We start from the raw sequence: 57671 nt of genomic DNA, 5'->3' as shown, positions 1-57671 counted from the left end.
GTGGCATCAGCACTCGCCAGCGTCTTGTCACGGGCGGAATTGGCGCCCGGAATGACGGCAACGTTCTGCTCAGGCGCCTTCGGCGCCTCCGGCATCTTGCCGGGCTTGGAAAGGTCAGCCGCCTGCGATGCCGCCTTGGCGGCATTGCCGCCATTGAATGTCGGGATGAGGATCGCCCGGCCCGGCTGGGCGGCAGATGCCGTCTTCAGGTCATTGACGCGCAGGATTTCCTTTTCCGGAACGCCGAAACGCCTGGAGAGCGTAGCGATGCTTTCACCCGGACGCAGCGTTACCGAAGGAGCGTTGGTCGCGGACCAGCCGGAAACCTTCGGCGTCGTGCCGGTCGTCAGCGTATCAGGCGTCACCTTGGGTGCCGCCGGCGGTACCAAACGGGGCTTTTCGGCCTGCGGCGCAGCCGGGAATGGTTGGGCGAGCGCGACTTCCCTTTCCCGCTGCCGGGACGGAGCAACGACCGTCGGCGCGGCCAGATCTGAACGCTGCACCGAGACCGGCGCGGAAGCGAGACGTGCGCTCGAGTTCGACGTGCGGGTCGGATCGTAACCCTGGCGCGCGGGATAAGGCTGGTTCAGCGCATCATTGCCGCCGCCGTAACCCGACTGGCTGGCAACGGCCGAACCGCCGAGATCGGCGCGCGGCACCGGATCGCCCTGAGAACCGTTCATATTCCTGCGCGGAATGGAACTTGTGGTGATCTGGTCCTGCCCGGAGGAGGAAAACAAACCGCCAAACCGTGTCACATCGGAACTGCAGCCCGTTGCGGCACTTGCCAGCAGGCCAACAACCAGAAGATTACCGGCCGACTTCCCGAACTTTGGCGAAAGACTGAAACGCATGACTCGACCCACTGAGAACGCAACCATTTGTGAGTCTATTAAAACGCGTTAGTATTACCACGCGGTTAAGATGCTGGAATCAGTGCGATATTTTTGAGAAGTTGATAACCATAGGCTTATGGGTGAAAAATCATAGTGCGCAGAGCATAATGCCGAAAACTGCGAGCAGCTTTTCCGATTGTGATGCATATTCAGATTTCACGCCGATCCGTCCGGAAAACATCCACGCCTAGGGCAGCGAGGCCCTACAACAGCGAGGCAAGGCGCGGAACGATCGGCAGATAGGGAGCTTCGAACAGTTCCTCGCGTTCGAAACGGCTGCCGGTTTTCGTCAGCCGCACCATGCGACACTCGTTCTCGGAAATCATGAGCGGCGCGATCATCGAGCCACCGGAAACGAGCTGGTCGGTATAAAAGCGCGGCATCGCGTTGAAGGCGGCCGTCACCAGGATGCGGTCGAACGTGCCCTCACCCTGCATGCCGGCACTGCCGTCGGCATGGCGAATGATGACGCTGCGCAGACCAAGCGATTCCATGCGCCGCTGCGCTGCCGTCGTCAGCGTCTTGTAGCGGTCGATGGACAGGACACGCTCGGCCATGCGGCCCATGACGGCGGCGGTAAAGCCGCTTCCGGTGCCGATCTCCAGGACGCGCTGGCCGGGCTTGAGCTTCAGGTGATGCAGGATGCGGACGGCAAAATCGATGCCTTCGAGAAAGGAGCCGCACTCGATCGGGATCGTCCGGCTTGAATAGGCGTCGTCGGCATATTGCGGCGGCACAAACAGTGAGCGCTGCGTCTGCTCGACCGCCGTCAGCAGATCGAGGTCGGAGATACCTTCGGCACGCAATCTGAGGACGAGTGCAGCAAAGCCCTCCTTCTCCGCCAGTCTTGCCGTCAAACTTGTGCTCCGTATCCCAAGGCCCGCGCCACGCGGTCCGTCACGGAATAATCGGTCAGATCCAGTTTCAAAGGCGTTACCGAAATCTTATTATGCTTCAGGGCGTGAATATCGGTGCCTTCAACGAAGGCGCCGGCGCGTTCGCCAAACTTCAGCCAGTAGTAAGGAAAGCCCCGGCCGTCGGAGCGGGCGTCGACCTGCAGATTGAAGGCGAGCTTGCCCTGCATGGTCACCTCGGCGCCATTGACTTGGTCGGGACGGCAGTTCGGGAAGTTGAGATTGAGGAACGTACCCTCCGGCAGGTCCAGGACCATCAGCTTTTCCAGAAGAGCCGGCGCATGCGTCTCGCAGACCTCCCAGGGCACGATGCGTGCGCCGTCCTCATAGAGATAGGCCTGGCTCAGCGCGAAGGAGCGCACGCCCTGCATGGTGCCTTCGATGGCGCCGGCGATCGTGCCGGAATAGGTCACATCGTCGGCAACGTTCGAGCCTGAATTGACGCCAGACAGGACCAGATCCGGCTTGATGTCCATCACCTGCCTGATGCCCATGATGACGCAATCGGTCGGCGTGCCACGCAGGGCGAAATGCTTGTCGGAAATCTTGCGCAGCCGCAACGGTTCGGAGAGGCTCAGCGAATGGGCCAGGCCGCTCTGGTCGGTCTCTGGCGCGACGATCCAGACATCGTCGGACAGCGTCCGCGCGATCCGCTCCAGCGCTGCAAGGCCTTCGGCGTGAATGCCGTCGTCATTCGTAAGCAGGATGCGCATCGCCTCAGGCCGCCCGTTCGATCTTGGTCAATCCGCCCATATAGGGCAGCAAAACGTCCGGAATCGTGACGGAACCGTCCTCGTTCAGATAATTTTCAAGGACAGCGATCAGGCAGCGGCCGACGGCCGTGCCGGAACCGTTCAGCGTGTGGACGAACCTGTTGCTCTTGTCTTCCTTGCCGCGGTAGCGCGCATTCATTCGGCGGCCCTGAAAATCGCCGCAGACCGAGCAGGAGGAGATTTCACGGAAGGTATTCTGCCCCGGCAGCCAGACTTCGAGATCGTAGGTCTTGCGCGAGCCGAAGCCCATGTCGCCGGTGCAAAGCGTCATGGTGCGGAAATGCAGGCCGAGGCGTTTCAGCACTTCTTCGGCGCAGGCGGTCATGCGTTCATGCTCGGCAATGGCGCTCTCGGCATCGGTGATCGAAACGAGCTCGCATTTCCAGAACTGATGCTGGCGCAGCATGCCGCGCGTATCGCGGCCGGCGGAGCCCGCCTCCGAACGGAAGGACGGTGTAAGCGCGGTAAAGCGGAGCGGCAGCTTTTCCTGATCGAGGATTTCCTCGCGCACCAGATTGGTCAGCGTCACTTCGGCCGTCGGGATCAACCAGCGGCCGTCCGTCGTCTTGAAGAGATCGTCGGCGAATTTCGGCAGCTGGGCGGTGCCATAAACGGCCTCGTCGCGCACCATCAGCGGCGAGCTGACTTCGGTATAGCCGTGCTCGCTGGTGTGGAGATCAATCATGAACTGGCCGAGCGCACGCTCGAGCTTGGCGAGCGGCCCGGTCAGAACCGTGAAGCGTGAGCCGGAGAGCTTGGCGGCGCGCTCGAAGTCCATATAACCGAGTGCTTCGCCGATTTCGAAGTGCTCCTTCGGTGCGTGGTTCCAGCGCGGCTTTTCGCCGACGGTGCGGGTGACGGCATTGTCATGCTCGTCCTTGCCGACCGGGACGTCGTCGAAAGGTATGTTCGGGATGCGCGAGAGCGCGTCATTGAGCTCGGCCGTCAGTTGCCGGTCCTCTTCCTCGATCGCCGGCAGCAGAGTTTTGAATTCGGCGACCTCGGCCTTCAGCTTCTCGGCAAGCTCGCTATTCTTCTGGGCCATCGCCGCACCAATCTCCTTGGAGGCGAGGTTGCGGCGGGAGAGCAAGTCCTGCGCCTTCTGCACGGCGGAGCGCCGCTTTTCATCGAGGGCAACGAGACTTTGGGCCAGAGGCTCCGCGCCGCGCTTGGCAAGGGCGGCATCGAGCGCTTCGGGATTCTCACGGATCCATTTGATATCGAGCATCGTCGTTCCAGGTCGTTGCAACAGAGGTGGCCCGGCCAAAGCCTGATCGGACCTCGACCGGAAATTACAGCGCCGCCGTGTCTTTTCAGACGCGCAAGGGACGCTGTAACACTTTGAATTGCTGCATAATTCTTTAAACCGATTCCGATTTAAGGATTATGCAGTCGACGGCGTTCATGAAGGGATTTCCACATCTCAGCTCAGACACTGTCCGTCTTGGCAACGTCTGCGGATCCGGTTTCCTTTTCGACCGCCTGCCGGGCACGCTGGCGCTCCACGAGTCGCGCCGCATGGATGGAAATCTCGTAGAGAAGGATCGTCGGTATCGCAAGGCCGATCTGGGACATTGGATCCGGCGGCGTCAGCACGGCGGCGACGACAAAGGCGAGGACGATGGCAAACTTGCGCTTTTCGGCGAGCCATTGCGACGTCAGAAGACCGACACGGGCAAGCAGCGTGGTGACGACGGGAAGCTGGAAGACGAGGCCGAAGGAGAAGACCAGCGTCATGATCAGGCTCAGATATTCCGAGACTTTCGGCATCAGCGAGATTGCTATCTCGTCATGACCTGGCGCCTGCTGCATCGACAGGAAGAACCACATGACCATCGGCGTGAAGAAGAAATAGACGAGCGCGCCGCCCATCAGGAACAGGACCGGCGAGGCAATCAGGAACGGCAGGAAAGCCTGGCGCTCATTCTTGTAGAGACCCGGCGCCACGAACTTGTAGACCTGGGCGGCAATGATCGGGAACGCGACCACAAGGCCGCCGAACATCGCCACCTTGACCTGGGTGAAGAAGAATTCCTGCGGCGCGGTGTAGATGAGCTGGGCTTTCTCGACGTCGAGATGCGCCCACACGACGGCTGTCTTGTAGGGTATGACCAGATAGTTGAAGAGATGCTTGGCAAAAAAGAAGCATGCGATGAAGGCGACGAAAAACGCGCCGATCGACCACATCAGCCGCGTGCGCAGCTCCATCAGGTGCTCGATCAACGGCTGCGGCTTGTCTTCGATGTCACCGCTCATGCCTCGTCCTTCTTCGTCTGCGCCGGCTTCTTCGGCGTTGCAGGCTTCCTGGCTGCCGTCGTGCGTTTCGGTTTTTCCACAGGCACGGCAACGGCGGCCGCAGCATCGACCTTGTCGGCAGTCTTGACGCGCGGCTTGCGCACGACCTTCGGCTTAGCGGCAACAGCATCGGCCTGGACAATCGCTGCTGCGACCGGTTCCGACGGCGCAGGTGTCGCTACCAATGGCGGCGTTTCCGGCAAGCTCATCGACGGCGTCGGGGCTGCAACAGCATCGGGCGGCACCTCGGTCTTGTTCTCCGTGACCGTGGTCGACTTCTGCAGGTCGGCCTTGATCTCGTTGCCCATCTGGCGAAGCGGATTCATCGCCTCGCGCAGGCTGTTGACCGGGTTGAGTTTCTGGGCGTCGCTGATCGTCTGGCGGACATCGTCAAGTTCCGCTTCGCGCAACGCTTCATCGAACTGCGCACGGAATTCGCCCGCGACCTTGCGGGCGCGCTGCGTCATCTTGCCGAAAGCGCGCAGCATCGGCGGCAAATCCTTGGGACCGACAACCACGATCAGTACGACCGCGATGACCAAAAGCTCGGTCCAGCCAATATCGAACATGCAAGGCTCCTGGACGGGAAGCGCGGGGGCTGCGCTTTTTCCCGGACTTGGTTACTTCGTTTCGTCGGCCTTGTGATCGACGGTTTTTGCCGTATCCGGCGCGTCTTCGTCCGTCATGCCCTTCTTGAAGCTCTTGATGCCCTTGGCAACGTCGCCCATTAGTTCCGGAATCTTGCCGCGACCGAACAACAACAGCACGATGACCAGAACGATCAGCCAGTGCCACATGCTAAAAGAACCCATTACGCTAACTCCCTGTTTCTATGTTCCCACGATGTAAGGATTTCCAACATCGTTTCCAACATCAAGCCCTTTGGATTGAGCTTAATGTCACGGTATCGCCCTTTGTGACAAGCCATCGACCCATCGAAAAGTGGTGGCCACCATTGTTTTCGCCATGCATGGCAAAAGCAAGACGCAAGCCCCTCAATCTTCAGGGGTGCCACGCGGTGCCAGCAACCCCAGTTCCTCGAGGTCCATCTGGGTGATCGGGTCTTCGTCCTCGGTCAGTTCGTCGTTCATCAACGGCGAGGGAATATTGAAGTTCGCCGGAATGCGGCCCGACAGCAAGCCCGCTCCCTTCAACTCTTCGAGACCGGGCAGGTCACGCAGCTCTTCGAGTCCGAAATGGTCGAGGAAATCGCGTGTCGTGCCCAATGTCACCGGCCGGCCCGGTGTGCGCCGGCGGCCGCGGAAGCGCACCCAGCCCGCCTCCATCAGCACGTCGAGCGTGCCGCGCGAGGTCTGGACGCCGCGGATATCTTCGATTTCCGCACGGGTCACCGGCTGATGATAGGCGATGATCGCCAGCACTTCCAGTGCGGCGCGCGAAAGCTTCTTCACCTCATTGTCATCACGGCGGATGACGAAGGACAAGTCGGCGGCGGTGCGGAAGGCCCAGGCGCCTTCGACCTGCACAAGATTGACGCCCCGCGGCGCATATTGCTCCTTCAGGCGCAGCATGATCGCATGCACGTCGGTCTTCTCGGGCAGGCGCTCCGCGAGGAAGCCTTCGGAGACCGGCTGCGAGGAGGCGAAGACCAGCGCCTCGGCGATGCGCTCGGCCTCGATCTCGGCCTGCAGGTCGCGGCCCCTGCCTTCGAAATTGCCTTCGAAATCTTCTTCGCCCCTCAGGTCGATCAAACCGGCCGCTCCTGTTCCACCACCTGCAGCGTGGCATGTTTCGGACCGCGGCGCATGTATATCGGCTGAAAGGCGCCGTCCTGGCGGATTTCGAGCTTGCCCTCGCGCACCAGCTCCAGCGAGGCGGCAAAGGCGCTGGCGATTGCCGTGACGCGTTCTTCAGGCGCTGCGAGATAACGCAGCAGATAATGCTCCATCGCCGTCCAGTCGGCGACCTCGCCGATCATCTGGGTCAGCAGCTCGCGTGCATCGGTCAGCGACCAGACGGTGCGCCGCTCGATCGTCACCTGAGTGACGGCATGGCGCTGGCGCAGCGCCGCATAGGCGGTCAGGAGATCGTAGAGGCTCGCTGCGTAAGCGGATTGCTGCCGGTCGGGAATATGCTCGGGCGCGCCGCGCACGAAGATATCGCGGCCGAGGCGGTTGCGGTTGACGAGGCCGTCTGCCGCCTGGCGCATGGCTTCGAGACGTTTCAGGCGGAAGGCGAGTGTTGCCGCCAGCTCCTCGCCGGAAGGGCCGTCATCCTTGACCTGCTGGGGAATGAGCAGCTTCGACTTGAGATAGGCAAGCCAGGCTGCCATGACGAGATAGTCGGCGGCAAGCTCAATGCGGATACGCCGGGCGCTTTCGATGAACAGCAGGTATTGCTCGGCGAGCGCAAGCACCGAAATGCGCGACAAGTCGACCTTCTGGTTTCGGGCGAGATAGAGCAACAGGTCGAGCGGGCCTTCGAAGCCGGCGACGTCGATCACCAGCGCCGGCTCGTGGCTGGCGCGCTCCGCACCGTTATCCTGCCACAACTTGTCCATCGGCGTCGCCGCCTGCGGACGTTCCGTGCCCTTGACCGTGCTCACCTAGCTACTCCCTTACGATCAGACCGTCGCAAACATCGCCTCGAATTCCGCCCTCAATTCCGCTTCATCTGATGTATCCGGCGCCGCGAAGCCTGCTTCCACCGCTTTTGCGCGGGCAAGCGATATGCCGGCGAGCGGCGGAACATTTGCCACGACATCTAGCATCTCGTCCATATTGCCGTTGCAATGCAGCACGATATCGCATCCGCCTGCAATGATATTCGCCGCGCGTTCACCGATCGTGCCGGAAAGAGCGTTCATCGAGCTGTCGTCGGAGAGCAGCAGACCGTTAAAGCCGATGTGTTCGCGGATGATGCCGTCGATCACCTTGCGCGAGGTCGTCGCCGGATTGTCCGGGTCGATGGCGGCGAAAACGACATGACAGGTCATGGCCATCAACTCGTCCTTCATCGCGACAAAGGGCGGGAAATCATGGAGTTCCAGCTCATCGCGCGAGACGGTGACGACAGGCAGCTCCAGATGTGAATCCGCAAAGCCGCGACCGTGGCCGGGCATATGCTTCATCACGGGCAATAGGCCGCCGGCCTTCAGCCCTGCGGCAACCGCCCTTCCCATCGCGATGACGGTTTCAGGATCGCCGCCATAGGCGCGGTCACCGATAACGTTGCTGCTGCCCTCGACAGGCACATCGAGCACCGGCAGGCAATCGACATCGATGCCGAGGCTCGAAAGGTCGAAGGCGTGCAGCCGCGACATCAACCAGGCGGCGCGCAGGCCGAGCATACGATCGCGGCGATAGAGATCGCCGAGCGTCTGGCCGGAAGGATAACGCGCTAGAACGGGTGGGCGGATGCGCTGGACGCGGCCGCCCTCCTGGTCGATTAGCACCGGTGCATGCCAGCCGACACTGTCGCGCAGTTCGGCGACGAGATCGGTGATCTGCCGTGCTTCGGAGATGTTGCGCCCGAAGAGGATGAAGCCCCAGGGCCGTTCGCCCCGATAAAAGGCTTTCTCTTCGGATGTGAGGGAAAGGCCGCTGCAGCCAAGGATCATCGCTTTTGATTCGGTCATATCCGAATCATAGACGGCGCCCGGCCAAATGCGAGCAAGGTCGGGCCTGATGCACAAAAAAGAGCGGCGGGCCGATCCGGCCCGCCGCTCCTATATTCTGTTCAAAAAACCGATCTACTTGGAGATCAGGCAGCTTCCGCCCGCCGCGCGATACTGTTCGCAGAGCGCTGCGGCCTCGTCCTTGGAACCGGCCGGAATGCGGACACGGTAGAAAGTACCCTTGCCGGCGATATCGGCCCTGCGGATCTCATGACTGCGGCCGCCAAGCACGCTGGCGAACTTCTTCGACAGGTTGGCATAGGATTTGGTCGCCTCGTCTTCCGAAGGCAGCGAGGCGATCTGGATGCCGTAGCCGCCGGCGGATGCGGCCTGCTGTGGCTTTGCGGCGACTGGAGCTGCGGCCGCGACCTCAGTCGTCTTCGGCTGCTGTGCGGGCGGCCGGACATTGCCCTTCTCGGTGACGGTGCCGACGACGTTGACGGGCTGGTCGGCCGGACGCGCGGTCGGAATCGGCGCGGTATCGGCAATCGCCGAGGTCTTGACCGGGCGCACCGGCGGAGCGGCCGGAGCGGGATTTGCGGCCTGCGCATCAGCACTGCCGGCGAGCGGCGGCTGTGCCGGCGCAGTTTCGACAGGGGCTGCAGAACGCGCATCGGCGGAAGCAACCTCGGCGCTTGCCGGGAAGCTTGCGGCCGTTCCGCCGACTGGAGGCACGGGCGAGGTCGATTGCGCGGACGGGGTCGACTGGGCCGTCAACGGCGGCTGAGCCGGCGGTGTCGGCTGGGCAGACGGCGTCGCCTGGGCAGACTGTGTCGCCTGAGCAGACTGCGTCGGCTGGGCAGACGGCATCGGCTGATCGACGGGCGCCGGCTCCTCGCGGGCAACCAACGTACCGTCAGGCTTGACGATCATCGTGCGGACCTTGCGTGGCGAAACGGACGGCGTCTTGTCGGCGTCGCTTGCCGAAGCGTTGTCGGCATTGTCCTGGTTCGGCAACAGACGCGGATCCTCCGTCTCACCGACCGCAGTCGGCGTGACCTGATCGTCAGCGTTGGCGTTCTCGTCGTCTTCAGGCAGCGCTTCCGGTGTCAGCGTGCGCTGGACAACATCGACGGGCGCCTCGTCGGAAGAAACGAGCGCCTTCTGCTTCGGCTCTTCGGCAGAACCCGCAACACGGTCGTAAACGGCCTTATCCTGGTTCGGCACGGTCTTGCCGCCAGGATTTTCCGGAACGACCTTGACCGGCTCCTTGTCGGCGGTGATCACGCGCGGCTCGCCGGACGCGACAATGCCGAGCCCCTCGCCGTTCCAGACGGAGGAATAGACACCATAAGCGACACCGGCGAAGACCACGAGCACGACGGCCCCGGCAAGCAGCCGGCGCATCGACCGGGCGCGGCTGAAATCAGCGGCCTGGCTTGCCGACTCGATACGAACCTCGGAGGTCTCGCGGCGCTCGACCGGCTCGCGCACGCTGCGGCGGAAATCCTCCTCCAGCGCCCGTTCGAAATCATCGAGGCCATCGGCGATGGTGGGCTTGACCGGCGTTGCCGCGGCCGCAGCCGTATCCCGGACTGGCGTCGGCGTTTGCCGCGGCTTGGCCGGTTCAAAGAAGCTGGCGATCTCCGCGTCGAGATCGAAATCGAAATCAGCAGTTTTCGCGACCGGCGCGGGCTGCTCGACCGGCGGCAGCGTCGGCACGTGCATGTCGTCGACGGTCTCGGGACGATCCTCCGGATCGGAGATCATCGCCGGATCGAATGGCAGGTCTTCGGTCGAGTCGGAGGCAGCCGCCCAGTTGAAAGCCGGAGCCGGAGCTGGAGCCTGCGGCTCGGGAACGAAGGCTGGAGCGGACCGTACAGGGGCGGCAGCGGCCGGCTGGAAAGCAGGAGCTGGCGGCTCTGGCGCAAAAACAGGCGCGGGCCGAGGCGTAGCGACGGCAGCGGTTGGCTGGGGAGCAGGTGCAGGCGGCTCTGGCTGCGGCGATGGCTCGGACGTCTCGGAGAAATCGAGGTCGGCGAGCTCCAGCTCGATGCCGGCAAGATCCAGCTCGAAATCATGGCCGGCGAAGGGGTCGTCGGCTTCCGGCACCGGCTGCGGCGCCCGCGAATATGCCGTTGCGGCAGGCTGGGGCACAACGACCTCGGCAAGCTGCGGCGCGATCGGCCTTGCGGCTTCGGAAGCATAGACCGGAGCCGGTTCGATCGGAGCAGGCTGGACGGGTGCTGCGGCGAGCGGTGCGGGCGCGATCACCTTGGGCTCGACAGGTGCGGCGGCCATGGGAGCAGCAGAAACGGGCGCTGCCTCGATCGATGCGGGCTGCGGCGAGACCGGCGTCGGATTGGCACGTTGCGGCACCGGATAACGCGAGACGTCGGCAAGCAGATCGTCAAGATCGAACGTGCCGGCGGTGTGCGGAACATCAGGCACGACCTCGGTCAGCGCGGCATCGGCCTGGATCTCGCCTTCGACGGCGGCGGCGATGAGATCGAAACCGGCATCGGACCCGAAATCCTGCAGCTCTTCCTCGATCTCGACGAATTCTTCGGCCTCGGCGGTCTCTTCCGATGCGATCACCTCATCATGGCGATCGAGCTCGGCGGGGAAGCCAAGCGACGGTGAAGCGGATTCGAATTCCTCGGAAGGCTCGATAGCAGCGACGGTCGCCGGCGGCTCGATGACAGGTTGCGGTTCGACCACAGGAAGATCGGCGGACGGTGCCTCAGCAACCGGTGCTGCGACCGTTTCGGCCACAGGCTCCGGCAAAACAACCGGTTCATCGCGCTTCGGTGCATGGAAATTGGCAAGCGGCAGCCTGATGCTGGCAGCCGACCATTGCGGCGCCTTGGCGGGCTGCGCCAGCGAAGAAACGGGTGCTGCGCCAATCGACAGCTCAAGCTCCTCGATCAGGTCGCGCGCACCGCCGAAGGCCGATTGCACCGATGCCTCGGGCTCGGGCTCGGGGGAAAGCTGCTCCGCCCAGTCGGCGGCAGATGCGTCCCCATTCCCTGCGGCGGGCAAAGCTACTTCTTCTTCAGCCTCGACTTCTTCAGCCTCGACCGGGGCGACGGAAACCGGCTCAGGAACCTCCGCACGTTCGGCGGCGGGAGAAGCGTCGAGAACGGGCTCGACGTAATCTTCAGGAGTGACATCATCAGAGAACGGCTCGGCGGGCCGGTCGAGCTCTGCGAGCGGACGTGGCGAATCGTAGCGGTCGAACTCGCGCCCAAGCTCGTCTTCGAGATCGAGGGCGGGCTCGCGGCGTGCGGTCTCAGTCACCGTATTCGCCGCAACACGCGGCTCGAAGCCGACGATCCGGGCAAGTTCAGCCAACGGATCATCGTCGGCAAACAGATCGTTTTTTCCGCGCGTATCATACGCAAGTTGTTTATCAGCCATGCCTATTCCCACTCGCAAACGCCAACGCTCAAATGCCAGCGCATTGTGGGGAAATGGTGACGTTATCGCATTTCGTCCGGTGCGGCAGTGCCTGTAATGGCGAGTCCCGACTTCAAAACCGACGCGACGGCGTACACCAGCCCAAGTCTGGCAATACTTGATTCTCGGTTTTTATCATTAACAAATCGTAATTCTGGCTGATCTTTACCTTTGTTCCAGTGCGCGTGGAAGGAACTGGCGAGGTCGTAGAGGTAAAAAGCGACGCGATGTGGCTCCTGCGACTGGGCCGCCGCATCGACGATACGCGGGAATTCAGCAAGCTTGGCGACGAGCTGCAATTCGGCCGGATCGCCAATGCCTGCAACGGTTTGCGCGAGATTCTCTGGCGAAACATCGAGGTCGGCAAAAGCCTCCCTCGCCTGCCGGAAGACCGACATGCAGCGAGCATGCGCGTATTGCACGTAGAAGACTGGATTATCTTTCGATTGTTCCGTCACTTTGGCGAAATCGAAGTCGAGCGGTTCGGAATTCTTGCGATAAAGCATCATGAACCGGACCGAATCACGACCGACTTCTTCGACGACGTCCCGAAGCGTGACGAAATCGCCCGAGCGTTTCGACATCTTCACCGGCTCGCCGTTGCGATAGAGCTTGACGAGCTGGCAGAGCAGCACCGTCAGCTTCGCCTTACCGTCCGAAACGCCGCGTGCAACCGCTTCCAGGCGCTTGACGTAACCGCCATGGTCGGCGCCAAGCACGTAGATCATCTCGTCGAAACCACGGTCGAACTTGTTCTTGAAGTAGGCGACGTCGGCGGCGAAATAGGTGTAGGAGCCATCCGACTTGATCAGCGGCCGGTCGATATCGTCGCCCACCTCGGTCGAGCGGAACAGTGTCTGTTCGCGATCTTCCCAATCCTCGGGAAGCTGACCCTTCGGCGGCGGTAGTGTTCCCTTGTAGACGTAACCCTTGAAGGTCAGGTCGTTGATCGCCGTGCGGATCGCGGCCGCACCATTGGCATGCAGGGTTCGCTCGGAGAAGAAGACGTCGTGATGGACGTTCAGCGACGCCAGATCGTCGCGGATCATCACCATCATCGCATCGATGGTGCGATCCTTGACGATCGGCATCCATTGGTCTTCCGGCATGTTGTGCAGACGCACGCCGTAATCGGCGGCAAGCGACTGACCGACAGGCACGAGATAGTCGCCGGGATAGAGACCCGAGGGGATTTCGCCGATCTTTTCGCCGAGCGCTTCACGATAGCGCAGGAAGACGGAACGGGCGAGCACGTCGATCTGCGAGCCGGCATCGTTGATGTAATATTCCTTCTCGACGCCGTAACCGGCAAAAGCGAGCAGGTTGGCGAGCGCGTCGCCGACGACGGCGCCACGGCAATGGCCGACATGCATGGGGCCGGTCGGATTGGCCGAGACATATTCGACGTTGACCTTCTTGCCCTTGCCGAGCGTCGAGCGGCCGTAGTCGGTGCCGGCGCCGATCATCGAGGCGAGCAGCCGCTGCCAGTAGCCGACGGCGAGACGGATGTTAATGAAGCCAGGCCCCGCGACCGAGACATCGGCGACGTCGGCATCCTCTTTCAGCTTGGCGATGATGACGTCAGCCAGCGCGCGCGGGTTGGTTCCAAGCGGTTTTGCCAGCACCATTGCGGCATTGGTCGCCACATCGCCATGGCTCGCGTCACGCGGCGGCTCGACGGTGATGCGGCCGAAATCGAGCTCGGATCGCTTATCCCTGACCAGATCGATCTGTTCAAGGGCGGTTTTGATCCTGGCTTCGAAGTCGGTAAAAAGGTTCATCGCACTCTTCCATGCATAGGCTGTGCCAAAGGCTCAAATCAGGCCTCGGCGTGGGCGACCGCTGCCTATCGCAAATCCGGAGTGTGGTCAAACAACCGCCTGTGGGCGCTGATGGCATAGGTGTCGGTCATGCCGGCGAGATAATCGCCGACATGGCGAGCCTTCGGCGCATCGGACAGACCGGCGATATGATCGACCCAGTAATGGCTTTGCATCTCCTTCGGATTGGCCATGTAGGCGGCGAAGAGATCGGTGACGATCTGGGCGGCGCCGGCACGGATGCGCATGATATCCGGATTGCGGTAGATGCGTTTGAAGAGCATCGCCTTGATCTGCCTGTCGGTCTCGGCCATCCCCTCGGAAAAGCTGGCGATAACCTGGCCGGCAGCGCGGATGTCGGCTGCGCTCTCAGGGTGCAAGAGCGACAGGCGCTGCTGCGCGACGCCGATCACGTCCTCCACCATGCGGGTAATCTGACGGCGCATGATCTCATGAGTGAAGCGGCTGGCCTCCAGATGCGGATATCGCTCCCGCACCTCGGCCATCAGCCCTGCAAGAAATGGGATTTCCTCCAGCATGTCGAAAGTCAGATAGCCGGAGCGCAGGCCATCGTCGATATCGTGGGTATTATAGGCAATGTCATCGGCGATCGCCGCCACCTGGGCCTCGAGGCTGGCACAGGTTGCAAGCTCGAGATCGTGCAGCTCGCAATAATCGAGGATCGGTTGCGGAACGGGACCGCGCGTGCCGACTCCCTCAGGCGTCAGAAGCGGACCATTGTGCTTGACGAGACCTTCGAGGCTTTCCCATGTCAGGTTGATGCCGTCGAATTCAGCATAACGCCTCTCCAGCTTGGTCACGATGCGCAGCGATTGGGCATTGTGGTCAAAGCCGCCATAGGGCAGCAGCACCTCGTGCAACGCGTCCTCGCCGGTATGACCGAACGGCGTGTGGCCGAAATCGTGCACGAGCGCAACGCCCTCGGCCAGATCCTCGTCGAGCTTCAGGGCGCGGGCAAGAGCGCGGGCGATCTGCGCCACCTCGATTGTATGCGTCAGCCGGGTGCGGTAGTGATCGCCGTCCTGGGCGATGAAGACCTGGGTTTTGTGCTTCAGCCTGCGGAAGGCGGTGGTGTGAACGATGCGGTCGCGGTCGCGCTGGAAATCGGAGCGTGTCGGGCTGCCGTCCTCCTGATAGAGCCGTCCGCGCGTCGTCCAGGGATCGGCCGCATAGACCGCCCTTTCACTGCTGCCGAAACCCAAAGCACGCGTATCGATCGTCATTCTTCACCGTCATCCTGCATGTTGCCGCATCTGCCCATTGACGCCGCTTATCGCTCTTCATACCTATAGGTCGATGAAACGGCAAAGAGGCGCTTTCTTAACCGCTTCGGCGCATCATCGCCTTTTCGCGAAGATTATGGTAAGTTTCTTTGATATCAGGCATTTGAACATTCAAGTGCCAAAACCCATTCTCTCCGGATCTTGACCCCGGCAGGAGGAAACATGACGGATACAAGTGTAACCCTTTCAGATGCCGCGGCAAAGCGTATCGCTGCGATCGTCGGCGCCGAAGCTGGCAAGAGCGCGTTGCGCGTTTCCGTCGAAGGCGGCGGCTGTTCGGGCTTTTCCTACAAGTTCGATCTTGCTGACAGGATTGACGACGACGACATTATCGTCGAAAAGAACGATGCCAAGGTGCTGATCGACAGCCTATCGCTCGTCTACATGGCGGGCTCGGAGATCGACTTCGTCGACAATCTGCTTGGCCAATCCTTCCAGATCAAGAACCCGAATGCGGTGGCAAGCTGCGGCTGTGGCACCAGTTTCTCGATCTGAAACGTTTAAACGCACGGACTCCCCATCAAACCGGCCGAAGAATTCCTTCCGGCCGGTTTATCGTCTTGTCCGCCGGTGAAAGACCACGATAAAAGAAGCGCACTAAAGCGCGCTGCATCGACGCTGATTCATGCGGTGCGCTTTAGCTCTTTGTTTTTTATGCCTGTCGTTATCCCAGAACCGCTGCACACTTCTGGGCGACATGCATGATGCGGAACGGGACAGAGCCATGAAGATCGCGACCTGGAACATCAACGGCGTCAAGGCGCGCATCGACAATCTCACGCAATGGCTCAAGGATTCCGATCCGGATATCGTCTGCCTGCAGGAGATCAAGACGGTCGATGAAGGTTTCCCGCGGCTGGAGATCGAGGCGCTCGGCTATCATGTCGAAACGCACGGCCAGAAGGGCTTCAACGGCGTCGCGATCCTCTCCAAGAGTTCACCTTTCGAAGTGAACCGCGGCCTGCCCGGCGATCCGCTGGACGAACAGGCGCGTTTCCTCGAAGCGGCGTTCACGCTGTCCGACACGCGCATCCTGCGCGTCTGCTGCATCTACCTGCCGAACGGCAATCCTGTCGAAACGGAGAAATATCCCTACAAGCTCGCCTGGATGGAGCGTCTGCGGACGTTTGCAGCCGAACGGCTGGCCTATGAAGACATGCTGGTTCTTGCCGGCGATTACAATGTCATCCCGGAACCGCACGACTGCTTCGATCCCAAGGTCTGGGAAAACGATGCACTGTTTCTGCCGCAGACGCGGGAGGCGTTCCGCAAGCTCGAAAATCTCGGGCTGACGGATGCCGTGCGCGCGACGACGGATGCGACGCAGTTCTATTCCTTCTGGGATTATCAGGCCGGCGCCTGGCCGAAGAACAACGGCATCCGCATCGACCATCTGCTGTTGTCACCGGAAGCCGCCGACCGGATGACATCGGCTGCGATCGAAAAACATGTGCGGGCCTGGGAAAAGCCGTCCGACCACGTGCCTGTCATCGCTTATTTCGATTTCGCGGGCTGAGCGCCCAATCGGCGCTTAGTCGTCGGAACCGCTCGCGATGGTGTGCGAGAGGGATACCGCCGTGCGGCGGTCGGCCTCGTTCGCTACCGAGAAGGCCTGCTCCTGCAGCGCTTCCATCCAGCTGCAGTCCTTGGGCTTGCAGCGGTCGAGCGCTGCCGTCATCAGCGCCAGACCGCGGGCCGTCTGGCCTTCATCGAACAGAATATTGCCGAAGACCGCCATGGCGCCGGGATGGCCGCTCTTGCGGGCCTGGTTCAGCCACTTCTTCGCCTGCTGCGGGCTGGCATTGCCGCCCTCGCCGGCCAGCATCATCTGCGCCAGCTGGAACTGCGCCTCGGGGACGCCAAAGGTTGAGGCCACCTGAAAATAAAGCTGGCGCGCCTGGCTGAGGTCGATCCTGACCGGACTGCCGGCAATGCCATGCTTGTAATAGCTGGCGAGCGAGAGCAGCGCGTTGACGAAGAAGCCCGTATCTTCCGAGCCGGGTTCGACGCCCTGTTGGGCAATCTCGCTGTAGATCTTGAAGGCTTCGAAATCGTCCTGCGTGACACCGTCACCATCGGCATACATGTTGGCGAGCGCCCAGCGCGAACCGGTGTGGCCCTTTTCGGCGGCGTATTTATAGGCTTCGACCGCTTCTTCCTTCTGGCCGTTCTTATAGGCTTTGAAGCCGAACTTGAAGAGATCGAAGGGTCCGGATTCCTTGCTGACGCCACCTTTGATGTCGAATGCGCGGCACGGACCGGACAGCGCCAGCGCTACGGCTATCGACATGCCCATCAGCATGAATTTGAACAGTTTGAACTCGGACGTCACCATTTCAACCGATTTCTTTCGCTCATCTCAGGCAGGCGGCAACGGCGCTCGCACCGTGCATCCCGCGGATGTATTTCTTCGAGGCGAGCGATCCCGCGGCGAGCTCCATGGCTCCTTTACCCGCGTCGCATCCAGCCCACTGGCCTTTTCTCAAAGGCGATATTCTCAGTCCATCCTTCAGAACCACCCGGCTCCCGGCATGGCTCGACTGCAATCTCCGTGGCACTCTTTCGGTAGGTGCGGTATTCGCCTTCCCGCCTTTATCGCATTCGTAAACAGTAAATGTGACGAAACCGGTATCGACATTTTCGGCAAAGCCGGGCTGCTCATCCGAGCGGGTCGAAAACAGCGACAATGAACGGATCGACGACTTCATCGCGAGGCCGGATTGGCGGCCGGAACTGCCTTGTTCGGAAAGCGAAACGACCGCAATCGAACGAATGTCGCCAATCGCGCCGTACGATCTGATGTACCCGGAAAAAAATCGACCCATGCTACTATTTAAACGCACCGTACGCCTGCCATCGCCTCGCCTGCGAATAGCGCTGCGCCCTCTTTGTGGCGGGAAATGGACAAATTCGCCCTGCCGCCACCATACGCCAAACGTCGTAAAAATGTGTTGCTGAATCGTCACAAATTGGAACGTCGATTTGTCTTGCCAACACCCAAAGAAAAGCCCGGCGAACTGCCGGGCTCTAAGACTTCTACTTGGGCAGCAAGATCAGAACTTGACCTTTACGCTGGTGGAAAGGGCCGCCAGCAGATCGTCGCCGAAGGAATAGGAGACGTCGTTGCCGTAGGTCCGGCCATTATACACGTAGGTGCCGGATTCTCCGCCGGTCATGATGCCGAGCGCGCCGGCCAGACGCCACTCGACATTCTCCACCGGCGTATAGGAGACACCTGCGCCGAGCGTCCATGTGTCGGTCTGGGCGCCGTAGCCCTGGCTCGTGCCGCGATCCCAGGTCAGGCTGAGGGCGCCGGCCCATTGCTCGTTGAACTTGTGGCCGACGCCACCGCTGATCGTCCAGCCGTCGCGATAGAAGAGATCGAGCGAGGTGAGCTGGCTGCTGGCGGAGCAAGCGACGACGCCTTTGGTGGCCTTCGGGCAGAAGGCGATCGACTGCAGCACGCTCCAATTCGTCCACTTGACCGAACCGAAGGCGAGCCAGTCGGGCGCAATGCCGCTCTGCAGCTTGAGTTCGACGGAATCCGGCGCCTCAGCCGAACCATAGACCGGCGTCACGACGCCAAGGTAGGGATTGGCAGGATTGGCGGCCTTCGGCACCTCGGTCAGGTCGACCGTGCCGGTGAGATCGTCATACTTGACCTTGCTGTTGTAGACCAGGCTGGCGCGGAAGGCATATTCCTCGATTTCGTAGGCGATGCCCGCCCGCCATCCCATGGCCTGGTCGGCAAGATCCAGACGGCCGGTGCCGTCATAGACCAGCGCGGCCGCCCCTGTGATCGGCGCGACGAGGCGTGTCTTGAAACCATCGACCGTCTGATAGAAGCCGCCGCCGATCAGGCGAAGCTGGCCGGGGCCCATATCGAAACGATAGGAGCAGGTGGCGCCGTAGTTGCGGGTGCTGATCTTTGTTTCGATGTTGTCGTTGACACCCAGCCAGTCGGCGCCGGGATTGGTGTGTGCGCCGAAGGGTGTCGAAAAATCGCCCATACAGTCGATGGAGTCGCCGAAACCGACCTTCACCCCGAGATAGGGGATCCAGTAATCCTCAGTATCATCAGCCGTGGTCGAACCTCCGCCAATGCCGTTCGTGCCGAGGCCATCGGTGGGATCGGTGTCCTTGACGTTTTTCAGCTTGCGCTGCGGCATGACATAGGTCGCGCCGGACTGGACGGCGAACCTCGAATTGTCGAAGAGAAGGTCGATATTGTATCCGCCGCGCTCCAGACCGCCGGCGAAGGACGGCGATGCAAGCGACCAAAGAAGAACGAGCGATGTTATGCCCTTGGAAAACCTACGAGATGCCATTGTGTCTCCCCCACTCCAGCAATTGATGTGACCCCACTCTAGTAAGTGTTCGCGTTATATGGCAACGCGCCCCACGGCAGCGCTCCCAGGCATTGCAGTGGCTAACTTACGTAAAGAAATTGACGGACACGTCAAAAAACCTGGTTAATAAAATTTTATTCCAGACCTATCGAATTTCAGGTGGGCTTTTGGGTTTTCATTCCAAACATTGCAGAATCTGTATCAATCCGACAACAGTGGCAGTTTTCGCCCGCTGGAGCTTCGCATGAGAGCAATCCACAGGATGAAGTGCTGAAAATGCGCCGTTTCACGCGCGAACCGCACGAATCACAACAAAAAAGACGCGCCGGCGGAAGGGCGCGTCTTTGGAATAACTTACCAAAATGGGTCCGTGAAACTTACCCGGCTTCGCTCACCCTGGAAAGAGCGGTCCTCAGGCTTGCGATCTGCCCCTTCAGTTCCTCGAGACGATCGCGCTCGGCCTCGACCACTTCGGGATTGGCGTTGGCGACGAACTTCTGGTTGGAGAGCTTGCCGTCGATGCGGGAGATCTCGCCTTCCATCTTGGCAATCGCCTTTTCGAGACGGGCCTTTTCGGCGGAAAGGTCGATCAGCTTGCCGAGCGGCAGGCAGATGGTCGCTTCAGCGACGACGATCTGAGCGGCGCCCTTGGGCGCATCGTCAGCCAGCGATATCGCCTCGACGCGTGCAAGCCGCTTGATGGCGGCGTCGTGGCGGAACAGCCGTTCACGCGTCAGGTTGTTGGCCTTGACGACGACGAGCGGGGCTGTTGCCGACGGCGGGACGTTCATTTCAGCGCGCACCGAGCGGATGCCGGAGACGAGGTCGATCAGCCAGTTGATTTCGTCGGCCGCCCCGTCGTCGGCATAGGACGGCGCCGGCCATTCGGCATGGCAGACCAATGTGTCGCGCTCTTTGCCTTCGCCTGCCGTATGGGCCCAAAGTTCTTCGGTCATGAAGGGCATGAAGGGATGCAGCAGCTTGTAGATCTCTTCGAGAATGTAGGCGCTGCAGGCCTGGGCTTCGGCCTTGGCGCCCTCGTCCTCGCCGTTGAAGACCGGCTTCAACAGTTCGAGATACCAGTCGCAGACCTCGTTCCAGACAAAGCGATAGAGCGCGCCGGCGGCATCGTTGAAGCGGAAGGCTTCCAGCGCTTCCGTAACGTCACGTTCCGTACGGGCAAGTTCCGTCAGGATCCAGCGGTTGATGGTAAGCTCGGCCGCCTCGGGTACGAAATGCGGGTCGCTCTTTGCACCGTTCATCTCGGCGAAGCGCGTGGCGTTCCAGAGCTTGGTGCCGAAATTGCGGTAGCCGGCGATGCGGGCCGGATCGAGCTTTACGTCGCGGCCCTGCGCCGCCATGATTGCCAGGGTGAAGCGCAGCGCGTCGGCGCCGTATTCGTCGATCAGTTCCAAGGGATCGATGACGTTGCCCTTCGATTTCGACATCTTCTGCCCATTCTTGTCGCGCACCAGCGCGTGGACATAGACGGTCTGGAAGGGCTCGACCGGTTCGCCATCCTCGTCCTTCATGAAGTGCAGGCCCATCATCATCATGCGGGCAACCCAGAAGAAGATGATGTCGAAGCCGGTGACGAGAACGTTGGTCGGGTAATAACGTGCAAGCTCCGGCGTCTCGTCCGGCCAGCCGAGCGTCGAGAAAGGCCAGAGCGCGGAGGAGAACCAGGTGTCGAGCACGTCTTCGTCACGCGTCAGGATCTCGCCCGGCTTGAAGTTTTCGAGCAGGTCCTCGACATAGGCCTTCATCGGCCCCTCATGCGAGAGGTAATGCTGGATCGCCGCCTGCAGCGCCTCCTCCTCGGTCTTTTCGACGAAGACCTGGCCGTCCGGGCCGTACCAGGCGGGAATCTGGTGACCCCACCAGAGCTGACGGGAGACACACCAGGGCTGGATGTTTTCCATCCACTCGTAATAGGTCTTGTCCCAGCTCTTCGGCACCATCCTGGTGCGACCTTCGCGGACCGAGGCGATCGCCGGCTCGGCGAGCGTCTTGGCGTCGACATACCATTGTTCGGTCAACCGCGGCTCGATCGGCACGCCGCCACGGTCGCCGTGCGGGACCATGTGCTTGTGCGGCTCGATCTTGTCGAGGAGGCCAGCCTCTTCGAAAATATCGGCGATGACCTTGCGCGCATAGAAACGGTCCTGACCTTCCAGACGGTCCCAGGCGCCATGCAGCGCCGCCGGATTGTCGAGGCCTTCGAGGAAATCCTCATTGTCCTTGATGGTGATCGTGCCGTCGATATTCAGGATGTTGATCGAGCGCAGGCCAGCCCGCTTGCCGACGTCAAAGTCGTTGAAGTCATGCGCCGGCGTGATCTTGACGGCACCGGTACCGGCCGTCGGATCGGCGTAGCTGTCAGCAACGACCGGAATGCGGCGGCCGACGATCGGCAGGATGACATGCTTGCCGATGATCGACTTGTAACGCTCGTCCTCCGGATTGACGGCAACACCGGTATCGCCCAGCATCGTTTCAGGACGCGTGGTGGCAACGACCAGATAGTCGCGCGTTTCCCATTCGGTCGGCTTGCCTTCCTCGTCGAAAGCGATCGGGTACTGGTAGGTGACACCCGGCTCGAGCGGATAGCGAAGATGCCAGAGATTGCCCTTGATCTCATGCTGTTCGACTTCAAGATCGGAGATAGCCGTCAGCAGCTTCGGATCCCAGTTGACGAGGCGCTTGTCCTTGTAGATCAGCCCTTCCTTGTAGAGCGTGACGAAAACCTCGAGAACGGCCCTCGACAGGCCCTCGTCCATGGTGAAACGTTCGCGCGACCAGTCGCATGACGCACCCAGACGCTTCAGCTGGTTGAAGATCAGGCCACCCGATTCCCCCTTCCATTCCCAGACCTTGTCGATGAAGGCTTCGCGGCCCATGTCGCGGCGGCTGGCCAGCTGCTGTTCCATCAGCTTGCGCTCGACGACCATCTGGGTGGCAATGCCGGCATGGTCCATGCCCGGCTGCCAGAGCACGTCCTTGCCGCGCATGCGCTCGAAGCGAACCAGGATGTCCTGTAGCGTGTTGTTCAGTGCGTGCCCCATGTGCAGCGAACCGGTGACATTCGGCGGCGGGATCACGATAGTGAAGGTCTCCGCTCCGGGCCGGGCGTTCGCACCGGCACGGAAGGCATCCGCCTCGTCCCATTTCGCGGCGATTTTCGGTTCGACGGCGGCGGAATCATAGGTCTTGTCGAGCATTTTATGACCAATTTCGAGGTTCGAGGGTGGCGTTTGTAAATAGGATGGTCACGGCCAAGTCAATAAAAAAGCCGCCCCGGAGACCGGAGCGGCTTTTCAGGAAAAAGCAATCCGATCAGCGACGCGGGCCGCGTGCCACGCGCTCGATTTCTTCGCGCACCAACCGCTCGACCAGTGTCGGCAGATTATCATCAAGCCATTCGCGCAGCATCGGGCGCAGCATGTCCTCTGCGATCTCGTCCAGCGACCGGCGCTCTGCGCCGTCGATTGCCGCGGCGAGCTCCTCGAAAGAGCGGCTGATCTGCAGGCCGGCATCCTCCGAAAGCAGCGTCGGCTGGACCTCGTCCAGAACGCTCGGCAGGAAACGCTCGGTCGACGACTGAGCGGGCTCCATAGCCGGCGGCGCTGTTTCGACGGCAGGCGCCGGCTCGGCGACGGCCACCCCAGGCGTTTCCGTCAACACCGGCTCGGCCGGCTGCTGGATCGCAACATGCTGAACGGGCGCTGCGGTAGCGGGGAAAATAGGCTGTGGTTGCGGTTGCGGTGCCGCGGCGCGCGGCGGTTCCGGCATCACGGCCGGCTGCGGTTCGGGCTGGCGGAAACCGCTCGGAATTTCGCGCAGGGCTTGACCGGCCTGCACGGCGCTGCGCTCGGAGGCGGCGCGCACGCGGGCGGCGACATCGGCAAGCGACAGCGCGCGGGCCGGTACTTCTGCTTCGGGGGCGGTGCCGGCCGAATTGGCGGCGACGAAACGCGGATCGGAGGAGCGCATGACCGGTTCGGGGAATTCCACGCCGGCATAGGTGTCGTCGACCGTCAGATGAATTTCGGAGCCGTTCGCATCCTCATCGGCGCCGTAGACCGGCGGCAGGGATGCGGAAATCGCCTTGCCGGCGCCGGGCTCATTGCTTTCGATGATCTGGCGGATGGAGGCCAGAATTTCTTCCATGGACGGTTCACGCGCTACACTTGGCTGAGCCATTTCTATCCCCGTTATCCCAAAACAACGACCGGATGGTGTGGAGCATTCATCCGAATCACCACGACCTTAGAATACCCTAGGCGTGAAAAAAATCATCGCGAATCAAATGAATGCGGCCATGCACAGTTTTGTTACCCAATGTTTGCCACCCGCAAAGCCTGTCGCGATTTTGCTGCGGCGACATCCATGAAACAGAACTTGAAGCGCACGGCCTCTATCCAGTCCGCCGTGGTCGCGTCAGCGTAAATGATGTTTGTGAAGGCTTTCCAGCGGCATTGAAAAAAAACGGGCGCCGATGGCGCCCGTCGCTGAATTTCGTCGATAAGAACGATGTCAGAAAACGAATTCACGCGCCTTGGCGAAACCCGGCAGCGGCTTGACCGAGGCATTGAAGAAGACATTTTCCGAAACAGCGCCGCGCTCGGCGACGAAGACCTTGGCGCGCGCAGCATTGCCGTAACCTTCGACCGTGATCAGACGGCCACCATCGCGCAATTGACCGAGAAGAGTCGCCGGAACCTCTTCGACGGCGCCGTTGACGAAGATCAGGTCATAGGGAGCGCCGGCAGCGTAGCCATTTTCGAGCGGGCCGGTCACAACTTCGACCTTGGCGTATCCGGCAAGCTGCGTCTTCGCCTCGGCGGCGAGCGCCTCGTCGCATTCGAGCGCGATGACGGAGCCGGCAATGATCGACAGCAGCGCCGATGTGTAACCCGTGCCGCAACCGACTTCGAGTACGAAATCATCCTTGGTGATCGCGGCCAGCTGCAGCAGCTTGGCGAGTGGCGACGCCTCCATCAGGAAGCGGGCCGGCTTTCCCGGTGCGGCGGCTGAGATCTCGACATCGTTGTCGATATAAGCCAGCAGCTTCGCCTTCTCCGGCACGAAAGTCTCACGCGGCACCGTGAGAAACGCCGTCAGCACGGAATGCGAGGTAACGTCCGTCGTGCGAACCTGGGTATCGACCATCTTTGCGCGCGCTGCTTCGAAATCCATCATGTCCTCTCGCTCTTAAAAAGCGGTTCCTGTCCCTCGTCTCTTAATCTCCACCACGGATGCTTTCAAGGCTTGGCAGCCGCAGGCGGAAAGAATCCGGCCGGCGCCTCTTCCGTGCCACAGGAGACAGGATGGACGCTGCAACTCCAGCGTGGAACCTTCCGCCCCTTCATGTTATGATTTGCAACGGAGGAAATAGGAGGAGCAGGCCATGTCTGCGATTTTCGAATATTTCACGCTGTTCGATTTTTTCATCGTCGCAGCGCTGATTGGCATATTCTGCTGCGGGCTGCTGGACGGCGAAACGACCTGGAGGCGATAGGGCGCAGAAGCGCATTCGGAGATATCCCCCGCATCGCGGCTGCGGCAATTCCTGTCGGCGGGCGCAGGTCTGACATGCGTTCTTTCCCTTTGAAATCCAGCCTTCGACAGCCGCATGCGCATTAATGTTACATCAACCATTTTATCGCTGCGCCCTCGCCTTCCGCTATGGGTGTGCGCATGCAAACCTTTCTGATCCAATCGCGCGGCATAGAAGCGCTTCACTACAACGCCGATGCCCGCCTGCTGCTGATCAAATACAGCAGCGGCGACATTCGCAGCTTCACCCGCATTTCGCCGCAGGGCATGCGACGGCTGCTCGGCGCCGGCCCCGAAATCGATGACGGGCCTGAACTGAGCGATCTGGAATATCAGGCGGAAATCCGCAACGGCGGCCCGAGGGCGCTCTACCGACTCACGGGAATCAATCCGTCACAGTTGGATTTTTCGCCCGGCCAGCGGATCTGGTAGCATCGCAAACGCCGATGCCGACCGCTGCGCCAGCGGCGTTTCACATTGATTCTATCATGTGGAAGAATGTTGGAGGCCTCGCCCGGAATTGAACCGGGGTACAAGGATTTGCAGTCCTCTGCGTCACCACTCCGCCACGAGGCCTCACGCGCTCGTTATCTGAGCCGTGGCGAGCGTTTAGAATGATCGTAAGGAAATCGCAAGAGGGCATTTCGGAAAAACGCCATTCCGCAGCTGCTGAAACGAGCATTTTTCCATCCCCAAACGGAGTGGGCGCAGGCTGGAATTTTCACCGCCGTGACGATGCCCCATTTCCTGCCAATGATTGTATTTGAAGCAAATTCTTGACTTGACTTCGATCATCGTCCGGGCCTCAATTATCCTCGGGAGGGTATAGGAGCTTGCGATGGATTGGGCTGCCCTCAAATCGAAGCACGTGCATGCGGCATTCGATGCCGAAACCCGGGATCTGCATGTAAAATTCCCAGGTTCTCCGCCGGTGAAACATGCAAATATTCCGCTGCACGTCTACCAGAACCTGCTGGAAACGGATGATCCGCACTTCTATTACAAATACTATATAGCGCCGTCTCGCGTATCACCGGGCCGTCGACAACCGGTCTCCGTGGCATCCTACGCAGTGAAGCTCGTCCTCCTCCTTGCCGCTTGCAGCTTGTTGCTGGCGACCAGCCTCGATCCGGACCATGGCGGGGTTTTCGAGGAAAGCGAACTCAGATCCAACTAGACGCGACTTTGCATAGGCAGAACGCCCCGGTTAACTTCAGGGCCTGCGACTAGTTGGCTGCTTCCGGCGTCGAAATTGTCGCTCCTGTTCTGAGAACGGTAGCGCCGGTTGTCCCGCTCGCGGTCGTTCCTCCCATCACGCTCATTCCGGCCGTTGAAATTGCGATAGTTGCGAGGCCCGTTGTAGCTGCCGCCTTGGCCGTGATCGACCACGCAGCCTTCGGGCCGACGACAGATGCCACGGGCGTCGAAACCGCCGCTGTCGACACCCTGGGCCTCGGCGGGAGCGCCGGAGAGAATGCTCGCCGCTGACAGGACAACCACAAAAAATAGCTTCATTTCCTCACCTGGGCCACTGTGGGGCACTTACACTTCATAAACCACGAATGCGAAAAGCGCTCCACTGTTCCACGGCCCCCTTCACCGGGGCAACCATCAGCCGGCCGGGTTTCGCCGCCTGTGCCACCAGACAGCCAGCCGCCGCCGAAGCCGGCGCGCGAACGGCAGATCATGCGAGAGCACCAGGAAGCCGAGCGGCAGCATCCAGAAGCCGAGGATGGGCAAGAAACCCAGCAAGCCGCAGAAAATGAGGGCCACGCCGAGTGCCATCCGCGCGATGCGCGAGCGTGGCATGCCGATGCTGAAGGAGCCGAGCACAAGCCTGCCGCTTGCGTGATCGATGCCGAAGCGCCCTGCCCGCGCCTTGCGCTTTTCGCCACCACTTGTCTCACTGCGATCATTCACATTTGTCATTCCCAAGAGATGGGCGCAGGCACCCCAAATACAAGTTCATTTCATTTTTTTGAAAAAACCGCTTGGCAAATCGGGAAAGCGTTTGTATTAGCCCACTCACACCGCGCCAAGCAGTGATCCCTGGTAGCTCAGCGGTAGAGCATTCGACTGTTAATCGACAGGTCGCCGGTTCGAATCCGGCCCGGGGAGCCATTTCAAGTGGTCCGTTCTGGACACATAGGTTACGGTTTATTCCTGAGACATAGGTAACACTTTTGGACCGAAAGGGTTCGGCAAAGGTTCAAGCCTGCATGTCTCATCATCGAAGTATCCCAGATCGTAATCCATAAAGCTTGTAAGCCAGATATGGTCTTCGACCTGCTTGATGCCGACGGCCTGACCGGCGAAGACCAGACTGAGATTGATCTTCTTCCGCTTGTAGCAGATGCGTCCGCATGTTGTGACGGTGACTGTCTGGTCGTGGAGCGGGTAGTCGAGATCGGGTAGGCCGCGGTAGGCGCGCGGTGAAGCGTCGTAGCATTCTGCCGGGCAGGCCATGTTGAGCGCCTGGTGGGGCCGCTCGGTGTTGAACTCCTCGACGAAGTCGTCGAAGCGGGCTTGCTGCTGCAGGAAATTGTCTCCGGCCGGCTTGGTTGTCTCAAGTTTCAGTGTCAGATGCATGCGCTCATGGCGGCCGTTCTGCTGCGGGTTGCCCGGCTTGATGCGCTCGATGTCGATACCGAGCCTGAGCCACCAGACGGCGAGCCGCGACAGATTGAACAGTCCGTTGGGGCTGGCGAAAGGCACTCCGTTGTCGGTTCTGATCGCCTTGGGCAGGCCGAACTCCTTGAAGACGCGTTCGAAAACGGTGAAGGCGTAGACCTCCTTGGTCGTGTGCAACGCTTCGCAGGCCAAAAGATAGCGGCTGGCGAAGTCGGTGATCGTCAATGGGTAGCAATAGCGCTTATCGGCAAGCATGAACTCGCCTTTGTAATCGGCGCACCACAGGTCGTTGGGCAGCCCTGGATTGGAGAGGGCTGTTCCTTCAGCCCTGTTGCGTCGCCGCCTACCGTGCTTGACCAGGCCGTTGCGGTCGAGGACGGCATGCACGGTTGAGATCGCCGGCGTGTGAACATCCGGATATAGCCGCGCCAGCCGCTCCCTGATCTTTGGTGCGCCCCAGTTGGGCTTGTCCTGTTTGGTCCGCACAATCAGCTTCTCGATTTGGAAAGGAAGCTGATTGGCGTGCCGGTAAGGCCGTCGCGATCGATCTGTCAGTCCTTCCAGACCGCTGTCGTTATAGCGGCTGATGATCTTGTGACCGGTCTTGCGGGAGATGCCGAATTCGCGGCACAGCGCCGCTATCTTCTCGCCATCCAGAACCCGCGCAACGAATTTGAGACGCTCGTCCATGCGGTTGCACTCCTGCCAAGGCACCTTCGCTCTCCTCGCAAAGGCAAAAAGTGTAACCCATGTCTCCGGTATGAACTGTCACCCCTCTCTCGGGAAGGACACATAATCGCCTGTTTCGTTGATAAATCCGAAAGCAGGCGTTTTCTTCCCCACTTTCCCTCCCGCTTTTGATTGCTCCCATAAGGGCTTTCCGCGTTGGGCATCGCGGACAACGCGCTTTTTTACGACGGTAGGCATTCGCTGGCCAACCAACCGGCGGCGGTGTAAAGCAAACGTCATGGCGCTAGATCCTGAAAAAGCATTTTTAGATTACAGTGCGGCGGACTGCAGCGTGCAGTTCTGGACCGCCAACGCACCGGCCGTGCAATTCACCTCTTTGGAAGCCGCCGTCAGATTCGCAAAAGACCATGGCGGCAGGTGGGAAGAGATTGAGATAACAGTCCATCTGCCGCGCGAGGACATCGTATTCGCCACCGGTAAAGTGCATCAACTCATTGACGCTTTGCCAGGTGATCTCCGGAAAAAACGGTAATGAGGTGGATTGGCCGTCAATAGAACCGGCTGGCGCGCTGTCGGGCCGTCTTGGCCAATTTTCGAAAAGTATCTTGAACTTTCAATAGACGCTTTTTCTGTTCAGCTCAAAGCATCAGCTTGCCTCGCTCGGACCACGCCCGCAGCCCGCGGTGATGCAGCGAAACACATACTCTCGCCACAGCACCTGGATAAGATCACGGTCATGGCTCTCAGTATGGCGATAGGAATCGGAATCGGCGCGGCAGTCGGCCCGATACTGTTCGATGACGCCGCGATCGGCATCACATTCGGTGTCGCGATCGGCGCTGCCGTCGGGGCTGCCATCAAACAGAAATGACGGCTTACTGAACGCCTGCCTGACGCTCCGCCAGCTCCGGTTTGCTTGTACGGGCAAAGAGACGACCGCCTCTAGTAGCTGCACGAACGGCCGTCGCCGGGTCGGAACCCATCGGCGCAGGCCGGGTTCATTGAATCTCCCGGCTGATATCCTGATGCCGTGCCATAGGAATTCGGTGGTGTCGAGCAGGCCGAGATGATGGCGGCAAGGCCGATTGCCCCGGCTGCTACAAATGCCCGAAATTTCTTCATCGATGCCTCTCCAGTTTGGCTGTGATCGAGTGACGAGAGCTTCTGCTCTCTCCCGCCAAGATCACCTTGCCCCTCAAGATATGGCGCTGTCTTCGCCGGACGTCAGCTCCGAACGCGCAAGATTCTTATCGATCTCGATTAGCTCCGCATGAAGATTGTCGATGACCAAGCCGGCCGGGAACAAAGACCGTGGTTCAAAGTTGAGTGGCATCAACCACGTAACGTCAGTTTCTGACAGGAGGTCTTTCATGGGTCGCGGTATTCTGCTTTGGCTGCTTGGTGTTCCACTGCCGATCATCATCCTTCTTGCTCTGTTTATGCGATAGGGACGGATCATGTCGGTTTCAATGACAGGTTCCGGAGAGATTGCTACTCCGGTCGAATCCTCCAAATCCGCCATGACATGGGGGCCCATCTTCGGAGGCGCCGCTGCTGCCATCGGCGTGACCCTCATTCTTTTGCTGCTTGGATCCGGGGTTGGGTTGACGATGGTGTCGCCCTGGTCGGGGCAAAGCAGCTCGCTCGGCACGGTCGGGGTGACGGCGGCGATCTGGCTCGTTGTCGTGCAATGGCTCTCCTCCGGGCTCGGCGGCTATATCACCGGCCGGCTGCGCACGAAGTGGGCGGCTGTCCACACCGACGAGGTATTCTTCCGCGACACGGCGCATGGCTTCATCAGCTGGGCGCTGGCGACGATTTTCGTCGCCGGATTTCTAGCCTCGTCGCTGACCTCTCTTGCTGGTGCGGGCGCACAGGCCGTGGGTTCGGCCGCCACCGCCGCAGGTACAGCGGCGTCATCGACGGCATCGGCCGCGGATCTGCCCACCGCCTATTTTACCGACGCTTTGCTGCGTCCTGAACAGGCCCGTGCAGGAGCAACATCCGATGATGATGCTGCAACGGCTGAGGTCTCCCGCATCCTCCTCAACGGTGCTGCCGCCGGCCAGATTCCGGATGACGACAAGGCCTATCTTGCCACCATCGTCTCTGCTCGCACCGGTCTTTCCGAGGCCGATGCACGCACCCGCGTCGACACTGTGCTGAAGCGCATCGACGACGCCAAGGTCGCCGCCCAGAAAGCCGCCGATGAGGCACGCAAGGCTGCCTCCACCACAGCATTGCTCGGCGCACTGTCACTTCTGATCGGGGCATTCATCGCTGCTGCCGCCGCAGCGTTTGGCGGTTCGCAGCGCGACGAAGAGGAAGATCTCATCGTTACCTCCCGGATCTAAGATCGACGGAAATCGGGGCGCAGGGTCGAAAGGCCACGCGCCCCTTTATGTTGGGCCTCGGGTCTCCCGTGCTCGACTATCGGCCGCCCCCAGGTGGCCTCTTGCCCAGTTGCGGTTTATTTCGCATCGAGCGGAACATGTGGCCGTTGGGGAGCTTCGGTTAGGTAAAACCCTTTCCGGAGAATATAGATGGCCAAGAAGACCTCTCAAACCTCGCCCTCGGACAACGCAACGATCCATGATCAGAAACTGCACCGGGGTGCAGGCGGCGAGCTCCATCAGTTTGCCGAAGACGGCATGCCGGTGCTGACCACAGCGCAAGGTGGCCCCGTTTCCGATGATCAGAATACGCTTCGCGTTGGCGCCCGTGGCCCGGCCCTCATCGACGACTTCCACTTCCGTGAGAAGATCTTTCATTTCGACCACGAGCGCATTCCCGAGCGGGTCGTGCATGCGCGCGGCTACGGCGCCCATGGCTACTTCGAAACATATGAATCCCTGGGCGCCTATACCAGGGCCGATCTTTTCCAGCGGCCCGGCGAAAAGACGCCGGCCTTCGTCCGGTTCTCGACCGTCGCCGGCAGCAAGGGTTCCTTCGATCTGGCGCGCGACGTCCGTGGTTTCGCAGTGAAGATCTACACCCAGCAGGGAAATTGGGACCTGGTCGGCAACAACATCCCCGTTTTCTTCATTCAGGACGCGATCAAATTTCCCGACGTCATTCATTCCGTAAAGCCGGAGCCCGACAGGCAATTTCCGCAGGCGCAGTCGGCGCATGACAATTTCTGGGACTTCATCACCCTCACGCCCGAAAGCATGCACATGATCATGTGGGTGATGTCGGACCGCGCCATTCCGCGCTCGTTCCGGTTCATGGAGGGTTTCGGCGTTCATACCTTCCGCTTCGTCAACGCAGCGGATGAATCGACCTTCGTCAAATTCCACTGGAAACCGAAACTCGGCCTGCAGTCCGTCGCCTGGAACGAGGCAGTCAAAATCAATGGAGCGGATCCGGATTTCCATCGCCGCGACCTCTGGCAGTCGATCCAGTCGGGAGCCTTCCCGGAATGGGAGCTCTGCGTGCAGCTTTTCGATCAGGACTTCGCCGACACGTTCGACTTCGACATTCTCGATCCGACGAAGATCATTCCCGAGGAGATCCTTCCGGTCAAACCGATTGGCCGTCTTGTGCTCGACCGCATGCCCGAGAACTTTTTTGCGGAGACCGAGCAGGTCGCCTTTATGACGCAGAATGTTCCCCCCGGTATCGACTTCAGCAACGATCCGCTGCTGCAGGGACGAAATTTCTCCTATCTCGACACGCAGTTGAAACGTCTGGGCGGTCCGAATTTCACGCATCTGCCGATCAACGCGCCGAAGTGTCCCTTCCACAATTTCCAGCAGGACGGCCATATGGCGATGCGCAATCCTGTCGGACGCGTCAATTACCAGCCGAATTCCTGGAATCAGGGGCCGCGGGAATCGCCGGTTCAGGGCTATCGCCACTTCCCGGCCGAGGAGCAAGGCCCCAAGGTTCGGCTGCGGCCGGAAAGCTTTGCCGATCATTACAGCCAGGCGCGACAGTTCTACATCAGCCAGACTCCGCCCGAGCAACGCCATATCGCTGCGGCGCTGATCTTCGAACTGAGCAAGGTCGAAACGCCGGTCATTCGTGAGCGTATGGTCTCGCATCTGATGAACATCGATGAGACGCTGGCCAGCAAGGTTGGCCACGCACTCGGCTTCAAATCGATGCCGAAGCCTGCCGATGCCGCCATGCCGACGCGGCAGGATCTCGAGCCGTCGCCGGCGCTCAGCATCGTCGAGCGCGGTCCGAAGCGGTTCGAAGGACGCAAGCTCGGCATTCTTGTCAGCGATGGTACCGATGCCGCTATCTTCAAGGCGCTGCTTGCCGCGATCACCGAGCAGAAGGCAACATTCGAAGTGATCGCGCCAAAGATCGGCGGCGTGACGCTCTCGGACGGCAATTGGATCGAAGCACATCAGATGATCGACGGCGGACCGTCGGTGCTTTACGACGCCGTCGCCCTCCTCCCCTCGGCAGAGGGAACCGGCGAACTGCTGAAGGAGGCCACGGCCCGCGATTTCGTGGCGGATGCCTTCGTGCACTGCAAGTTCATCGGTTATGTGGAAACAGCGCTGCTGCTGATGCAGAAGGCCGGAATTGCCGACGCACTGGATGAGGGCGTGATTGCGCTCGGAGCAGCAAAAGACGTCACGGCTTTTATCCAGGCGCTTGGCAAACTGCGGGTCTGGGGCCGAGAGCCGTCGGTCAAATTGAATTGACCGTCTCGTCGTCATGTCCGCGAGAGAACGGCTAGTCGTCAGAATAAAACCCGCGGAAATGAACTGACCCCCGAAAGTTGGACATCCACCTTCGGGGGTTTTGCATGTCCAATCACAGCCTGGCTTTTAAGCTTTCTGTTGTGGAGTTTTATGAGAAGGGCGAGCGTAGTGCTCGGGAGGTCGGCGCGCACTTCGCGGTAGACCATGGGACGGTTCGCAAATGGGTAGCAAGCTATGAGGCGCATGGGGTTCCAGGTCTTGCGAAGAAGTTCAGCCACTACGATGCAGCATTCAAGCTATCGGTTCTCCAGCGGATGTGGAAGGATGGGCTCTCCTACCGCCAGACGGCGGCGCTGTTCGACATCCGCAATAAGGGTTGCCTTTCGGATTGGGAGCGACGCTACGAGACTGGTGGGATTGATGCACTGACCTCACGCCGCAAAGGAGGCCCCCGATCGATGTCCGAGCCGCCGATCCCCCGGGAGCCGCAAGCTTTGCAGAGCGACGAGGCGAAGAGCCGCGAAGAACTGCTGTCGGAACTGAACTATCTGCGCATGGAGAACGACTACCTAAAAAAACTCGAGGCCTTAACGCGCAAGCAACCAGCGCTCAAAAAGCGCAAGTCGTCCAGGCGTTAAGGCCACTCTATCCGCTTGACGACGTGCTGAAGCTTTCGGGCCTTTCCCGCAGCACGTTCTACTACCGGCAAAGGATGTCGCAGCTGGCCGACAGGCATGCTGCGCTCAAGGACAGGATCAAAGCCATCTTCGAGGCTCACAAGGGCTGCTACGGCTATCGCCGGGTGACGGCGGCGATCCGCCAGCTCGGGCAGACGGTCAATCATAAGACGGTCCAGCGCCTGATGGTCGAGATGGGATTGAAATCGCTGGTACGGCCGAAGAAATACCGCTCCTACAAAGGTGACGTCGGGCGCACAGCCCCCGACCTCGTCAAACGGCAGTTCACTGCGCAGGCAGCCAATCAGAAATGGGTCACCGACGTCACCGAGTTCAAGGTCGCCGGCGAGAAGCTCTATCTCTCGCCGGTCATGGACCTCTACAATGGCGAGATCATCGCCTACGAGACGACCACAAGGCCGGTCTTCAAACTGGTGGAAAGCATGTTGAACAAAGCCTTGAGCCGGCTGGGGAGCAATGACAAGCCGATCCTGCACTCCGATCAGGGATGGCACTACCAGATGCCAGCCTATCAGCGACAGCTTCAAAAATGCGGCATCGCCCAGAGCATGTCACGCAAAGGCAATTGCCTCGACAACGCCGCCATGGAAAGCTTCTTTGCCACCCTTAAATCCGAGCTCTTTCATCCCAATCGCTTCGTCAGCATCAAAAGCCTGAAAGACGGCATCGACGACTACATCCACTACTACAATCATCAGCGCATCAAGTTGAAACTCAAAGGGCTGAGCCCTGTGCAATACAGAACTCAGCCCTTAAATCTAACCAGCCTTTAAACCGTCCAACTTATTGGGGTCAGTTCAAAACGCGGGTTTTATGTCGTTTGCGGCGCCCTATTTATTCTGGCGAGGTGATGGAAGCCTCTCCGTCTTCCATTTTACGCTGTGGAGAGCCGTATGCGCTGGCGCTTTCGACAGATCTCTGACTGGGCCGTCTCATGGGCAGGGCATCCTGTGGTCCCTGTCACGCTGGTCGCATTCGCAGTCATATGGACGGCAGTCGGTCTCAGCTTCTCCTTTCCACGCGGGTGGTTTCTGCTGACCAATATGATCGGTACCCTCATTATATTTTTTATCTTGCTGCTGGTGCAGCACTCCCAAAATCGGGACATGATGGCGCTTCATGCCAAGCTCGACGAACTGATCCGATCAAGCAAGGCAGGAAACCACTGGATTGCGGTCGAGAAGAAAAACGCCGAGGCAATCGAGGGAATGCGCCGGCAACACCACGACCAAATCTCAAAGACGGCGAATTAGGCGGACGCTGCCTCTGCGGCAGATTTCTCATCCGCCTTTTCCTCGACGCATTCGGCTTTCTCGGCAAGGGTCTTGCTCATTTCCCTGAGTTCGCCCTCCTCCAGCTTTTCGATGCCAACAAACTTGTTGGCCGCCTGGCTCGTCAGGATGAGTTCGTCAAGTTTGGCCTGCAGAGCCTTTCCGTCACGGTTCTGGCTGTTCTGCAACACGAACACCATCAAGAAGGTAATGATCGTGGTGGTGGTGTTGATCACAAGTTGCCAGGTTTCGGAATAGCCGAAAAAAGGGCCGGAAACCGCCCAGACAAGCACGAGCGCCAAAGCCGCTACGAAGGTGAACGGCTTTCCCGAGAGATCGGCGACGGCGGTAGCAAAGGAAGAGAAGAAGTTGGATTTGTTCGACATCTGAAAAGCCTCGTTGGGTCGCAGCGTCAATGCTGTCAATCGACAACATCAACTCCACATCCGGGCCGAAGTTCCTGGCGCCGCCGATGTCAATCCAGAGGTCGGACGCCCATCTGCTTGCACCATGGAGAAGACTGCCGCTAAGCTGGATGTCTGATGAGAAAAGTGTCCATGCATTGAGAAGCCCGGTGGCTTGAAAAATATTGTGCACCGCAGCAACCATTTCGTAGACTGACGCGTTTAGTTCAGCATCACCGCCATCCCGGCTGCTGATTGGCGGAGACTTTCATGAGATCTATGTCAGACACCCTCGCACGCCTTGCTGCGCTGCGAGGAACCCTTCGCGCCCAACCCACGCAGGGCAGCCCCGATCTCGTCGCCTTGGACGCATTTGGCTCAAACCCAGGCGCCTTGGGGGGCTACACCTATTTGCCGTCGAAGCGCGGGAAAGATATGGCTCTGGTCGTTGTCCTGCACGGCTGTACCCAGACTGCCGCCGGGTATGATATCGGATCCGGCTGGTCTGGATTGGCCGAGGACTATGGCTTCGCGCTGCTGTTTCCCGAGCAGCGAAGGGCAAACAATGCAAATCTCTGCTTCAATTGGTTCAACCCGGAGGACATTCGCCGGGATCACGGCGAGGTCTTTTCCATTCGCCAGATGATCGCAAAGGTCGTTACGGAACACGGTATCGACAGCAGGCGCGTGTTCGTGACCGGGCTTTCGGCCGGCGGCGCCATGACCGCCGCCATGCTTGCCACCTATCCCGAGGTTTTTGCGGGTGGCGCGATCATTGCCGGCCTGCCATATGCAAGTGCTGCAACCATTCCCGAGGCGTTCGACCGAATGCGCGGCCATGGCGGCCCGACTGCCAAAGAGCAGGAACGGCGGTTGAGAAACGCTTCAGGACACAAGGGCCGATGGCCGACATTAGCAATATGGCAGGGAACCGCAGACAGCACCGTCGTGCCATCCAATGCGAATGCGATCGTGGAGCAATGGAGAAATATCCACGGCGTCGATGCATCGCCGGGGCGCGTCGAAGATATCGGACGACATCAGAGAAAGGTCTGGACTGATGCTCATGGTGTCGAAGTGATCGAGCTCTATACGATTGCCGGAATGGGTCACGGCACGCCTCTCGATATCGGCACCGGCTACGGGGCAAGCGGCCCCTTCATGCTTGACGTCGGAATTTCCTCGACCGTCGAAATTGCCAGGTCCTGGGGTCTGGTGCCCTCATTTGAAAAACGGCGCAACACGAAAGCCCCTGCTGCGCAACCGGAAAACGCTGCAGATCCATTCGGCACGGGCAGCGATAGGGGCGGCATTCAGAAAATCATTGAAGACGCCCTCCGGTCCGCCGGGCTGATGCGGTAGTCGCAAGGCACACGACGGCCATCGGCGAGATTGCCGCTATCGGTTTTGAGACTTGGGCAGTGGTCCGTTTTGATGGCTGAAGACCAGTTCGCTCTGGACATCTTGCTGAAACTGCAGCACCCGCTGACCGACATCGCTCTCCGGTATCCCGGCCGCCAGAAGCTGATCGGCAAGCCTGCGGCATTCGGCCTTCCAGAATTCTATCGCATCTGCGCCATGCCGGCGGCCGAGTTCGCGAGCGCAACGCTCAATATTCGCAATTCCGGTTCCAGCAGGAAAGGCAATAATTCTGCCTTCATTGGCGCCGGCAGGCCGGCGGGTCATTTCAGTAGCCATCGAACACAGGTTCCTTTGATCCTGTTCGTTGTCTACGAGACTATGGTTAACGCTTTCTATTTGCTGCAGTAAGAAGATCAATCAGGTGGAATTTTGGCGGGCCACTACGTCACCAGACGATCGGATGGGTTTTGCCGGTGAGCACGTTCACGAACCCCTCCGGCGCCAGCTCCGACGGCGCGACCAGGACCCAGCGCCAGGGCGAGCAGGTCAGCGTCGCAAATGACAGGCGTTCGGGAAATCCCGGCCACCATCGGGGTGAGAAGGTCGGCTCGTACATCCAGTCGATCCCGGCGCCGGCCGCATAAAGCGCCTGCATCTCCGCATCCAGCGCTTCAGCCGAACGCGCCGTCATCAGACCACCGACCTCGTAGCGGACACGAGCGAGAATCTTGCCGCCGGATACCAGCGCCCAGCCGCCCTGCTGTTCGTTCAGGGCATTCACGGCCATCGCCATCGCCTCGTCCGATGAGCCGACCGTCCAGATATTATGCTTGTCGTGCCCGAGTGTGGAGGCGAGCGCAGTCTCCGGCGTGCGCGGTCCGGTGCCCAGCCAGAACATCCTGGAGACCTTGGCCTCCCCGGAAAACCGGTCGACAATCGAGAATTTGGTGACATTGCGCGCGGGATCCCGCTGTACGGCGCCGTCCTCCACCGGCAATTCCATGGTGATGAAATCGTCGTGCCAGTGAAACGGCCGCAAAAGTGCTGCGTTGACCGTGGTCCGGTTCGGCGGCGCCTCGATACGGAAATCGTCAGCCGTGACCGTCCTGTCTATTTTCACGGTGCGCGTCGCCCATTGCGGCCAATCGATTTCAGGACGCACGCCAATGAATGTCGCACCCTCGGACACAGGACGCCCGTCCGCCCATACTTTTTCGATCGACAGGCTGGCGACGTCGCTGAGAAGAACGAAATCGGCGAAACGGCCTGGCGCGATCGATCCGACCCACGGCGTCAGCCGCATGTGGCGTGCCGGATTGAGGGTGACGCACTGGATGGCGATCTCCGGCGCAAGGCCGTTTTCGATGGCGAGGCGGACATTGTGGTCGGTCGCGCCGATTTTCAGTGTGTCGGAGGCGCTGCGATCGTCGGTCACCAGAGCGATCTGCGACCAGTCCGTCAGCTCCTTGTCGATCAGGCCGCGGATCACCTCCGGCAGGGAATGCGGCCTGAGCTCAATGAAAAGACCGTGGAGAAGCTTCTGCCAGATCTCGTCGAGAAACCAGCCTTCGTGATCCGAAGCGAGACCCGCTGCGGCGAAGGCATTGATCGAGGCCATGTCGCGCAGCCCGGCGCCGTGGCCCTCGACCACGCCGCGCTGCTCGAAGGTCGCGCCGATCATGCCCCATAGCCGATCGTAGGAAGGATTGCCGGGATCGGATATGGACGGCCAGTCCATGACCTCGTCGAGCCCGGCGACCATCAGGCTTTCGGAAAGGAAGGCCTTCTGCTCATCGTAACCGAACCAGCCGCCACCCCATTCATAGGCGGTCGGTGGCACGGCGGAGCCAGGCAGGGGAAAGATCTTCATCGGCGATCCGCGCCGGCGCGCTTCCAGCCAGAATTCCAGATTGCGGGCGCCGTTGACGTTGGAAAACTCGTGGCTCGCCTCGCATGTCCAGGTCACGCCATGCGGCATCACCAGAGCCGCCTCCCATTCGGGCGTCAGGTGGGAGCTTTCGATATGTTTATGCGCCTCGCCGAAGCCCGGCACGGCCGCAAGATCCGGCTCGGATAAGCGCTCGCTCACCTCGCCTGCGTAACTGCCGGCGGGGCCGACATAGGCGATGCGGCGGCCCTTGATGACGATCTCCTGATCGTCGAGCCATGTCCTGGTGTGGACATCGAGCAACCTGCCCACGCGCAACAGCCTGTCGGCGGGCCGGCGTCCGAGCGCCGTCAGCACCAGATCCTGGCGCTTCAGCACCTCGTCGGACGCGTTGATCAGCAGATCATCTGGAAGAGCAGTGCGCGAAGTGGCCATGAATGAAATGCCCGTGAGAAGCTGGAACCGCCGGACCGTAAAGACCACACCCGGATGTGTAAAGCGCTGATGAACCACACGTTTTGTGAGCGGCGACAAGGCGTCGGCAACCGGGAGTTACTGACGGGATCGGTCTGGGAAAATTCCCCGCATAAGAGCGTATTTGCTCAATTATTGAGCTTGCGACCTGACCGATCAAAAAATAGTATCCCTCAAATCCAGGGGGTTGATCCCGATTATCAAATCCGTTTTTCACAGAAGGACATTGCTCATGAAGGCCAGACGTTTTGCCCGAATCCTGTCTCTAGCGCTGCTTGCCGCCGTCGGCAGCACCGTTGCGGCACATGCGCAATCGAAGACTCTGACCATCTCCTGGTGGGGCTATAATGGCGAGAAGATGAATGCGAACATCATCACGCCCTTCAAGAAGATCTGCGGCTGCGAGATCGTGTTCGAGACAGGTAACAATGCCGACCGGCTCAACAAGCTGAAACTGCGCGACGGCAAGGGCGTCGATGTCATCTATCTCACAGACAGCTTCTCGCAGCTCGGCATCGAACAGGGATTGTTCCAGGAAATCGATGCGTCGAAGATCCCCAACCTCGCTGATATCTACGAGCTGGGCAAGGCGCCTCAGGGCAAATACGGGCCTGCCTACACGATCGGACGCGTCGGCATTGTCTATGACTCCGCCAAGGTCAACCCACCGATCACCGCCTGGGGCGACCTGTGGCGCGAAGATCTGAAAAGCTCCGTCTCCTTGCCCGGAATCACCACTACGGCCGGCCCGCTGGTCGTGCTGGAAGCCGGCAAGCATGGCGGTGCGGATGCCTATGAAGACGCCGACAAGGCCTTTGCGGAAATCGAGGCACTCAAGCCCAATGTCGTCAAGAACTACAACACCGGCTCGGAGCTGGTGAACCTGATATCAACAGGCGAAGTTCGCGTTGCGCTGGCCCAGGACTTTACCCTGGCATCGATGCAGGCGGCCGTTCCGACGATGACATGGGCCAAGCTCAAGGACGGCGACATCGCGACGCTGAACACCGTGAACATCCCGAAGGGTTCCGAAAATGTCGAACTCGCCCATCAGTTCATCAACTTCATCCTGTCCAAAGAAGTCCAGCAGGCTGAAGCCGAACAAGGCGTCGACGCGCCGATCTCGACAAAGGTCAGCCTGACGCCGGACCAGGCGAAGATCTGGACCTATGGCCCGGATATGGTGGCAGGCCTTACCCGCATCGACTATGCCAAGATGAATGCTGCCAAGGCCGACTGGATCGACCGGTGGAACGAAGTCTTCGGTCAGTAAGCTGCGCGATATTCTCGGCCTGAGGCCGGTTTATTGCCGGACCTGGGCCAGACCTAGGCCAGACATGGAAGCGCCGCACGTCCGAATCCGAAATGCGGCGCTCGTGATATCAGGACATGCCACGAGTTTTAAGATGAAGCATTTTGCCAGGTGGGGATTGACGATGCCGGCGACGATTGCCGTCGTTGTGCTTCTCATCGTTCCCGTCGCCATCACCATCGCGGCAACGTTCGCGGAGCCGAAGGGCATGTTTGCGCCCTATGTGACATTCTTCAGCAGCGGTTTTCGCCGGGCGGTTCTTTATCGGACGCTGGAGGTCGCCCTGGTCACGACGGCGATTTCGCTCACTGTGGGCTTCATCACCGCCTATGTGATCGCGCAAATGCCCGGTCGCGCAAAGAGCATCATGATCATCGCAGCGGTTTTTCCGCTGCTGACGGGTGTCGTCGTCCGATCCTTCGCATGGCTGATCATTCTCGGGAAGAATGGCATCCTGAATGCCATGCTGATCTCGACCGGCATTATCGGGGAGCCGCTTTCGATGCTCTATACCGAAGGCTCGGTCATCGTCGCCATGGTCTATCTCTTCGTTCCCCTGATGATCCTGACGCTGGTCGGGGTGCTTGAAGGCATCCCGCGCGATCTGATCGACGCCTCCGCCTCGCTCGGCGCGAGACCACTGATGACATTCTTTCAGGTGATCCTGCCGCTCGCGACACCCGGCCTCATCGTCGGCGCGGTCCTGGTCTTCACCGGCAGCTTCACCTCCTATGCGACACCGCAACTGCTCGGCGGAGAAAAGCAGATGATGATGGGGACCTTCCTCTACCAGCGCGCCATGGTGACCTTCGATTGGGTGGGCGCATCGACGATCGCCGCCATCATGGTGGTGCTGACGCTCGGCGTCGTCCTCATCATGAGCCGCATCGCACGCCGGCTCAATCCGATGGCGGTATGATGGACAGGCGCGTTCACCCGATCCTCGCCGCCTTTGCGGCCTGCGTTTTCTTCTTCCTGCTCGCACCGCTGGTCATCATCATCGGTGCGGCCTTCAGCGACACGACCTATCTGACCTTCCCGCCGCAGGGCCTGACATTGCGCTGGTTCGTCAATATCTTCGAGATCGAGGCCTTCCGCACGACCGCGCTGACCAGCCTGCAGGTCGCCTTTTTCGGTACGGCGCTGTCCCTGCTGATCGGTGTCCCGGCGGCCTATGCGATCAACCGCTACCGGGTGGAATTGCCGCGCTGGCTTTCCACCATTTTCGTACTGCCGATCCTGGTGCCGGAGATCGTCTTCGGATTTTCGCTGATGAAATCGGTCACAATTGGCCTCGGGCTTCCGATCTTCATCAGCCTGCTGGTCGGCCATGCGCTGCTGATCCTGCCCTATTCGGTGCGCGTCGTCGGCGCCAGCCTGGCGGCCTTCGATTTTTCCGTCGAGGAGGCGGCGATCAGCCTGGGTTGCCCGCCGTTGAAAACCTTCCTGACCGTGGTCCTGCCGAATATCCGGGCCGGGGTCATTGCCGCCTTCATCCTCGCCTTCATCACCTCGATCAACGACGTGTCGGTTTCGGTCTTCCTGACCGGGCCTGGCATCTCGACGCTGCCGATCCAGATCCTTGCGCATATGGAACAGTTCTTCGATCCGACGATCGCATCGGTATCGGTGCTGCTGATGTTCGTGACAGTCGGCGTCATGGCCGTCGTCGAGGCCACGCTCGGTCTTACCTTCCTGACAAAGTAGAACGCTATTGACCGTATCCCTCACCATCGATTCCATCTCCGCCCATTACGGCAGTACCCAGGTGCTCAAGGATCTGTCGATCTCAGTCATGGCCGGGGAGCTGGTCTCCCTGCTCGGCTCCAGCGGCTGCGGAAAGACGACGACATTGCGCCTCGTCGCCGGTTTTCTGCAGCCGAGCAGCGGCAGCATCAAGCTCGGCGAGCGCGACCTCACCGGCCTTCCCGCGCATGCGCGCGACATCGGCCTGGTCTTTCAGAACTACGCGCTTTTTCCTCATCTGAGCGTCCAGGACAATGTTGCCTTCGGCCTGAGGCAGCGTCGTATTCCCCAGCCGGAACGGGCGAAAAGAACGATGGCCATGCTGGACCGCGTCGGCCTTTCGGCCTTCGCCGACCGGCTGCCGTCGGCCCTGTCAGGCGGCCAGAAACAGCGCGTGGCTCTCGCCCGGGCACTGGTCATCGAGCCGCCGCTTCTGATGTTCGACGAGCCGCTTTCCAATCTGGATGCAAAGCTCAGGATCGACATGCGCGTCGAGATCAGGCAGCTCCAGCGCGCCAACGGCACCACGTCACTTTACGTCACCCACGACCAGGAGGAAGCATTCTCGATCTCCGACAGGGTGGCGATCATGAATGCCGGGCGCATCATGCAGCTCGACGCGCCGGAGGTACTGTATCGCCAGCCGGCCAACGCTTTCGTCGCCCGCTTCGTCGGATTCGAGAACCTGATCCGCATGAAGGTGACCGCGCGCAACGGCGCGCTTGTGATGGCCGAGACGACCGGCGGAGCGCGGCTGCAGCTGTCACAGGAAACATTCGGACCGATCAAGGACGACTTCGTGCTGGCCTGCCGCGCAGACGGTCTTGCCGCCAGCCGTGACGGTGATGGCATCGCGGCCGTGCTCGGCACGCGCACCTATCTTGGCCGGGCCTATCAGTACAAATGCGCGACATCAGCGGGAGAGATCACCGCCAATGGGGCGCTATCCGATCCGCTGGAAACAGGGGCGTCCGCCGTGCTGACGCCTGTAGCAGAGCAATGCTGCATTCTCGATCCGGAAGATTGAAACGCTGAGGAGAGACGATGACTAGTGCCATGGATCAAGATATCGATGCCGTTCTTGCCCATGTGGACCAAAGCCTCGATGGTAGCCTGACGCGGCTTTTCGAGCTGATCCGCATTCCGAGCGTCTCGACCGACCCGGCCTATCGCGATCACTGCCGCACTGCTGCCGAATGGCTGAGCCGGGATCTGGCTGCGATCGGCTTCGAAGCATCGGTGCGTAAAACGACCGGGCATCCGATGGTCGTCGCCCATGAAAAGGCGGCGTCCGGACCGCATCTGCTGTTTTACGGCCATTACGATGTCCAGCCGGTCGATCCGCTGGCGCTGTGGACGAGCGATCCGTTCGAGCCCCGCATGGAAGCCTTGCCGAACGGCGATACCGCGATCGTGGCGCGCGGCGCGTCCGACGACAAGGGACAGCTGATGACCTTCGTCGAAGCCTGCCGCGCCTGGAAGAGTGTCACGGGTAAACTGCCGGTGCAGGTGAGCATGCTGTTCGAAGGTGAGGAAGAGGCCGGCAGCCCGAGCCTCGCGCCCTTTCTGGATGCCACGGCAGACGAGTTGAAGGCCGATGCGGTTTTCGTCTGCGACACGGATATGTGGGATCGCGAAACGCCTGCCGTCACGACGATGCTGCGCGGTATCTTTAGTACGGAAATCGAGGTCACCTGCGCCGATCAAGACCTGCATTCCGGCATGTTCGGCAATGCCGCGCGCAATCCGCTGCAGGTGCTGTCAGACGTGGTTTCGAGCCTGCGGCGTGCCGATGGCGGCGTCGCGATCGAGGGTTTTTATGATGACGTGAACGAGCTCCCCGACGCCATCAAGGCGCTGTGGAAAAGACTGCCCTTCGACGAGGAGGCCTTTCTCGGCGATATCGGCCTGAGAGATCCGGCCGGCGAGGCAGACCGTTCTGTCCTCGAACAGATCTGGGCGCGGCCGAGTTGCGAAATCAACGGCATGAGTGGCGGCTATACAGGAGAAGGCTTCAAGACCGTCATTCCGGCGAAGGCAAGCGCCAAGATTTCGTTTCGCCTGGTTGAAGGGCAAGATCCTCAGACGATCCGTGATGCCTTCCAGCGGCACGTGCGCGCACGTATCCCCAGGGATTGTTCGGTCAGCTTCAGGGATTACGGGCTTTCGCCGGCGACCGTCATGCCGATCGACAGTCCGTTTCTCACCAGGACGCTTCAGGCGCTTTCGACGGAATGGCAATGCGAAGCTGCCCTTGCCGGCACGGGAGGTTCGATCCCCATCATCGGCGAATTCAAACGCCGGCTCGGATGCGATGCCCTCCTGGTCGGCTTCGCCCGCTTCGACAACCGCGTCCACAGCCCGAACGAAAAATACGATCTCTCCAGTTTTCATAAAGGCATACGATCCTGGGTCCGTATCCTGGCCGCCCTCGCCGACTGACGCTGTAGCACTTTGAATTGCTGCATAATTTTATCCTTCGATCGATTCCGATTTGAGGAATTATGCCGTAGGCTATGGTGCGGCCAGCGCACCCTGCTGATCCTGCAGGCCGAGAATAACGGACAAATCCCACATCGACACCGAGGCAGCAGAGACCACCGATGACGATATCAGCTCCCCGCGATTTTCTGAAAAGCCTGTTCGACGCGGCGGTTCGCGCCGCCGATCCGCTGACTGGCATTAAGGCGAACCTTCCGGATAGGCCCAAGGGAAGGACCGTGGTGATCGGCGCCGGCAAGGGCGCGGCGCAGATGGCGCGGGCGCTCGAAAGCGTCTGGGACGGAGCGCTCGAGGGTCTGGTGGTCACCCGCTACGGCTATGGCTGCGAGACACGCGGCATCGAGATCTTCGAGGCCGCCCATCCGGTGCCGGATGCGGCTGGCCTTACCGCCGCAAAGCGGCTGATGGAGACGGTGAACGGGCTGACGGAAGACGATCTGGTGATCGCGCTGATCTGCGGCGGTGGCTCGGCGCTGCTGCCCGCCCCGCCGGACGGGCTGACCCTTGAAGATGAGATTGCGCTCAACGAAATGCTGCTTGCCTCGGGCGCACCGATTTCGGCAATGAATGTCGTGCGCAAGCATCTCTCCACCATCAAGGGCGGAAGACTTGCAGCAGCGACCAAAGCGAGGGTCGTCAGTCTGATCGTCTCCGATATTCCCGGCGACAACCCGGCCCATGTCGCCTCCGGGCCGACGGTCCCTGATGGTTCGACACGGCACGATGCGCTCGAGATCATCAGGCAATACGGATTGCAGCTGCCGCAGGCCGCATTCGACCATTTGAACTCGCCGAAGGCCGATGCACCGCGACCGGACGATCCGGTCTTCCTACGGCACGCGCATCACATCATCGCCTCCGCCGGCGTTTCGCTGGAGGCGGCGGCCGCACTGGCGAAGTCGCAGGGGATCGAGCCGGCGATCCTTTCGGATGCGATCGAAGGGGAATCGCGCGACGTGGCGCTGGTGCATGCGGCGATTGCCCGCGAGGTATCGGGCCGCAACAGGCCGTTTTCCAAGCCGGTCGTCATCCTTTCCGGCGGCGAGACGACGGTGACGCTGAGAGCCAAGGGCGGCAAGGGCGGACGTAATGGCGAATTCGCGCTCGCCATGGCGCTTGCGATCGACGGGCAGGAGGGCATTCATATCCTCGCCGCCGACACGGACGGGATCGACGGCTCGGAGGACAATGCCGGCGCTTTTGCCGATGGCGGCACGGCAAGGCGCCTTCGCGCCGCCGGGCTCGATCCGCGCCGGCTGCTCGACGGCAATGACAGCTATTCGGGCTTTGCGGCTACCAGTGATCTCTTCGAAACCGGCCCGACCGGAACCAATGTCAATGATTTCAGGGCGATCCTGATCCGTTAGCAACCGGCGACGACGGCGGATCAGCTCTCGATCCGCCCCTGCCCGACCAGCCAGCCGACCGATTCCTGCACCGCTTGTAGGGAGGTGTATCTCGGGGTAAACCCAAGCAGCCGCCCGGCTTTGGCGATCGAGCAATTCGGGCTGCGGGCGATATGTTCCCAGGTCGCCTGCGCATCCTCAGCCGTCTGACCTTCGGCCCAGGCGTCGAATGGCGCGAAGCTGAGCTTCGGCTCGTGCCCGAACCAGCGAGACATTGATTCGGCATAGCCGCGAAGGGTCAATGCCTGCCCCGAAACCGCGTGGAAACTTTCGCCGGTCGACGCATTCCAGTTGGCGATCGCATCCATGAACATCGCCGCCACGTCATCGGCATGGACGTGATGAACGGTCTCAAGGCCGAAATTGGGCAGCGCCAGGACCTCTCCGCGGGCAAGGGTCGAAAAGACCTGCAGGTTGAAATTGCCGGTCGGATTGAGCGGCGCCCAGCCGGGACCAACAATATGGCCGGGATGGATGATGGTTGCCGGAAATCCGCGCAGCCTTGCCTGCTGCAGCAGATAGGTTTCGATCGCCGCCTTCTGCGTGCCGTACTCGCCGAAGGGAAATTTCGGCGCCTCTTCCAGTGTCGGCACGGCTGTCGGGTGACCGTGCGTCCAGATCGTGCCGGTATGCAGGAAATGACCGACATGCCCCGACAGAGCCGTCACCAGGTGCTCGGCACTTTCCAGCGAGAAGCAGATCATGTCGATGACGATATCGGCTTTCACACCACGCACGGCCGGGCCGAAATCACCCGTCCGCTCCATGGCTGTCCGATCCATCTGACGCTGATCGACGGCAGCCCAGGCGTGGTTTGCCGTATAAGGCTTTGCTGTGCCGCGGCTGATCGTAACGACGTCGTGGCCGGCTTCCACCAGACGGGGAACGAGATAGGTTCCGACATGGCCCGTTGCCCCGATTACCAAAACCCGCATCATCGTTCCTCCCTTTGCATTTCCGTGTCGAATATGCTGCGCTTGGGTCATCCCGCAAGCAGACTTTTCGTGATCAAGTCGGCTCAACCAGGCCCGCTATTCCTGAAAACAAGGCAGGTGCCGCCCTGTTTGCGGATCTGGTTGCAGAGGTCGTTGGCTTCCAAGCGTGTCTGCCGGCCGATGCGGGCAGCATAACGCGGGCGAAAACCAAAGCTGCGATCGCGCTGGCGCAGGATCAGCGGCTGCTCCGCATTAAGGGGCGCGGGCAGATCCTGCACTGCATCGAGAAACATGCGCCTGACTACCGCGACATTCGCATTCGCCGCAAGCTGGACGCCCCAGGGCGCCCATTCACCCTCCTGACGCCAGGGCGTGTCCTTCAACGTCCGTCTCTCAGCAAGCGCCACGCAAGCATCGAGGAAGGACTTGTCCTTGTCGAGCGGGGCAGCCGCATCTTCCGGAGGATTATCCTTCCATTCCTCGATCGTATGCGCGGTGATTGCCAGGACGTAACCGCGTGTCTCGTAAGGTAATCTCCCTGACGCTAGGTAAGAGGAAAGTCCGTTTTCGCCGGCATTATAGGCGGCGGCGGCAAGGCCGAGATTGCCGAAACGATTGCGCAATTCGTCGAGATATTGCGCCGATTTCCGCAGGGCTTCCAATACCTGGTAGCTGTCTTCAAGACCGCGCAGTTTCGCCGTTCCGGGCATGAACTGCGCAATCCCCTGCGCTCCTTTGAAGCTGACTGCATCGGGGCGAAAGGTGCTTTCCCGCCAGATGAGACGGGCGAAATAATCCGGCGGCAATTGATTGGCGCTGGCGAAATGCTCGATCGCGATGCAAAGGTCTCGATTGAAACTGTCCTTACGGATGCAAAGCGTCTCACCCGATTCCGACGCCGAAGGCCCCGAATAGAGACAGGCCGGCGCCCCAGCGCTTCCTTCCGGCTGGGCCTTTACCGTGTCTAGTTGGGAAAACAGAAGGCAGAGCGAAAGCATGGCTTTCGCCGATCTCCTCCCCATGTCGGACTGATGTTTCCGGCCTATCATCGGATCTCGGCGGGTTCGAACTTCCATCGCGACGCTGAATTCTCAATACCATCGATACGGGTAGGAAGCTTCCCCCATTTCCCTCGCTGCACCAGGTTTCTAATTTCGCCAGCAATTTTGGAACAGATATATTCGACCTGCCACGGTCGCAGCGTCATCCTCTTCACCAGGACTATCTAAGCGAGCGAGGATAAGCAGATGATTGATCTCCACTACTGGCCGACGCCGAACGGCAAGAAGGTTTCGATCTTCCTGGAGGAAACCGGCACGCCCTACCAGCTGGTGCCGGTCAATATCGGCCGGGGCGACCAATTCAAACCTGATTATCTCAAACTCAACCCCAATCACCGCATGCCGGCCATCGTCGATCACGAGCCTGCCGATGGCGACGGTCCGTTGAGCGTGTTCGAATCCGGCGCGATCCTCTTCTATCTCGCCGAGAAGACCGGTAAATTCTGGCCGCAGGATCTGCGCGGCAAATACGAGGTCACGCAATGGGTGATCTGGCAGATGGCGAACCAGGGGCCGAAACTCGGCGAAGCCGGTCATTTCCGTCGCCTTGGCGATCGCGAAGGCGACCAGTCCTATGCGGTGCGGCGCTTCACGGACGAAGCCAACCGCCTCTACGGCGTTCTCAACATGCGGCTTCGCGACCGGCGCTATCTGGCCGGTGAGGAATTCACCATCGCCGATATCGTCAGCTATCCCTGGACCGTCAACTGGCAGGCACAGGGTCAGGACGTCGACGAGTTCAAGCATTTCAAGCGATGGTTCGAGGAGGTCGGCGCAAGGCCTGGTGTCCAACGCGGCCTGGCGGTCGGCGCCGATCTTGGCACCGACAACAGTAAGCTCTCCGAAGAGGAGCAGGCGCGCATCCGCAAGATCCTCTACAACCAGCGCGCCCTTCCCGTTCCGGATTGAGCATCGGCTGCGATAGCTCTTGCACCGTCATTGCGGCAAAGGATATCCATAGTGACAACCGGGCCCGCAGCCAGCCAAAGGCCGGTTCCCGCTTCGCGTCGTTGCAGATCACCTGCCCGCGGATCTTGACGGTTTGGGCAGCAGCTGGCGTTGCGACTTGGGGTGTGGCCAGCAATGACGAGACCTGTAATCGGCATCATCGGAAACGCCCGCATCGTCGAAAGCCGCTTTGCGGCCCAGCTTGTCGGAGAAAATAATCTGCGAGCAGTGGCCGATGTTGCCGAAGCCTTGCCGCTGATGTTTGCCGGCAATCCTAAACTAGCCGATATCGCGGATCTGCTGGCTGTCGTCGACGGCATTCTGCTGACGGGCGCCAGAGCCAATGTCCATCCCAGCCGCTTCAACATGGTGCCTGATCCCAAGCACGAACCTTACGATGAAGATCGTGACGGGCTGGCGCTGCCATTGATTGAAGCCTGTGTTGCGCAAGGCGTTCCTGTTTTCGGTATATGCCGCGGTTTTCAGGAAATGAACGTCGCCGCCGGCGGCTCGTTGCATCCTGAAATCCGGGAATTGCCAGGACGCATGAACCACCGAATGCCGCGCCTGGAGACCGGCGAAATCCATCCCGACCCCGCCATCGTTTTCGGCGATCGTCACGATGTTCGACTTATCCAGGACGGGATGTTTGCGCGCATTCTCGGCCGGGAGACGATCCGGGTGAACTCGCTACATGGACAGGGCATCCTCGAACTTGGCGAGAGGGTCGTTGCCGAAGGAATTGCCGAGGACGGGACGATCGAGGCGATACGGTTCAAAGACGCGCCGGGATTTGCGCTCGGCGTGCAATGGCACGCCGAATACGATCCCCAAACCAACCCTGTGAATCGTGCGCTGTTTCAGGCATTCGGCGACGCGGTGAGAGCCCGCAAAGCCATCACCTAAGGTTCGATCGGTTACGGCCGACACTTCACCGCAATCAGCACCACAAAGAAAAGCCGCCGCGAAGATGTTTTCGCGACGGCTCTGTAGAGGTTCGGGAGCCGGATCAGGCGGTCGGCTGCTTGGTCTTCCGGAGATAGGGCAGAACCGTATCGAAGGAGCCGAAACGCGTAATCGCGTCTTCGTTGGAAACCGCCGCAGTGATGATGACGTCTTCGCCCTGGTTCCAGTTCGCCGGTGTGGCCACCTGGTGCTTGGCCGTCAGCTGGATGGAGTCGATGGCGCGCAGGATCTCATTGAAATTGCGGCCCGTCGTCATCGGATAGGTCAGGATCAGCTTGATCTTCTTATCGGGACCGATGATGAAGACCGAACGCACCGTCGCGTTGTCGGCAGGCGTGCGGCCTTCCGAGCTCTCGCCGGCGCCGGCCGGCAGCATGTCGTAGAGCTTGGCGACCTTAAGGTCCTTGTCACCGATCAGGGGATATTCAACGTCGAAGCCAGTGGCGGTCTTGATGTCGTTCTTCCACTTGGCATGGCTTTCCACAGGATCGACGGAGATGCCGATGATCTTGGCGCCACGCTTGGAAAACTCTCCCGCAAGGCCGGCCATGGCGCCGAGCTCGGTCGTGCAAACAGGCGTGAAATTCTTCGGATGCGAGAACAGGACGGCCCAGCCGCTGCCTATCCACTCGTGGAAGCTGATCGGTCCCTGCGTGGTGTCGGCGGTAAAATCGGGGGCAATATCGTTGATGCGTAAGCTCATGGTCGGCCCTCCAAAGCCTTGTGTTCAATGTTTTTCGTCTCAAATCGAGGCCATGGGATCCGTCCGCCGGAAGCGGTCGAGAGATTGCGGTCAACAGGATCGCACCGGCCGAAGGTAAAGACTTCCCATTCCTGGATTTTAAGTAAGTTATATATCACGATCACCGAAGGCATGCTCTTTCGATTTCCGGCCTGCTCCGGCATTATTTTTCCGGCAAGTGCGCGCGATGAAGAGACCGATGGTTTTTCCATCGGTCCCGTCAAAAGCTGCAGGCGAACCGCCCTGCCTCTTGCTCAGGCGGCCTGGACGGATTTGATCCTGTCGATGCCACCGACAACAGGTGCGAAATCGTCCCACACACCCTGGGCGCCTTTCTGCCATTCCTCGAAGGCTTCCGGCTTCAAGAGCTTTCCGCCGTTGGCAAGCGCCGTCTCGACGGATTTGGACTCGTCGTCGACGATCAGCTGGCTGAAATAGGTGGCCCCTTCGCTGGAAGCCTGCTGGAACACCGCCTTCTGCTCGTCGTTGAGGCCGGCCCAGAAGGTCGAGGCATAATAGATGACGCCGGATGCCCAGATGTGGCCGGTCTCGGTCATATCGGGCACGACCTCATAGAGCTTGAAGCCGGCATAGGCCGATTTGGTCAGATCCATCGCGTCGGCGACACCGGTTGCGAGCGCATTATAGGTCTCGGTGATCGGAATGCCGATCGGCGTCGTGCCGAATGCACTCCAGAGCTTGGTGTGCAGTGGGCTCTGGATGACACGGATGCGCTTACCCTTGAGCTGCTCCGGCCGCGTCACCGGTTCCTTGGTCAGGAGATGACGGGCGCCGTAATTGATGAAATCGCAAACGACGAAATTCTGCGCCTGCAGTTTCTGCTTGAGATCGGCGCCGACATCACCACCAACGGTCCGGCGCACATGGTCGGCATCGCGGAAGAGGAAGGGCAAGTCGAGGATCTGCAGTTCCGGCGCCCAGCCGGAGAGCGACGAGACCGTCGAGAGACTGGCCTGGATGGAGCCGAGGCGCACGCCCTCGGCCACCTCCTTCTCGCCGCCGAGCGCACCGTTTCTGACGATGTTGAACTTGAACTGGCCGGGAAGCTTCGCTTCGACCAGTTCGCCGATCTTCACCCAGATCTTCGTTTCCGGCTTGTCGTCGCCGAGCAACGAGGCGATCGTGATCGTTGTCGTGCGGGCGGCGGCGGTGCGGACGAAAGCGGGGCGCTGCAAGCGCCGTTCCAGCGAGAGCAGCGGTCTTCAGGAAATGGCGTCGATTGAGATTATCCATGGGGTTGTCCTGTTTACGAGAAGATGATGGCCCAGGCGCAAAGGATTGCGAGCGAGACCAGGAGAGCGAGCAGATAGGGAACCACCGCCCGGAAGAGTTCCGAGGCGGGAATGCGCGTGACGCCGCTGACGACGAAGATCAGCATGCCGAGCGGCGGCGTCAGTCCGTGGATCATCAGGTTGACGACGATGATCACCCCGAACTGAATGGGATCGATGCCGGCGGCAACCGCTGCCGGCAGCAGGATCGGGCCGAACAGCAGGATCGCAGCGCCGATATCGAGAACAAGGCCGACAACCAGCAGGATGACGTTCGACAGCAGGATGACCGCAAGCGCGCTGCCGCCGAGTGCCGTCGTCAGATGCGAGATCAGCCCGGACACGTCGTCGACAGCCAGCAGGAAGGCAAAGGGGCCGGCCGTGCCGATGAGGAGACCGATTGCCGCTGCTTCAACTGCTGCCTGGCGAAAGGCGGCATAGAGCGAGAGAATGCCGAGCCGCGCGCCGATGCCGAGCAGCAGCGTGTAGAAAGCAGCAAGCGCAGCCGCTTCCGTGGTCGTGACGATACCGATGCGGATGCCGACGACGACGATGACGCCGAGCCCGAAGGCTGGGATAGCCTGAACCGCTGACTGCCAGCGCTGTCTCGCGTTTGCGCGCGGCAAAGGCACCTGTTCGCTGACCGTCAGATGGATGGCGACTGCCAGGCATATGGCCATCAGCCCGCCGGCAAAGAAACCGCCGACGAGCAGCGAGCCGACGGAAAGATTGGTCGCCGTCGCAAGGATGAGAAATGCGATCGACGGCGGGATGACGTTATCGAGAACCGATGTCGAGGCGATGATCGCCGCTGCCTGCGCCGGCCGATAGCCGTGTTTGACCAGTTCGGGCTGGAAGGTTGACGCGCCGAAAGCGGCATTTGCGACCGACGAGCCGGAGGCGCCGGAAAAAAGGACGCTGGTCAAGAGCGTCGTCTGCGCCAGCCCTGCCCGGCGATGGCCGACCATGGCGGCGGCGAAGCGCACAAGCTGGTTGGCGACGCCGGATGCTGTCAGCAGGCCGCCGGCAAGCAGGAAGAAGGGAATGGCGAGCAGCAGGAATTTCGATATGCCGGTGACAGTCGCGGAAACGATCGCCGGCTCCGGCAGGCTACTGCCGAAGGTGATGACGACATAGGCTGCGGCAAGAAAGGCGTGCGGCAGCGGCGCGGCGAGCAGGAGACCGATTGCCGCAATCAGTCCGAGGAAGATGCTCGGCGGCCAGTCGAGATCGAGCGCGACATGCGGGATACCGGCATAGAGCGCGACACCGACGGCAAGCGAGAGAGCAACCGGCAGGAGCTTGCCTTCGGCAATGCGCTGCAGAACCAGCACGACGAGGATCAGCGCGCCGCCGGCGCCGAGGAAGCCGAAGCGAATCCATTCCGGCACGCCGAGCGTCGGCGAGACGCCGCCGAGCATCGTCATGATCTCGCTGCCGCCGAAGCTCAGGATCAGCGCCGAGAGCACGGTGAAGACATCGGCGCCGATCCGCGTCACCTTCTGCAGGCCTTCCGGCAGCATCTTGACGAAGACGTCGAGGCGCATGGCAAGCGCGCTGTTGAGGCTGAGCGGCGCGCCAAGGGCGATCAGGCCGACATGCAACCAGATGCCGAGATCCTCGGCACCAATGAAGCCGGCGCTGAAGAAATAGCGCAGGCAGACTGTGACGAGCACCATCAAGAGCAGCACGGCGAGAACAAGTGCCGCGGCAATGCCGAGAATCGCCTCGATCGCCCGCAGCAGGCGCACTGCCACCCCGCTGTGCGGAGCGGCCTGTTCGACCGGATGAAATTCACTGGTGGCCACAAAACTTACCTTCTGGCGAGAGGATCAGGCATTCTTGACGGTCGAAAGATCGCGATCGAAGAGCGTCGACCAGGTGTAGTTCCGCGCCTTCGAGACCTCCCTGCTGACATCGAGCCGCGGCAGCACCTTTTCGCCGAAACGATAGGCTTCCTCAAGCAGCGGCATGCCAGAAAGAATGAAAGTATCGACACCAGCCTTCTGATAGGCTTCGAGCGTGCGCAGAACCGTATCCGGAGAGCCGACGATCGCCGTGCCGGGGCCGGGCCTGACCAGGCCGATGCCGGCCCAGAGGTTCGGTGCAACTTCGAGATCGCGCAGATTTTCCGGCTTGAGGCCGCCGTGTAAGGCCGTCATGCGCTGCTGACCGACGGAATCGCTTCTTGCAACGAAACGCTGGTTGGCGGTGATCGCCGCATCATCCATGCGGCCATAGAGATCGGCCGCCGCCTCCCAGGCCTTTTCGTCGGTGTCACGAACGATGACGTAGAGACGGATGCCATATTCCAGTTCACGGCCGTAGTGGGCGGCCCGCGCCTTTACCGCTTCGACCTTCTCGCCGATCTGGGCGGGCGTCTCGCCCCAGGAGAGATAGGTGTCCACATGTTTCGCCGCGACTTCAAGCGCCTTATCCGAGGAGCCACCGAACCAGAGCGGCGGCGGTGCGATGCTCTCGCCGACCGGCAAGGCGAGCTTGGCGCCGTCCGTCGAGAAATACTTGCCCTGATGGGTAACGCTCTCGCCGGCAAAGAGCCGGTGCCAAAGCTGAAGATATTCCTCCGCCATGTCGTAGCGCTCGTCATGCGGCAACATCATCCCATAGGCGCCGAGCATCTTGGCGTCGCCGGAGACGACATTGATCAGCAGCCGGCCGCGGGCGAATTCTTGGAAGGTCGCTGCCATCTTGGCAAGCAATGTCGGCGCGACGAGGCCGGGATGGATGGCGACGAGGAAACGCAGCCGCTCGGTGTGAGCAAGCAGCGCACTCGCCAGCACCCAGACGTCGTGGGCGCCGGTCGCAAACAGGGCGCCGGTATAACCCAGATGGTCATAGGCCTGGGCAAGCTGCTTGTAGTAGCCGTAGTCGACCTGACGCGAGCCTTCCGGCTGCCAGGGATAGGCGCCGTCGGGTGCGCACATGTACCAGAAAACGTTCATCTCCCGATTCCTTGTTATTTCGTCATTTCCGGGCGTTTCAGCACGATGGGCTTGGCGAAATGGCCGTGACGCAGCAGCGTGTCGGCCTCTTCCTGTTGTTCGGCGATGATCTCGTCGTCGATCGGAAACACCGTGAAGTCGCGTGAGCGCACCACCTTTTCCCAGGCATCGATATCCGTTCCGCCGCGGTCGCCAGATCCGCCGCGGTCGCCCGATGCAAGAAGTCTGGCGGCGGTGCGTGGATCGGCGGCGATCTCGTTACCGATCCGGCTGAGTTCGGAGACGATCGCCCGGATCTCCGTTGCCGAAAGGCCGTTCCGTTCCAATGTCCAGAACAAAGAACGGTTGGGAATGGCCGCGCCGCAGCGGACGATCAACCTGACGTCGTCGCGCTCCAGCGCCTTTTCGAGACGCGGCGACATGGCGACCCAGGCATCGACGCGCCTTTCGAGCAGGTCGGCGAGCGAATCGCGCGCGCCGCTTTCGACCCGCTCGACATCGGGCAGGCTCATCCCCTCACCTTCGAGGCTGCGGGCCAGGAGATAGGTGTGAAACGAACCGTCGATCAGCGAGATCCGGCGGTCTTTCAGCTCAGCGACGGAGTAGATCGGACTGTCGCTCCTGACGAAGATGGCGCCGTTGGCCGGGCGCGGCGCGGAGGCAGCGATATATTCGACGCCGAGCCCGCGCATATCCGCCTCGATCGGCGGCGTCGAGCCAGTGCCGCCGAGATCGATCTCGCCACGTTCCAGCAGCACCGCGGTATCGCGGCCTTCGGCATAGGAGAGGAATATCGGCTGCAGATCGACAAAGGCGCCGGGCCAGAGCCGCGCGAGGCGAAGATGCAGGTTATTGGGGTGAACACCAATTTTCATTCTGTGCAACCGATGGCGTGGCTCATAGCAGTCAATTTACTTTTTTATAAATTGATTACGAGGAAGCGGTTGTCGTCAGCAGGAGAAAATCGCCTTTGAAATCCCATAAAATCGATAGGCAATGAAATCTTTTGCCAGATCGAGCGAAGTGAGCGAGCCGGAGTTGAAAATTCAGCGCCGTCACTTTACTTTTTTATAGAACCTTCAAGGACGATACCGTTGACGAAGCCCGTTTCCTCAAGAGTCTGCCGCGATGTCGGCGCAGCCAGCGAATTGCTGAAGCTGATCGCCAATTCCAACCGCCTGGCGATCGTCTGCTATCTCATGGAGACGGAAGCCCCGGTCTCGGCGATGGAGGACGAACTCGGTATCCGCCAGCCGACGCTTTCCCAGCAATTGAGCGAGCTTCGCGAGGCCGGTGTGATCGAAGGACGCCGCGACGGCAAGGCAATCGTCTATCGCGTCATCGATCCGCGCGTCGAGACGATCGTGCAAACTCTGCGGGACATGTTCTCTGGCCTCGACGATGTCACCGGGCGCTTCGGAATGACGAAGCTGCCGGTCGACGAAATGATGTTCGATTGAACCTGGGATGATCGACCTCTATACCTGGATCACGCCGAACGGCCTGAAGGTTTCGATCGCGCTCGAGGAGTTCGGCCTTTCCTATCGCCCCCATGCGATCGACATCACCAAGGGGGACCAATTCCTGCAGGATTTTCTCGCCATCAATCCGGGCGGCAAGATTCCTGTTATCGTCGATCACGAGACCGGCATCACGCTTGCCGAATCCGGCGCCATCCTGCTCTATCTCGCCGAAAAGACCGGCCGCTTCCTGCCCCTGCAGGGTGCCGCCCGGCATCACACGATCGAATGGCTGATGTGGCAGATGGGAGGGTTCGGGCCGACGCTCGGTCACGCCCATTATTTCCTGACCTACAACAGCGGCGAAGCGCCATTCGCGGAGGATCTCTTTCGCAGGGACACCCGCCGCCTGTACGAGACGCTGAACGCGCGGCTCGAAGGCCGCGACTATCTCGTCAACGATTATTCCATCGCCGACATGGCGGTCTGGCCTTGGGTATCCCGATTTCAGCGTCACAAGATCGACCTGAATGCTTTCCCTTATGTCAGGCAATGGTATCTCAGGCTTGCCGCACGGCCACAGCTCAAGCGCGGTTACGCCATTCCTCATTTCACATCCGAAATACCGCAGCCGTGAAGAGACCTTGCCCGGCAGCAATTCTTCGCCGAATTTCGCCAGCTAAGCTACGTGGCGCATTAATTTCGCCCGAAAGTGCGGCAGTTTGATTATTTTTTGCGCACACCTATTTGTGCACACTTTTCAGGCGAACGCCTTGCCAAAATTGCTGCAGTGCGTCATGAATAGACAATGACGCATCTCGATCTGACAATTCTGGTGATCGACGAAAATGCCATACGCGCCTCCATCATCGAAGAAGGACTGCGCGAGGCAGGGCATGTGCGCGTCACCGTGGTCCACGAGGTCAACGGCATCGCGCGAATCATCGAAACGCTGATGCCCGACGTGATCATCATCGATATCGAGAATCCCAACCGCGACATGATGGAGCATCTGTTCCAACTGACGCGCACGGTCAGCCGCCCGATCGCCATGTTCGTCGATCGCTCCGACACGGCCTCGATCGAGGCTGCCGTCGATGCGGGCGTCTCAGCCTATATCGTCGACGGATTGAAGAAGGAACGCGTCAAACCGATCCTCGACATGGCCGTCAGCCGCTTCAATGCCTTCAACCGGCTACGGCGAGAGCTTGCCGATGCCCGCTCCGCGCTGGAGGAACGCAAGCTGGTCGAGCGCGCCAAGGGCATATTGATGAAGATGCGCGGCCTGTCGGAGGAAGAGGCTTTCGCCCTGC

The 57671-nt window shown here is 60.5% G+C and carries 55 protein-coding genes, 2 tRNA genes and 1 pseudogene (2 of these 58 running past the window's edge); 23 read left to right on the top strand and 35 right to left on the bottom strand.

The window, feature by feature from the left end; translation table 11 throughout:
- From U5G49_RS08310 to U5G49_RS08250, 13 genes are all read right to left on the bottom strand, one after another.
- Positions 1-854 carry the 5' portion of a M23 family metallopeptidase gene (locus U5G49_RS08310; protein WP_193443301.1) on the bottom strand. It extends 751 nt beyond the left edge of the window, so the window shows 854 of its 1605 coding nt (coding positions 1-854); it begins with the start codon at positions 852-854; its stop codon lies off the left edge, out of view.
- A gap of 245 nt (positions 855-1099) precedes the next feature.
- Positions 1100-1753 (bottom strand): protein-L-isoaspartate(D-aspartate) O-methyltransferase, encoded by a 654-nt coding sequence (locus tag U5G49_RS08305; RefSeq protein ID WP_018241800.1) that lies wholly within the window; start codon positions 1751-1753, stop codon positions 1100-1102.
- Complete coding sequence (surE, locus tag U5G49_RS08300) at positions 1750-2523, bottom strand: 5'/3'-nucleotidase SurE (RefSeq protein ID WP_193443299.1); 774 nt, start codon at positions 2521-2523, stop codon at positions 1750-1752. The genes U5G49_RS08305 and surE overlap by 4 nt, the downstream gene beginning before the upstream one ends.
- A 4-nt stretch (positions 2524-2527) precedes the next feature.
- The gene (gene serS, locus U5G49_RS08295) at positions 2528-3811 is read right to left on the bottom strand and encodes a serine--tRNA ligase (protein WP_193443296.1); all 1284 of its coding nucleotides are present in this window, start codon (positions 3809-3811) and stop codon (positions 2528-2530) included.
- Between the two features lie 200 nt (positions 3812-4011).
- The gene (gene tatC / locus U5G49_RS08290; RefSeq protein WP_018241797.1) at positions 4012-4839 is read right to left on the bottom strand and encodes a twin-arginine translocase subunit TatC; all 828 of its coding nucleotides are present in this window, start codon (positions 4837-4839) and stop codon (positions 4012-4014) included.
- The gene (tatB, locus tag U5G49_RS08285; RefSeq protein ID WP_047622273.1) at positions 4836-5447 is read right to left on the bottom strand and encodes a Sec-independent protein translocase protein TatB; all 612 of its coding nucleotides are present in this window, start codon (positions 5445-5447) and stop codon (positions 4836-4838) included. Before tatB ends, tatC begins: the two co-directional genes overlap by 4 nt.
- A gap of 51 nt (positions 5448-5498) precedes the next feature.
- The gene (locus U5G49_RS08280) at positions 5499-5690 is read right to left on the bottom strand and encodes a twin-arginine translocase TatA/TatE family subunit (RefSeq protein ID WP_003538990.1); all 192 of its coding nucleotides are present in this window, start codon (positions 5688-5690) and stop codon (positions 5499-5501) included.
- Positions 5691-5873: 183 nt separating this feature from the next.
- A complete protein-coding gene (gene scpB / locus U5G49_RS08275; protein WP_130652275.1) occupies positions 5874-6590 on the bottom strand; it encodes an SMC-Scp complex subunit ScpB in 717 nt (238 codons plus the stop codon).
- Complete coding sequence (locus U5G49_RS08270) at positions 6587-7444, bottom strand: segregation and condensation protein A (RefSeq protein WP_168299233.1); 858 nt, start codon at positions 7442-7444, stop codon at positions 6587-6589. Before U5G49_RS08270 ends, scpB begins: the two co-directional genes overlap by 4 nt.
- Positions 7445-7462: 18 nt before the next feature.
- A complete protein-coding gene (nagZ, locus tag U5G49_RS08265; protein WP_026230555.1) occupies positions 7463-8476 on the bottom strand; it encodes a beta-N-acetylhexosaminidase in 1014 nt (337 codons plus the stop codon).
- A 114-nt stretch (positions 8477-8590) separates the two neighbouring features.
- Positions 8591-11875 (bottom strand): SPOR domain-containing protein, encoded by a 3285-nt coding sequence (locus U5G49_RS08260; RefSeq protein WP_193443294.1) that lies wholly within the window; start codon positions 11873-11875, stop codon positions 8591-8593.
- 62 nt (positions 11876-11937) lie between these two features.
- Positions 11938-13695, bottom strand: a complete 1758-nt coding sequence (argS, locus tag U5G49_RS08255) for an arginine--tRNA ligase (RefSeq protein ID WP_028732043.1) — start codon at positions 13693-13695, stop codon at positions 11938-11940.
- Positions 13696-13760: 65 nt separating this feature from the next.
- Positions 13761-14978: a deoxyguanosinetriphosphate triphosphohydrolase gene (locus U5G49_RS08250; protein WP_193443291.1), complete on the bottom strand. Its 1218-nt coding sequence runs from the start codon at positions 14976-14978 to the stop codon at positions 13761-13763.
- Between the two features lie 222 nt (positions 14979-15200).
- On the opposite strand from U5G49_RS08250, the gene erpA reads away from it, so the two are divergent.
- Together erpA and xth are read left to right on the top strand one after the other, a co-directional pair.
- Positions 15201-15533, top strand: a complete 333-nt coding sequence (erpA, locus tag U5G49_RS08245) for an iron-sulfur cluster insertion protein ErpA (protein ID WP_193443289.1) — start codon at positions 15201-15203, stop codon at positions 15531-15533.
- A 229-nt stretch (positions 15534-15762) separates the two neighbouring features.
- Positions 15763-16554 carry an exodeoxyribonuclease III gene (xth, locus tag U5G49_RS08240; protein ID WP_028732045.1) on the top strand — a complete coding sequence of 264 codons (792 nt, stop codon included), beginning with the start codon at positions 15763-15765 and terminating at the stop codon, positions 16552-16554.
- Between the two features lie 15 nt (positions 16555-16569).
- On the opposite strand, the gene exoR is transcribed toward xth, so the two are convergent.
- The 6 genes from exoR to U5G49_RS08210 form a co-directional block, all read right to left on the bottom strand.
- The gene (gene exoR, locus U5G49_RS08235; protein ID WP_003558862.1) at positions 16570-17373 is read right to left on the bottom strand and encodes an exopolysaccharide production regulator ExoR; all 804 of its coding nucleotides are present in this window, start codon (positions 17371-17373) and stop codon (positions 16570-16572) included.
- Positions 17374-17392: 19 nt separating this feature from the next.
- Entirely contained in the window at positions 17393-18004 is a 612-nt protein-coding gene (locus tag U5G49_RS08230; RefSeq protein ID WP_322790930.1) for a hypothetical protein, read from the bottom strand.
- Between the two features lie 87 nt (positions 18005-18091).
- Complete coding sequence (locus tag U5G49_RS08225) at positions 18092-19366, bottom strand: OmpP1/FadL family transporter (protein WP_193443287.1); 1275 nt, start codon at positions 19364-19366, stop codon at positions 18092-18094.
- Positions 19367-19764: 398 nt separating this feature from the next.
- A complete protein-coding gene (locus U5G49_RS08220) occupies positions 19765-22608 on the bottom strand; it encodes a valine--tRNA ligase (protein WP_193443285.1) in 2844 nt (947 codons plus the stop codon).
- Between the two features lie 115 nt (positions 22609-22723).
- Entirely contained in the window at positions 22724-23590 is an 867-nt protein-coding gene (locus U5G49_RS08215) for a PopZ family protein (protein ID WP_193443283.1), read from the bottom strand.
- Positions 23591-23923: 333 nt separating this feature from the next.
- Positions 23924-24589, bottom strand: coding sequence for a protein-L-isoaspartate O-methyltransferase family protein (locus U5G49_RS08210; RefSeq protein ID WP_018241784.1), 666 nt, complete (start codon positions 24587-24589; stop codon positions 23924-23926).
- A 486-nt stretch (positions 24590-25075) separates the two neighbouring features.
- Between U5G49_RS08210 and U5G49_RS08205 the strand changes: the two genes are divergently transcribed.
- Complete coding sequence (locus U5G49_RS08205; RefSeq protein WP_193443281.1) at positions 25076-25378, top strand: hypothetical protein; 303 nt, start codon at positions 25076-25078, stop codon at positions 25376-25378.
- A 70-nt stretch (positions 25379-25448) separates the two neighbouring features.
- On the opposite strand, the gene U5G49_RS08200 is transcribed toward U5G49_RS08205, so the two are convergent.
- Positions 25449-25522, bottom strand: a tRNA-Cys gene (locus U5G49_RS08200).
- Positions 25523-25784: 262 nt separating this feature from the next.
- On the opposite strand from U5G49_RS08200, the gene U5G49_RS08195 reads away from it, so the two are divergent.
- Positions 25785-26123, top strand: coding sequence for a KTSC domain-containing protein (locus tag U5G49_RS08195; RefSeq protein ID WP_018241782.1), 339 nt, complete (start codon positions 25785-25787; stop codon positions 26121-26123).
- On the opposite strand, the gene U5G49_RS08190 is transcribed toward U5G49_RS08195, so the two are convergent.
- Together U5G49_RS08190 and U5G49_RS08185 are read right to left on the bottom strand one after the other, a co-directional pair.
- Positions 26120-26461, bottom strand: coding sequence for a hypothetical protein (locus U5G49_RS08190; RefSeq protein ID WP_193443278.1), 342 nt, complete (start codon positions 26459-26461; stop codon positions 26120-26122). The genes U5G49_RS08195 and U5G49_RS08190 overlap by 4 nt on opposite strands.
- Before the next feature lie 96 nt (positions 26462-26557).
- Complete coding sequence (locus U5G49_RS08185) at positions 26558-26875, bottom strand: hypothetical protein (protein ID WP_018445659.1); 318 nt, start codon at positions 26873-26875, stop codon at positions 26558-26560.
- Positions 26876-26992: 117 nt separating this feature from the next.
- Here U5G49_RS08185 and U5G49_RS08180 point away from each other — a divergent pair.
- Positions 26993-27067: transfer RNA gene (locus U5G49_RS08180), tRNA-Asn, on the top strand.
- A 36-nt stretch (positions 27068-27103) separates the two neighbouring features.
- Here U5G49_RS08180 and U5G49_RS08175 read toward each other — a convergent pair.
- Entirely contained in the window at positions 27104-28291 is a 1188-nt protein-coding gene (locus U5G49_RS08175) for an integrase core domain-containing protein (RefSeq protein WP_432417007.1), read from the bottom strand.
- Positions 28292-28544: 253 nt separating this feature from the next.
- Between U5G49_RS08175 and U5G49_RS08170 the strand changes: the two genes are divergently transcribed.
- Positions 28545-28799 (top strand): hypothetical protein, encoded by a 255-nt coding sequence (locus tag U5G49_RS08170; protein WP_018241779.1) that lies wholly within the window; start codon positions 28545-28547, stop codon positions 28797-28799.
- A gap of 9 nt (positions 28800-28808) precedes the next feature.
- Positions 28809-29138: a hypothetical protein gene (locus U5G49_RS08165; RefSeq protein WP_193446745.1), complete on the top strand. Its 330-nt coding sequence runs from the start codon at positions 28809-28811 to the stop codon at positions 29136-29138.
- A 71-nt stretch (positions 29139-29209) separates the two neighbouring features.
- On the opposite strand, the gene U5G49_RS08160 is transcribed toward U5G49_RS08165, so the two are convergent.
- Positions 29210-29389, bottom strand: coding sequence for a hypothetical protein (locus U5G49_RS08160; protein ID WP_168319468.1), 180 nt, complete (start codon positions 29387-29389; stop codon positions 29210-29212).
- Positions 29390-29724: 335 nt separating this feature from the next.
- Between U5G49_RS08160 and U5G49_RS08155 the strand changes: the two genes are divergently transcribed.
- From U5G49_RS08155 to U5G49_RS08140, 4 genes are all read left to right on the top strand, one after another.
- On the top strand, positions 29725-30621 hold the full coding sequence (locus U5G49_RS08155) for a hypothetical protein (RefSeq protein ID WP_131647049.1): 897 nt from the start codon (positions 29725-29727) through the stop codon (positions 30619-30621).
- Between the two features lie 189 nt (positions 30622-30810).
- Complete coding sequence (katE, locus tag U5G49_RS08150; protein WP_193446744.1) at positions 30811-32928, top strand: catalase; 2118 nt, start codon at positions 30811-30813, stop codon at positions 32926-32928.
- 104 nt (positions 32929-33032) lie between these two features.
- A protein-coding gene (locus U5G49_RS08145) for an IS3 family transposase (RefSeq protein WP_370090368.1) occupies positions 33033-34399 on the top strand; the annotation gives its coding sequence in 2 pieces (ribosomal slippage) (positions 33033-33510 and positions 33510-34399; 1368 coding nt in all).
- Between the two features lie 120 nt (positions 34400-34519).
- Entirely contained in the window at positions 34520-34879 is a 360-nt protein-coding gene (locus U5G49_RS08140) for a low affinity iron permease family protein (protein WP_018445664.1), read from the top strand.
- On the opposite strand, the gene U5G49_RS08135 is transcribed toward U5G49_RS08140, so the two are convergent.
- Complete coding sequence (locus U5G49_RS08135; RefSeq protein ID WP_018241771.1) at positions 34876-35283, bottom strand: low affinity iron permease family protein; 408 nt, start codon at positions 35281-35283, stop codon at positions 34876-34878. The genes U5G49_RS08140 and U5G49_RS08135 overlap by 4 nt on opposite strands.
- Before the next feature lie 288 nt (positions 35284-35571).
- Between U5G49_RS08135 and U5G49_RS08130 the strand changes: the two genes are divergently transcribed.
- Positions 35572-36663, top strand: coding sequence for an extracellular catalytic domain type 1 short-chain-length polyhydroxyalkanoate depolymerase (locus U5G49_RS08130; protein WP_193444237.1), 1092 nt, complete (start codon positions 35572-35574; stop codon positions 36661-36663).
- 36 nt (positions 36664-36699) lie between these two features.
- Here U5G49_RS08130 and U5G49_RS08125 read toward each other — a convergent pair whose 3' ends face one another.
- Complete coding sequence (locus U5G49_RS08125; protein WP_028732131.1) at positions 36700-36999, bottom strand: DUF6074 family protein; 300 nt, start codon at positions 36997-36999, stop codon at positions 36700-36702.
- A gap of 109 nt (positions 37000-37108) precedes the next feature.
- Positions 37109-38986, bottom strand: a complete 1878-nt coding sequence (locus tag U5G49_RS08120; RefSeq protein ID WP_246288917.1) for an adenine deaminase — start codon at positions 38984-38986, stop codon at positions 37109-37111.
- 271 nt (positions 38987-39257) lie between these two features.
- On the opposite strand from U5G49_RS08120, the gene U5G49_RS08115 reads away from it, so the two are divergent.
- The 6 genes from U5G49_RS08115 (at position 39258) to U5G49_RS08090 (ending at position 45952) form a co-directional block, all read left to right on the top strand.
- Positions 39258-40298: an ABC transporter substrate-binding protein gene (locus U5G49_RS08115; protein WP_018241767.1), complete on the top strand. Its 1041-nt coding sequence runs from the start codon at positions 39258-39260 to the stop codon at positions 40296-40298.
- A 133-nt stretch (positions 40299-40431) separates the two neighbouring features.
- Entirely contained in the window at positions 40432-41256 is an 825-nt protein-coding gene (locus U5G49_RS08110) for an ABC transporter permease (protein ID WP_047622305.1), read from the top strand.
- Positions 41253-42044, top strand: coding sequence for an ABC transporter permease (locus tag U5G49_RS08105; protein WP_028732134.1), 792 nt, complete (start codon positions 41253-41255; stop codon positions 42042-42044). The genes U5G49_RS08110 and U5G49_RS08105 overlap by 4 nt, the downstream gene beginning before the upstream one ends.
- Positions 42045-42051: 7 nt before the next feature.
- Positions 42052-43110, top strand: a complete 1059-nt coding sequence (locus U5G49_RS08100) for an ABC transporter ATP-binding protein (protein WP_028732135.1) — start codon at positions 42052-42054, stop codon at positions 43108-43110.
- 17 nt (positions 43111-43127) lie between these two features.
- Entirely contained in the window at positions 43128-44525 is a 1398-nt protein-coding gene (locus tag U5G49_RS08095; RefSeq protein ID WP_193444236.1) for a dipeptidase, read from the top strand.
- Between the two features lie 161 nt (positions 44526-44686).
- A complete protein-coding gene (locus U5G49_RS08090) occupies positions 44687-45952 on the top strand; it encodes a glycerate kinase type-2 family protein (protein WP_193444235.1) in 1266 nt (421 codons plus the stop codon).
- Positions 45953-45972: 20 nt separating this feature from the next.
- Here U5G49_RS08090 and U5G49_RS08085 read toward each other — a convergent pair whose 3' ends face one another.
- Both U5G49_RS08085 and U5G49_RS08080 read right to left on the bottom strand, forming a co-directional pair.
- Positions 45973-46929, bottom strand: coding sequence for an NAD-dependent epimerase/dehydratase family protein (locus U5G49_RS08085; protein WP_193444234.1), 957 nt, complete (start codon positions 46927-46929; stop codon positions 45973-45975).
- Between the two features lie 80 nt (positions 46930-47009).
- Positions 47010-48002 carry a lytic transglycosylase domain-containing protein gene (locus tag U5G49_RS08080; protein ID WP_193444233.1) on the bottom strand — a complete coding sequence of 331 codons (993 nt, stop codon included), beginning with the start codon at positions 48000-48002 and terminating at the stop codon, positions 47010-47012.
- Between the two features lie 171 nt (positions 48003-48173).
- Between U5G49_RS08080 and U5G49_RS08075 the strand changes: the two genes are divergently transcribed.
- Positions 48174-48896 carry a glutathione binding-like protein gene (locus tag U5G49_RS08075; RefSeq protein WP_193444232.1) on the top strand — a complete coding sequence of 241 codons (723 nt, stop codon included), beginning with the start codon at positions 48174-48176 and terminating at the stop codon, positions 48894-48896.
- 174 nt (positions 48897-49070) lie between these two features.
- Positions 49071-49841, top strand: coding sequence for a gamma-glutamyl-gamma-aminobutyrate hydrolase family protein (locus U5G49_RS08070; RefSeq protein WP_018241758.1), 771 nt, complete (start codon positions 49071-49073; stop codon positions 49839-49841).
- A gap of 103 nt (positions 49842-49944) precedes the next feature.
- Here U5G49_RS08070 and U5G49_RS08065 read toward each other — a convergent pair whose 3' ends face one another.
- The 6 genes and pseudogenes from U5G49_RS08065 to U5G49_RS08040 form a co-directional block, all read right to left on the bottom strand.
- Positions 49945-50604 (bottom strand): peroxiredoxin, encoded by a 660-nt coding sequence (locus U5G49_RS08065; protein ID WP_018445677.1) that lies wholly within the window; start codon positions 50602-50604, stop codon positions 49945-49947.
- Complete coding sequence (locus U5G49_RS08060; protein ID WP_245278856.1) at positions 50601-50855, bottom strand: hypothetical protein; 255 nt, start codon at positions 50853-50855, stop codon at positions 50601-50603. The genes U5G49_RS08065 and U5G49_RS08060 overlap by 4 nt, the downstream gene beginning before the upstream one ends.
- A 42-nt stretch (positions 50856-50897) precedes the next feature.
- Positions 50898-51897: pseudogene (locus tag U5G49_RS08055) on the bottom strand (TRAP transporter substrate-binding protein).
- Positions 51898-51910: 13 nt separating this feature from the next.
- Positions 51911-53743, bottom strand: a complete 1833-nt coding sequence (locus U5G49_RS08050; RefSeq protein ID WP_193444231.1) for a TRAP transporter large permease — start codon at positions 53741-53743, stop codon at positions 51911-51913.
- Between the two features lie 24 nt (positions 53744-53767).
- Positions 53768-54898 (bottom strand): LLM class flavin-dependent oxidoreductase, encoded by a 1131-nt coding sequence (locus tag U5G49_RS08045; RefSeq protein WP_018445681.1) that lies wholly within the window; start codon positions 54896-54898, stop codon positions 53768-53770.
- Between the two features lie 14 nt (positions 54899-54912).
- On the bottom strand, positions 54913-55773 hold the full coding sequence (locus U5G49_RS08040) for an ABC transporter substrate-binding protein (RefSeq protein ID WP_193444230.1): 861 nt from the start codon (positions 55771-55773) through the stop codon (positions 54913-54915).
- Positions 55774-55992: 219 nt separating this feature from the next.
- On the opposite strand from U5G49_RS08040, the gene U5G49_RS08035 reads away from it, so the two are divergent.
- From U5G49_RS08035 to U5G49_RS08025, 3 genes are all read left to right on the top strand, one after another.
- Positions 55993-56358: an ArsR/SmtB family transcription factor gene (locus U5G49_RS08035; RefSeq protein ID WP_193444229.1), complete on the top strand. Its 366-nt coding sequence runs from the start codon at positions 55993-55995 to the stop codon at positions 56356-56358.
- 7 nt (positions 56359-56365) lie between these two features.
- Complete coding sequence (locus U5G49_RS08030) at positions 56366-56995, top strand: glutathione S-transferase family protein (RefSeq protein ID WP_193444228.1); 630 nt, start codon at positions 56366-56368, stop codon at positions 56993-56995.
- 171 nt (positions 56996-57166) lie between these two features.
- Positions 57167-57671: the 5' portion of an ANTAR domain-containing response regulator gene (locus U5G49_RS08025; protein WP_018241751.1), read on the top strand. 83 nt of this gene lie beyond the right edge of the window; 505 of the gene's 588 nt are visible here — the first part of the coding sequence; its start codon is at positions 57167-57169; the stop codon falls past the right edge of the window.

Origin of the sequence: Rhizobium indigoferae, from assembly GCF_034554815.1 — a bacterium.
GTDB classification, from domain to species: domain Bacteria; phylum Pseudomonadota; class Alphaproteobacteria; order Rhizobiales; family Rhizobiaceae; genus Rhizobium; species Rhizobium leguminosarum.
This window is presented reverse-complemented; position numbering and strand designations above follow the sequence as displayed.

Coding starts and splice junctions, on each gene's coding strand:
- surE (WP_193443299.1), bottom strand. CDS start 2,523: ATGCGCATCCTGCTTACGAATGACGACGGCATTCACGCCGAAGGCCTT.
- serS (WP_193443296.1), bottom strand. CDS start 3,811: ATGCTCGATATCAAATGGATCCGTGAGAATCCCGAAGCGCTCGATGCC.
- tatC (WP_018241797.1), bottom strand. CDS start 4,839: ATGAGCGGTGACATCGAAGACAAGCCGCAGCCGTTGATCGAGCACCTG.
- tatB (WP_047622273.1), bottom strand. CDS start 5,447: ATGTTCGATATTGGCTGGACCGAGCTTTTGGTCATCGCGGTCGTACTG.
- U5G49_RS08280 (WP_003538990.1), bottom strand. CDS start 5,690: ATGGGTTCTTTTAGCATGTGGCACTGGCTGATCGTTCTGGTCATCGTG.
- nagZ (WP_026230555.1), bottom strand. CDS start 8,476: ATGACCGAATCAAAAGCGATGATCCTTGGCTGCAGCGGCCTTTCCCTC.
- U5G49_RS08260 (WP_193443294.1), bottom strand. CDS start 11,875: ATGGCTGATAAACAACTTGCGTATGATACGCGCGGAAAAAACGATCTG.
- argS (WP_028732043.1), bottom strand. CDS start 13,695: ATGAACCTTTTTACCGACTTCGAAGCCAGGATCAAAACCGCCCTTGAA.
- U5G49_RS08250 (WP_193443291.1), bottom strand. CDS start 14,978: ATGACGATCGATACGCGTGCTTTGGGTTTCGGCAGCAGTGAAAGGGCG.
- erpA (WP_193443289.1), top strand. CDS start 15,201: ATGACGGATACAAGTGTAACCCTTTCAGATGCCGCGGCAAAGCGTATC.
- xth (WP_028732045.1), top strand. CDS start 15,763: ATGAAGATCGCGACCTGGAACATCAACGGCGTCAAGGCGCGCATCGAC.
- exoR (WP_003558862.1), bottom strand. CDS start 17,373: ATGGTGACGTCCGAGTTCAAACTGTTCAAATTCATGCTGATGGGCATG.
- U5G49_RS08225 (WP_193443287.1), bottom strand. CDS start 19,366: ATGGCATCTCGTAGGTTTTCCAAGGGCATAACATCGCTCGTTCTTCTT.
- U5G49_RS08220 (WP_193443285.1), bottom strand. CDS start 22,608: ATGCTCGACAAGACCTATGATTCCGCCGCCGTCGAACCGAAAATCGCC.
- U5G49_RS08215 (WP_193443283.1), bottom strand. CDS start 23,590: ATGGCTCAGCCAAGTGTAGCGCGTGAACCGTCCATGGAAGAAATTCTG.
- U5G49_RS08210 (WP_018241784.1), bottom strand. CDS start 24,589: ATGATGGATTTCGAAGCAGCGCGCGCAAAGATGGTCGATACCCAGGTT.
- U5G49_RS08205 (WP_193443281.1), top strand. CDS start 25,076: ATGGGTGTGCGCATGCAAACCTTTCTGATCCAATCGCGCGGCATAGAA.
- U5G49_RS08195 (WP_018241782.1), top strand. CDS start 25,785: ATGGATTGGGCTGCCCTCAAATCGAAGCACGTGCATGCGGCATTCGAT.
- U5G49_RS08190 (WP_193443278.1), bottom strand. CDS start 26,461: ATGAAGCTATTTTTTGTGGTTGTCCTGTCAGCGGCGAGCATTCTCTCC.
- U5G49_RS08185 (WP_018445659.1), bottom strand. CDS start 26,875: ATGACAAATGTGAATGATCGCAGTGAGACAAGTGGTGGCGAAAAGCGC.
- U5G49_RS08170 (WP_018241779.1), top strand. CDS start 28,545: ATGGCGCTAGATCCTGAAAAAGCATTTTTAGATTACAGTGCGGCGGAC.
- U5G49_RS08160 (WP_168319468.1), bottom strand. CDS start 29,389: ATGAAGAAATTTCGGGCATTTGTAGCAGCCGGGGCAATCGGCCTTGCC.
- U5G49_RS08155 (WP_131647049.1), top strand. CDS start 29,725: ATGTCGGTTTCAATGACAGGTTCCGGAGAGATTGCTACTCCGGTCGAA.
- katE (WP_193446744.1), top strand. CDS start 30,811: ATGGCCAAGAAGACCTCTCAAACCTCGCCCTCGGACAACGCAACGATC.
- U5G49_RS08140 (WP_018445664.1), top strand. CDS start 34,520: ATGCGCTGGCGCTTTCGACAGATCTCTGACTGGGCCGTCTCATGGGCA.
- U5G49_RS08135 (WP_018241771.1), bottom strand. CDS start 35,283: ATGTCGAACAAATCCAACTTCTTCTCTTCCTTTGCTACCGCCGTCGCC.
- U5G49_RS08130 (WP_193444237.1), top strand. CDS start 35,572: ATGAGATCTATGTCAGACACCCTCGCACGCCTTGCTGCGCTGCGAGGA.
- U5G49_RS08125 (WP_028732131.1), bottom strand. CDS start 36,999: ATGGCTACTGAAATGACCCGCCGGCCTGCCGGCGCCAATGAAGGCAGA.
- U5G49_RS08120 (WP_246288917.1), bottom strand. CDS start 38,986: ATGGCCACTTCGCGCACTGCTCTTCCAGATGATCTGCTGATCAACGCG.
- U5G49_RS08115 (WP_018241767.1), top strand. CDS start 39,258: ATGAAGGCCAGACGTTTTGCCCGAATCCTGTCTCTAGCGCTGCTTGCC.
- U5G49_RS08110 (WP_047622305.1), top strand. CDS start 40,432: ATGAAGCATTTTGCCAGGTGGGGATTGACGATGCCGGCGACGATTGCC.
- U5G49_RS08105 (WP_028732134.1), top strand. CDS start 41,253: ATGATGGACAGGCGCGTTCACCCGATCCTCGCCGCCTTTGCGGCCTGC.
- U5G49_RS08095 (WP_193444236.1), top strand. CDS start 43,128: ATGACTAGTGCCATGGATCAAGATATCGATGCCGTTCTTGCCCATGTG.
- U5G49_RS08090 (WP_193444235.1), top strand. CDS start 44,687: ATGACGATATCAGCTCCCCGCGATTTTCTGAAAAGCCTGTTCGACGCG.
- U5G49_RS08085 (WP_193444234.1), bottom strand. CDS start 46,929: ATGATGCGGGTTTTGGTAATCGGGGCAACGGGCCATGTCGGAACCTAT.
- U5G49_RS08080 (WP_193444233.1), bottom strand. CDS start 48,002: ATGGAAGTTCGAACCCGCCGAGATCCGATGATAGGCCGGAAACATCAG.
- U5G49_RS08075 (WP_193444232.1), top strand. CDS start 48,174: ATGATTGATCTCCACTACTGGCCGACGCCGAACGGCAAGAAGGTTTCG.
- U5G49_RS08070 (WP_018241758.1), top strand. CDS start 49,071: ATGACGAGACCTGTAATCGGCATCATCGGAAACGCCCGCATCGTCGAA.
- U5G49_RS08065 (WP_018445677.1), bottom strand. CDS start 50,604: ATGAGCTTACGCATCAACGATATTGCCCCCGATTTTACCGCCGACACC.
- U5G49_RS08060 (WP_245278856.1), bottom strand. CDS start 50,855: ATGGAAAAACCATCGGTCTCTTCATCGCGCGCACTTGCCGGAAAAATA.
- U5G49_RS08045 (WP_018445681.1), bottom strand. CDS start 54,898: ATGAACGTTTTCTGGTACATGTGCGCACCCGACGGCGCCTATCCCTGG.
- U5G49_RS08040 (WP_193444230.1), bottom strand. CDS start 55,773: ATGAAAATTGGTGTTCACCCCAATAACCTGCATCTTCGCCTCGCGCGG.
- U5G49_RS08030 (WP_193444228.1), top strand. CDS start 56,366: ATGATCGACCTCTATACCTGGATCACGCCGAACGGCCTGAAGGTTTCG.